The sequence below is a fragment of the Chryseobacterium sp. Marseille-Q3244 genome (assembly GCF_940807095.1).
Classification (GTDB): Bacteria; Bacteroidota; Bacteroidia; order Flavobacteriales; family Weeksellaceae; genus Chryseobacterium.
Map to the genome: position 1 here is coordinate 115,343 of NZ_CALNWX010000009.1, position 42,158 is coordinate 157,500.

The following is a 42,158-nucleotide window of genomic DNA, read 5'->3' on the forward strand; positions in this document are numbered from 1 at the left end:
CTTATCGTATAATAGATCATAGATTTACCAAAAATATTAAAGGTATTTTCTGTAGCAGGTTCTATATTTTTTTTCTTTTTTAATTCTCCCTCATCTTCTGAAATGAAACACATAAGTATGAACCGGATTTGTCTATTGGGATATAGATCTGCAAGGTCTTTTTTATAATACCTTTTGAGCTTTTTATAAACAGCCAGTGTAGTAGATGTTCCTGTGTTTTCATAAAACCCACCATCACCAAGATTTCCTATTCCGGGCACCAAATTATAGGTACTTAATATTGGAAATGCCTGACTTTGAGCAACGGCAGCAGAAATGGGAATATAACTACTATTACCTTCTTTTGTTTTGGCAAATTCTTCAGCAATATCTTTTGCGCGAATCCCTTGATTACAAAACTTAACAGGAGAAAAAATAGCTTTCTCGCCTGTATTCATTAATGTTGTATTAAGAAAAAGTAAAGGATTTAAAGGTTTTGATGAACTCATCTTATTTTTAGGATACCACAAATTGAAATAATCCTGATCAAAATAAGATCTAACAGAATCCAAATTCTTTGCATGTACTAATTCAGCAGCTTCCACCATCGCATTGGCTTCTTCCTTTTGCAGGATATAATTTCGATCAACCTTTTTACTGGAAATGGAAATAAGAGGATTAATCGTGAAATCAGAAAACATCAACCCTAAAAAATTGCTGCTAAAATAATTTCTGTTATAAATTTTACGTACTATATTATCCCGTTCTTCCTTCATAAAACTGGCATCGATATCTTCAGACAAAACATTATTAGTTTTAATGGCAAGGTAAAAATTGGCTCCATTCGATGATCCTGAAACAGTGGAAATACTAAAAATATTTTTATAAAACTGAGGATTGGTAGCATCTGCATTAAGTAATCCCGAAAGCAGCCATGTTCCAGCTGTAGAGCCACCTCCTTGCCCGGAAATAAGAAATATATCAATAGGTTCATTATTATTTGGGTCATCAATATGATGATTATGGCATAGCCATTCATAAAATCTGTCTTCTAAGGTATCTCTATTATCAATTAATGTATCTGCCTTTTTTTCAAATTGAGATACATCTTGATTTGATCTTTTTATCATGTAGATTTTTTTATCCTGAAGAAGTAAAAAATAGAGAGCAAGCAGAACCAAACTTCCAAAAAAAATGTACTCCTGCCAATCATATTTAGCTGTTGGTTTCTTTCTGCTATAGCTGATCGTAATAATAATTCTTGGAGTTGTATATAATAATTCAAAGACCAATACCAAAACAGCAGAAACAATAATTAATATCACTGTAGGAGATATCCATATCAGCTTGGAATATAAACTCAGCACACAGAAAATTAATAAAAAAAGTCCACTCAAAATCAGTACTGCTCGATGAATTTTTCTACTGAATTCATATCTGGATTTTGTATCTGCTCTCTCTTTTTCCTTATAAATCAAAAACAAAAATGTCATCAAAATGCATAAGAAATTGTAGATGATCAGAGCAATCAAAAAGTAGCAATAGGATATTTCTGTACTTAATTCCAATTGTACATCTTTAAAAATGAAAACTATTAACGGAAATACAAGAAAAATAACAAAAAACATCAAAAATGCATTCAATACCTTTTTGTGATTTCTATTGGCTATAAAAAGACGATATAGCTTACTTGACTTTTGATTTAATACAGCTAAAACAGTAAAGGATAAAAACAATATAAGTACAAATAAGGCAATATATGTTAAGTCTTTATCCATCCACTCTTTACGTACCTCTTTCTTTATCAACTCAACTAAAGATTTTGCCAAACACACCACTAATGTAGTGTTATAAATAATCCAGGGAGCTATCGCTATATACTTTACCGGAACCTGGTTTCGTTTTTTGTTTCTCCGGCCGTTATAAATCTTTTCAAAACCACGATAATAAAATTCTACGACTTTAGGTTCTGTTTTAGAACCTAAAAATGTTTTTAAAAATGCTCCAGGAATCACCCATAAGGAAATAGTAAGCAATATAAATGCTAACACAATATAAAAAACATTAGGCAGATTTCCAGCATCACTCAAAGCATAAATAAAATCATTACTTACATCTGAAACTACGAATAGTAAAAAAACAAAGAAAACAGACAAAAAGATATAAATCCCATTCGCTTTAATGGTATTATAAATCTTTTCCACATAGTAGATTAAAGTTTCCATGGTATTCGTTTTAGTGGTATTAAAATTACCTAAACCAGGAGTTTTAACAAATCACCCGAAAGGGGTATTTTGATTCATTATTTTTATTAACTTTATAAAAAACTAATCATGGCCGTTTACATCTTAAGCAATCGGAAAATCGTCCGTCATAAAGGCGAAAAAGTAGATTCTTTTTCCAATGACGAATATTCAATTCCTAACTTCAGGATTGCAAAATGTGATTTTGACAGTTATAAGGAACCTACAGCTGCGGCCAAAAAGAAAAAAGACTATACCAACAGAAACATTCTGAATTACAAATTGTTCTCTGAACCTGAAAAGCAAGGCTATGAAGAAGTTTTGGACGTTTTACTCAATGAAAAAGGGATTAAAAAATCGCCTCTCACAGCCAATAATCTTGGCGGAACCCAACGACTATTCTACGAATTATACAAAAATATGTCTGCCACCAAGGACAGAAGTGATGTTCTAATATTCATCCATGGTTATCTGTATGACTTTGATGATGAATTAAAGGCTATTCTTGATCTAAAAAAAATATTCATTGACAATCCCGCTTCTCCTGTTGAACATATTTTATTTGTGAGCTGGCCGGCTTCCGGCAGTATTATTCCATTGAGCTATTTTGATGACAAGGCATCAAGCATCAACTCCGGAACATCATTGTTGAGGCTCTTCTATTTTTACACTCAGTTTTTAAAGGATATTTTTTCCAATCGTGATCTGATCCCATGCAACCAGAGAATTCATATTATGGCACACTCTATGGGAAACAGAGTTCTTCAAAGTATGCTGTACAGTCTCAAAAGAGAAAATATTCTAAGAGTTATCGATCAGGTGATTTTATTGAATGCTGATGTTTCTTATAAAGTATTTGAAGACTCTGAAGATTCTTTCAATAAATTACCTCTGCTGGCTAACCGGATTTCTATTTATCTGAACAGGCAGGATCTCATCCTGGGAGTCTCCCAGTTTACCAAGAATATTCTTACCCCAAGACTTGGTAAAAACGGACCGAGTGATATTACGCCTTATAAAGATATCGTTTCTATCGTCGATTGTACTTTCGTGAAAGATGATGTATTAAGCAGTTTTAAATTTGAAGTCGGAAACCATTGGGGATACCTTTCCAGTTCACAGGTACAGAATGATATTTTTCAAAATTTATATGGAGTAGATAGGAATCTTATTAGCAATAGAATTAAAAATAACGAAAATATTTTCACAATTATTTCTTAACGATTAATTAAAAAAATCCTATAAAATCAGCCTTATGTTAAAGTTGACACTGACCTTATAAATGGCATAATGATTGCCAATTCAAATAATAGAGAATTACAATTTTTTTATCATGAAAAATATAAAAAAAAGGTTTTCATATATTTTAACTTATATAAAGAAAGCCATTTTCGTAAAAGATGTGATTTAAATGAATAATAACCTTTTTTAAAAAAACAATTAATTATCCGACCCTATAATTACTTTACCCTTTAAATATCTCCGGACTCCATTATTATAATTCCTACATTATTTTGCAGGGATTTTCTTCGTGACTTTTTTATGAATGATGATTAATATATTTCAACTTTCACTTTTGACATATTGATATAAAAATTCTATTATTCTGTTAAAAATCAATAAATTAATTCACCACATATTGTATAATTTAAAATGATTTTAGATATTTACTTATCAAACAAATTAAAATATATACAATGAAAAATCTAAGAAAATTAAACAAAGGAGAATTAAAGAGAATTAATGGAGGAAGACCTCCACTGGGATGTAATAACTGGAATCCGGCTGCAGCTTGTTGTAGAGCATGGGCAGAAGGCTACTGTGGTGGTACCACTTGTCCGGATTCACCTCCTCCATATTGCTAATTAATTACTTCATTCCTATTTTGAGCCCAAATAAACTCTTTCTGAGATTAAAACGGGATTTGAAATTATTTACAAATAAAGCTCCAATGCCTAAACTTTGTGGCATTGGACTTTTTCGTTAAAATCACCAAAAATAGCAGTTATGAAAAATAGCAAAAAACTAAAAAGAGGAACATTAAAAACTATCAAAGGAGGTTATATCCCTATGGGATGTATAGAATGGGATGGAAGAAACAGATGCTGTAGATCATGGGAACTTGACTACTGCAACAATCCTAGCTGTCCTGATGCACCACCTTCATTTTGCAATTAATTTTTCGCCATTATATCAAAAAAATAAAACTCCAATGTCTCAATACTATGAGATTGGACCTTTATAAATAAGCCAAAACTCATTAATCATTAAAAATAGTAATTATGAAAAATCTAAGAAAACTAGAAAAAGGAGAACTAAAAACTATCCAAGGAGGAAATATTCCAGTAGCACCCATAGGCTGCAACCTCTGGGATGAGAGAGCCAGATGTTGCAAAGAATGGGATTGGGGATATTCGGATAAACCAACTTGCCCTTAATATATTTATATTTTGAACCACAATAACTCATTTCTGAGATCTAAGTTTGATTCAAAATTATTTGTAAATAAAGCTCCAGTGCCTAAACCTTGTGGCATTGGAATTTTTTATTAATACTCTTTTATTGGCTCTGAGATGAAATTATTCAACAGCATACTGTAAATTTTTGGGTTCCCCCCTTCCCTTACATCTCCTGAATAATTTCATTCCCAAACTATGCCTAATTATCAATTATTTAAAAATATCAGTTATGAAAAATCTAAAAAGACTTCAGAGAGCAGAACTAAAAATCGTCAAAGGAGGAGATATTCCTATTGGCTGTGACACGTGGGATGCAGGAAAAAGATGTTGTAGGGAGTGGCAAACAGAATACTGTAACAGTCCTACATGCCCAGATGCCCCACCACCATTTTGTGGCTAATCTTACTCATCACTCAATAAAAACTATTAAATAACAATCATGAAAAATCTACAGAACAACTCAAAAAAACTAAGCAAAAGAGAATTGAAAATGATCAAAGGAGGAGTTATCCCTCGTGACTGTATGAGTTGGGATACAAGATTGAGATGCTGCAGACAATGGCTTCCTGAATCATCGGACAAACCTGTTTGCCCGGACAGTCCTTTTTAATTTAACGGCATTCTTGTATTAAGAGCTAAACCAACAAACTATTTAAAATATTTATTATGAAAAATCTAAGAAAACTAGAAAAAAGAGAATTAAAAAAAATTAATGGAGGAAATACCCCGGAAATCCCTATAGGCTGTGACAGATGGGATTTTAGAGCAAGATGTTGCAAAGAATGGGATTGGGAGAATCAAGGCAGGCCAACTTGCTAATTCCATTTTATATATTGAACTATTATGACTCATTTCTGAGATCTAAGCTGAATCAGAATTATTGATTCATAAAACTCCAATGCTTAAAACTTTATAACATTGGAGTTTTTTATTAAGTCAAGATCCAATTACCTCATCATAAAAAAATTAATTATGAAAAATCTAAAAAAATTAGAAAAAAGAGAATTGAAAATCATTAACGGAGGAAATATTCCGGTTGTACCCATAGGTTGCAATATATGGGACTCCAGAGCCAGATGTTGCAAAGAATGGGATTGGGAACATTCAGGTAACCCAACTTGCTAATTATTTTTTGAACCACAACAGCTCATTTCTAAGCTCCAGATTGGATTCGAAATTATTTGTAAATAAAGCTCCGGTGCCTAAACCTTGTGGCATTGGGCTTTTTTTTGTGAAGGTATATTGTGCAATGGCATTTAAGCCGATATTACTTTCTAATGCTGAAGTAATCCACCACCCAATATTCTGCTCCTCTGCCAGGGAAATCCATTCATCGGAACCAGCAAAACCTCCTACTAGCGCAGGTTTCAAAATAATATACTGCGGCTTTATGGTTTCTAAAAGCTTTTTCTTCTCTTCCAAGTCTGTAATTCCAATCAATTCCTCATCCAGAGCAATAGGAGTAGGCGTCTGAGCACACAATTCTGCCATACCCTTCCAATTTCCGGCTTTAATAGGCTGTTCAATAGAATGAATATGTAAATCTGCCAATTGTTGCAGAACTATTCCAGCTTCATCTATACTGAAGCCACCATTAGCATCTACCCGGAGCTCCAGCTGCTCTTTTGAAAATTTCCTTCTTAATTCCTGAAGAATAATATGTTCAGATTTCCAATCGACACCAATTTTTAATTTAATGCAGTGAAATCCTTTTTCGAGTTTATCCTGGATCTGTTCTTCCATATATCCAACATCACCCATCCAGATCAACCCATTGATGGTAATAGCAGATTTTCCTTCTGTAAACTCACTTGGAAAATAAAGATTTTCACCCAACTTTAGATTCTGAACAGCCTGTTCATATCCGAACCAAATAGATGGAAAGTCTTTTAATTCTTCTTTTAAGAAATCCGGATTTAGGTCAATATTTTCACAAAGCCATATTAACTTTTCTTCATAGTCCGACTTATCATCAAAGCTCAGCCCTCTGAAGACTGCACACTCTCCTATTCCTTTCTTTCCATCTTCTGAAATTTCAAGGATAAAGGTCTCCTTATCAAGCAAAACGCCACGAGATGTTCCACTCGGGCGTTTGAATTCTAATACATATTTAAAATAGGATGCTTTCATTATTTTACGCTGTCAATACGCATAAACTCTTCTGCTTTCTCCACCATGTCGATGCTTCCGCAGAAAAACGGAATTCTCTGGTGAAGTTCTGTAGGTTCTACTTCCAGAATTCTTCTGAAACCATCTGTAGCTTTTCCCCCAGCCTGTTCTGCAAGGAAAGCCATTGGATTACATTCGTATAATAACCTTAACTTACCATTAGGTGCCTGAGAATAAGATGGGTAAATATAAATTCCACCTTTCAGCATATTTCTATGGAAATCTGCCACCAAAGAACCGATATACCTGGAAGTATACGGGCGGTCGCCTTCTTCCATCTGGCAATATTTAAGATAATTTTTTACTCCCTGAGGGAATTTGATATAGTTTCCTTCGTTGATAGAATAGATCTTTCCTGTTTTAGGGAAAGTCATGTTTGGATGAGAAAGATAATAAGTTCCCAAAGAAGGGTCTAATGTAAATCCGTTCACTCCGTTTCCTGTTGTATAAACAATCATGGTAGAAGATCCGTATATTACATATCCTGCTGCAATCTGATTCACTCCTTTTTGTAAGAAATCTTCAAGCTGTACAGGCGTTCCCGGTTCGGTAACTCTTCTGTAAATTGAGAAAATGGTTCCTACGGAAACATTCACATCGATGTTTGAAGACCCATCCAAAGGATCAATCAACACCACATATTTACTTAAATGACCGTTTTCTCCACATTTAATATCAATAAAATCATCATTTTCCTCAGAAGCAATACCACAAACAACCTCTCTTTGAGACAAAGCTGTAATAAAAATTTCATTTGCAATGACATCCAGTTTCTGCTGTTCTTCCCCTTGAATATTCTGGTTTCCTGCAGCTCCTGTAATATCTACAATTCCGGCTTTATTTACTTCTCTATTAACCACTTTTGAAGCCAATCTTATAGCACTCAGAAGACGAGAAAATTCACCTGTTGAATATTGAAAATCGTCCTGCTTATCGATAAGAAATTCTCCTAAAGTCTGTAATGGTTGATTTGACATATTTTTTCTTTTTACTTTTCCCCCAAATTTCGGAAAATTTATTGCATTAAGAAAATTTAATTACAAAAGAGATTAAACACTGTGTATCAATACAATATAAACTCAACAAAACATAATAATAAATATCAGCTAATCATTTCTCTCCCATTTCGTTATCCCAAACCAATGAAAAATTCAGATAATTTATTTTAATGTAAAGCATAAATATAGAATGGAAAAACAGGCCTACTTATATTGCCAATTTTTTCAACCCAATTTTGGGTTTTTGCAAAAGCCAGCTGAATTTTTATTTTTTATTAAATAGGCTGAAGTACATTTCTATTGAAGTTCAAACATTATAGATGTTCTCTCACTTTTTGAAGTTCAATAAATAAATATTAAATAATGTATGGAACAAATAAGAGTCTTAATGATATCTTAATTCCCTCTATTCCTGCATTCAACCATTACCAACTATTTTATTCAAGGGTATTTTAAGGAAATCTTAATTCAACGGTATCATCAGCCTATTTCATATCTCGCTGTAAATTTATAATTTTGTCGTCCGTAAAAAACTCATGTAATTTTTATCTAACAATTTTATTTTTAACAATTTAATGAAAATTTTCAAGTTTGGTGGCGCGTCTGTGAAAGACGCCGACAGTGTGAAAAATGTGTCCATGGTTCTAGAAAGCCAGGGATTTGCCAAATGTTTGCTGGTAATTTCAGCAATGGGCAAAACGACCAATGAGTTGGAAAAAGTTGTAGAACTTTATTTCAAGAAGGATAACTATCAAACTGAGATTGAAAAGATAAAACGAAAACACATTGAGATTGCGGAGGGTCTTTTTCCTGAAAATCATGCGGTTTTTGCTGAAATCAATCTCTTTTTTGACGATATTGATTCTTTCTTAAGAAGAAATAAGTCTCCCAATTACAACTTTGTATATGACCAGGTGGTAAGCTGCGGAGAAATGATTTCTACCAAAATCGTAAGTGAGTATCTGAATGAGATCCAATTTACCAATCAATGGCTGGATGCAAGAGATTATGTAAAAACAGATAACTCTTACAGAGAGGGAGTTGTAGACTGGACAAAAACTGAAGAGTTTATTTCCAATTTAAATCCTGAACTTTGCTATGTAACGCAAGGTTTCATTGGTTCAGACGAAAATAATTTTACAGTAACGCTAGGGAGAGAAGGTTCTGACTATTCAGGAGCTATTTTTGCTTACTGTTTAAATGCTGATGCCATGACGATCTGGAAGGATGTACCGGGAGTAATGACCGGAGATCCTAGAAAGTTTAGTGATGTATCTCTGCTTTCTAATATCTCTTATGAAGAGGCTATTGAAATGGCTTATTATGGAGCAAGCGTAATTCACCCGAAGACACTGCAACCTTTACAACAAAAAAACATTCCTTTTTATGTCAAATCTTTTGTAGACCCTACTAAAGAAGGCACTAAAATAGGAGCTTCAGACAAAAACCAGCAGGAGGAATCTTATATCCTAAAAGAAAATCAGGATCTTTTAAAAATCTCGACAAGAGACTTCTCTTTCATCGCAGAAGATCATATGAGCCTGATATTCGGACACTTGTCTAAATATAAGATCAAAGTTTCCCTGATGCAGAATTCTGCCATTTCACTGGCATTATGTCTGGAGGATAAATTTAATCATCTTGAAGAGCTTAACGAAGAGCTTCAAAAAATTTTTAAAACCGAAGCAATTAAAAATGTATCTTTATTCACAGTAAGAAATGCGAAGATGGATCACATTGATAAATTTTACCATGAAAAAAATGTATTATTGGAACAAATTTCCAAGAATACACTTCAAATGGTAACACAATAATATTAATTGCGACTAAACACACATGAGTTTAATTTCGAAAAACGATCTGATCAAAGCTTCCGGCTTAAGTAAAATTGGGTTCCTAAAGAATCCAGTAGCATCTGCTGTGATGAGCATTGCTAAAATAAATGAAGTAAATAGACTATACGATAAACTAAAAGATAAGGAAGGCAAAGACTTTTTCGACTCATTTGTAAGAGAAAGAAACCTAAGCTATGTAGCTTTTGAAGAGGATCTGGCAAAAATTCCGAAAACCGGGCCTTTTGTTCTGGTTTCCAATCATCCACTGGGTGCTATTGACGGAATTCTGATGTGCAAGATCTTATCGGAGGTTCGTCCGGATTTTAAGGTAATGGGAAATTTCCTTTTGGAAAAGATCAAACCTATGGAACCGTACGTAATCGCTGTAAATCCTTTTGAAAACAGAAAAGAAGCTTACAGCAGTTCTTCTGGAATGCGTGAAACACTCAAGCATTTACAGGAAGGAGGCTGCGTAGGTATTTTTCCTGCTGGAGAAGTTTCTAACAAAAACAATCCTTATGGAGAAATTTTAGATAAAGAATGGGAAAAAACGGCACTTAAGCTTATCAGAATGGCTAAAGTGCCCGTTGTTCCTATGTATTTCCATGCAAAGAACAGCCGCCTTTTTTATCAGGTAGCTAAACTTCATCCAAGTTTGCAAACGCTTATGCTTCCTGCAGAAATGATGAATGATAGAGAGAAACCTATCAGAATCAGGATTGGAAAACCAATCTCTGTAAAAGCGATGGATGAGATGGAAACCATTGAGGAACTGGGAGAATTTCTAAAACGTAAGGTTTATATGATGAAATCTTACTACGAAAAAAGAAAATCTCTGGCTCAAAGCATTAACCTTCAGAATCTCTCTGTTAAATTTCCTTTGTTAAAAGAAGAAAATATTGTTCAGAACATCATTGATGAAACTCCTATAGAAGATATCGTCAAAGATGTTGATAAGCTAAGAGGAACAGAAAAAATGCTGTTCAGCAACGGAAACTACGAGATTTACTTTACCACCTATGAAGAAATTCCTTCAATTATGAGGGAGATCGGACGTCAGAGAGAATTAACTTTCCGTGCGGTAGGAGAAGGAAGTAATCTTCCGTTTGACCTTGATGAATATGATAAGCATTACCATCACCTTTTCCTTTGGGATAATGGTGAGAAAAAGCTGGCTGGAGCTTATAGAATGGCTTTGGGTAGAGAGGTAATGAAGAAATATGGTATCAAAGGCTTTTATACAAGCTCCTTATTTGAATTTGAGCAAGATATTCACCCTTTCTTTAAAAAGGTAATTGAAATGGGCCGTGCATACATCTGTCAGGAATATCAGCAGAAGCCACTTCCCCTTTTCCTTTTATGGAGAGGAATTGTACATGTATGCCTTAGAAACCCTGACCATAAATTCCTGATGGGAGGAGTAAGTATCTCGAATAAGTTCTCTGAGTTCTCCAAATCTCTGATGATTGAGTTTATGCGTTCTAATTATTTTGATTCCGCAGTAGCTCAGTATATCACTCCGAGAAATGAGTATAAGGTAAAGCTTCGAGACAGAGACAAAAGTCTTTTCTTTGACGAAATGGAATCAGATCTTAACAAATTGGATAAGATTATTGACGACCTGGAACCTGAATTAAGATTACCTGTTCTGATCAAAAAATACATTAAACAGAATGCCAAAGTAATTGCATTTAATGTTGACCCGAACTTTAATGATGCTATTGACGGATTGATGTATATTAGAATCAGTGATCTTCCTGAAAGTACGATAAAACCTGTACTGGAGGAAATGAGTGAACAAATCAGAAAGGAGCAGGAAAATAATCCAGCTGATAATCAATAAGTTTTTAGTTTTAATTAAAAAAAGCACGATGAATACTTGCTTTGTATACTAAAACTTACTACTTTTGCATTACTTTAAAACAACGAAGTAAGTCAAACAAAAATATAATGGTTTCTTAGCTCAGTTGGTAGAGCAATGGATTGAAAATCCATGTGTCCCTGGTTCGATTCCTGGAGAAACCACTTGAAAACCTCTGATTAGTCAGAGGTTTTTTTGTTTTCTTATTTGTCTACAAATTATATATCTGCTTAAGGTTACTAATTTATATTGTAGAATTTTTTTCTTCTGTTAATCTTTTAACAGCATTTCTATCGACTATAACAGTATTGGCACCTGGATAGATGACTTTATTATTTTTAGGTTCTTTTTGCAGGAATAAATATCCTTCATCGGGCCAATGAATAAAAAGAATTTTACTTTTTTCATTCATTAGCTTTTTTTTGGATTGATATATATTAAATAAAGATGTTCATCCTATCTCCCGACGATTCGAATATAATATAAAAAAGTGTTGTATTTCGATAATCAATTCAGACACAATAAGATTCTTGCTAAAAAGATTCAAAAAAGAAATCCAAAGGATTTTAATATCGAATAATAACAGAGAAAAACACATAAAAACTTGCATAGTATTACAAAATAGTATAATTTTGCACCACTTTAAAAACGACAAAGTAAATCAACAATATAATGGTTTCTTAGCTCAGTTGGTAGAGCAATGGATTGAAAATCCATGTGTCCCTGGTTCGATTCCTGGAGAAACCACTTGAAAAGCCTCTGAATATTCAGAGGCTTTTTATTTTATATAGAATCATAGGATTAAATGTCCTAAAAGTTATTAAAAAAAGAATACGTTTATTCTAAACAGCATGGCTTCCTTTTACCTGATATATTCCAAATACAAAATCGCTTGGATTTGATTTCAGGAAATCATCTTCTAATTGGAAAATATCCTGTAATAATCTTTGTTTTTCAGAATCTGGCATCTCATTTCCTACAAAATGATGTGCAATGTCTTTAAATACACTTTGAAGGAGATTGTTCCCCATTGCTTTTTCGTCAACAACTTCAAAATATTCATGAATAGCAGGCATTATACTTTCAGAATCTACACATTCTGAAGGATCTGCAATAATCATTCTTACAACCCCACTTCCATAGTAATTATTTTTAAAAAGATTTGTTTTATATATCCTTTTATATTGCTGAGGGATAAGTTGCAAAGCCTTATTGATATATTGAATTTGCTGTTTGGAATACTGAAGTCTATTTTTTCCAACAAATTCATTAATAATTAAGCAGCCTGTAGGTTTTAAACTTTTAATGACCACATCTTTTAAGAATTGAAAAATATTTTCAAAATGATGGAGAGAGGCATGAAAAAAAACAATATCATATTTTCCCGGCTCAAAATCATACGTCAAAACATTTTCTGCATGAAAAGAAATATTACGCAGACCTTTATCTTTTGCAATCCCGCTGGCGATAGACAAAAGTTTATCTGAAAAATCAAAGCAATCTATTTTCCAATGAGGATTAAGTTCTGCTAAGCGAAGTTCGTGGCTACAACCTCCTGAACCTAAAGCCAGCACTTTTATCTCTGCTGAATCCTGAAAATAATTTTCGCTGAGATATTCTTCATACGTTTTATTGATATCTCCCGTAACCAGTTTATTCCATCTTGATCTCACTTCGGGAATACTCCAAAAATTAGCTGATTCAATTTCTTTTACATTAAAGGCACTTTTAGTTCTTTGATAAGAATCAATTTTTAATTTAGAGAATAGAAAAGGTAATCCTCTTTGGTGAAATTTAATATAAATATCTCTGATGTCTTCTAATGTTAAAAGGCGCATTTCTAATTTTTATCTTTGCAAGTTAATTAAAAAATAAAAGAATGGAAAAAATATTCTTTCTCATCAACATGATCTATTCTCAACCATTATTCATTAAAAAAGTCATACAACAAAACAACAATGAAAACGGAGTATGCATCTGAATGATTCTGAGTTTTTTGTTAGCTTTTTACTCAAAAACTTTCTACATTTGAAAAGCACAATCAATTAATGAACTATTATTTTAAAATTAAATATAAAACATTTATTGCTCTCCCCCTTTTAATCCAAAATAGTTTATGAAAAATTTAATCCTTCTTCTTTTATTATCGCCATTACTGTGTATGGCACAATTGAATTATAAAGACCTTTCTTTTTTGGCCAGTAACAAAATTGATAAAAATATCGAATACATAAAAAATAAAGGCTATACTTTCAGACAGGAAAGAGCAACAAGCGATGGCACAAAACAAGTTTACTATGAAAAAGGAAAACTGAGCCGCACCATGGTTGTAATGCGGATATTAGATAGTCAAAGTGTTGTGATCTCCTATGTTCCTGAAGACAAAAATAATTTTGAAAATATACAGAACGAAATCCATACAACAGGGTTTAATCTGGAAGGTTCTACCTCCAGCGACAAAGATGTCTGCTCTTCTTACCAATCAAAAGAATATTTTGCTAAACTTTGTGAAGTAAAATTTCCCGGAGCTTCTGAAACATCTTACAACATTACTTTTTACAGAAAGGATATTCATTAAAAGCGATCATATAATAAGTAAGGTACTATTTTCACAATTAAAGTATAATTAACAAGTCACTGATGAGCAAGCTCTTGGAATTAAAAACAGATAAATACAATATTTTCTCAGAAAAAACACCAAGAAAAACTTGCGCGGTATTACAAAATGTTATACTTTTGCAACACTTTAAAACAACGAAGTAAGTCAATACTAAATATATGGTTTCTTAGCTCAGTTGGTAGAGCAATGGATTGAAAATCCATGTGTCCCTGGTTCGATTCCTGGAGAAACCACTTTAAAGCCTCTGATCAGTCAGAGGTTTTTTTGTTTTTATATAATTAATATTTTTGATCAACAATAAACTCCCTCAAATTAAATTTGAGGGAGTCCTTATGTTGAAAAGTTATATTGAATCGTATTATTTTTTAATAATAGCTTTCAGGTTTTCTATTTCTTTATTCTGAGAAATGACATAGAGTGTTAACTCTTCAATCTTCTGAAGTAATTTCATTTGAAAATCTCCCAGATTCACGCCATCTTTTACAATAGCTTCTCCGGAAGGGATCTCCGGCAGATGTTTATTTTCTCTGACAAAAGATTCCAATTCCTGAAGTGTTGGCATTTGATAATCCGGTCTGATAGGAGATTGCCCGTCAAAATATTTTTGAAAAACATAATCTGCAGGAACATTCATGTCCACAACAACATCTTCAGCATGAATTTTTCCTTTTACCGTAAGCTTCTGATCCGGATTTTGAGTTCCTATTCCTACATTTCCTCCGTCTTTGTTTAAAATCACATTATTTCCGAGCGGATTAATATGCAATGGGGACGTTCCATGACCTTGCATCCAACTGTATCGATCAGAACAACCCAATCTTAAATTGACCTGTGAGGTATCGCCTACTATTAAAGCTCCTTCGCTGTCAGGAAAAACATAGCCTGAAACAAGATGCATTTTTGCTGCCGGTGTTTCAGTGCCTATTCCTACATTTCCGGATCCTTTAATAATAAAAGGTATATTATTGCTTCCGCCAACATCTCTTACTCTAAAATAATGACTTTTATTGGCATTCTGAGGGTTTCCAAAGGATCCCACATCAATAGTCATAGCATCAATAGGATCTGAACTTGGGCTCTGGGAGATATGCAACTTTCCTGTTGGTAAGGTGGTTCCTACACCAATATTTCCATTTGGCATTATACTTAACCTTGTTTGTTTTTTGGTAACCATATTAATAGCGCCATAAGTACCATCATCAATATTATTAACAATGTTAAAGTCACCATAAGAACCATATCTGAAATTAGTACCACTATAAAAAGAGTTTAATTCAAGATCTGCTGTAGAATGATACTTCAATTGCACAATATTACTTCCTCCGGCGGCTTCACTTCTGTCGAATAACCCTCCCACTACATTAGAGTGTCCCCGATTTTTGGGTGCCATTACATGAAAACTTGTTTCCGGTAAAGTGGTTCCAATTCCCACATTACCATTGTAGTTGACATAGTGTTTGTTCTGCCCGGTAAGCACATTGGTATAAATGTCAGATAATACTGCTTTATCAACTACAACAGTGGAATTGCTATGCTGTATGAGTCTGATAGCATAAGTATTCCCGGATTGACGTGTATGATAAAGTGTTAATTTATATTGACCTATACTGCTATCCCATATGATATCGCCTAAATAAATATGATCCGTAATTGGTCCTGATGCTTCTATAATTCTTGATAAGGGCTGATACCAGATACCACCATTAGGATTAGCTCCGACGATAATTTGTTTTTTGATAACCCCTACCGTATTTTCGTTATTCCATGCTCCTACAACTTGTACTTCTATATTTCCTTGTATTGCATTTCCCAACAAAATATCTACCGCTAAATTGCTTTCCAGATTTGGAAATCTAACTGATAGATCTTTATATTTAAAATTACTGGGAAATGATGTAGGATCATCCAGATGTAAATAACTATCCAAAAGATCTCCAAACTGATTTTCTGTAGGTCTTTTTCCTGCTTTAAAGTAGTTTTTTAATTCTGTAATTTTTTTTTTTGCCATGATTAGTTCGGTTTTAAAACATCGATCTCTTTTTTCATGGAGATCATGTAGAGTGTTAATTCTTCAATTTTTTGAAGGAGTTTGATCTGAAAATCGCCTACGGATAATCCACTATCAGTCATTTCTTTTGCAGAAGGAATTTCCGGAAGATGGCTTTTTTCAGAAATAAATTTTTCAAGTTCAGCTATCTCTCGCAATTTATAATCAGCTGCAAAAACATGATCTGCTGTGGGCGTCGTAGACACTACAAAGTCTTTAGCTTCTACTTTTCCCTTAAAAGCTGCATTACCATTTCTGTTCACTACAAGCTGCCTTCCTCCATCATATGATCCGGTAGATACTACAAATGTATCTTCATGGGCATTTCCAAAGAACCAATTGTTGGCACCATTAGATAATCTTGTCTGGATTCCTTGGGTATATCCTCCATAATCAACACTTCTATCTAAATAAATAGTTGGTGAATAGTCGAAAACTCTTTGGCTTTGAGACTTTACTTCTCCAGCTACTTCCATATTTCCACTGAAAGCACTGTGATTATTTTCCGGATTAAATGAGGCAACTTTGCTTTCATACTTTCCGATATAATAGAGATTAACCTTATCCTTTACACCCACAGCTGCAAAGCCTCCTGCATTTTGGGTTGCATCGGATGAAAGAAAATGATACCCTCTAGCCCACATTGTCTCATAGCCTTTGATCGCAACACCTCCTATAACAGGAGATTCAGTATCAAATAGTATCTTTCCCTGAACATCCAGCGGAGCGATAGGCTTTTTTGTTTTTATCCCTACATTTTCATTATAGTGTACATAATGTTTCTTCTGTCCTGAAAGAGAATTGGTATAAATATCTGAAAGAACTGCTTTGTCAACAACCGCATTTGTTGTTGAGTGGTGTACCAACCTTACTACATACTCATTCCCTCTTGAATTGGTGTGGTAAATAGTTATTTTATATTGTTTAATGGTATTATCCCAAACAATATCACTGATATAAATATTATCAACAATTTCTCCCGAAGCTTCTATAATTCTTGATACTGGAGGTCTCCAAATATTATTATCATTAAAAGCTCCAATAACAATTTGTTTTTTAATTGTCCCTACACTGTTTTGAAAATTATAAAACCCAGCAACTTCAATTTCAAAGCACCCATGAATTATTACATTTCCAAGCAATACATCAATTGCCTGATCTGCTTTTTGTTCGGGAAAGACAAATTTAAAGTTACTTTTCTCTTTATAGTTGGGTGAAAATATATTAGCATCATCCAGATGAGCAAAACTGTCAATAAAATCCCCAAATTGGCTTTCTGTAGGTCTCTTTCCAGCCTTAAAGTATTCCTTTAATACTGTAATTTCTTTTTTCGCCATGATTAATTAGGTTTTGCATCAATCTCTTTTTTCATGGAGATCATGTATAATGTTAATTCTTCAATTTTTTGAAGGAGTTTGATCTGAAAATCGCCTACGGATAATCCACTATCCGTCATTTCTTTTGCAGAAGGAATTTCCGGAAGATGGCTTTTTTCAGAAATAAATTTTTCAAGTTCAGCTATCTCTCGCAATTTATAATCAGCTGCAAAAACATGATCTGCTGTAGGAGTAGCTGTAATCACTACATCTTTTGCTTCGAGTTTACCATGTAATGCCATATTTCCGGCATCAGATAATACGAGTCTGGCACCACCTCCACCATCTGAAAAGTAATTCCAGAATTGTAAACTATTGGAATATTGCCCTGTCATATTATAAATGGCCCATCTGTTTGCTGTACCCGGTGCTGTTTTAGTCTTATTATCTAAATAGATAGCTCCCCCTTCATTGCTACTGATCTGGGACATAATTGCTCCTTGTACATCAAGTTTCTGCTGTGGAGTTTCTGTGCCAATTCCTACATTTCCATTTGGACTAATTCTCATCAGTTCATTCATGCTGACTGGAAGATCTAAACCGGTCTGCTGAAAACCTGAACTTAAAAATTTAATTCCTTCACTTCCTGTAACTACCGCTGTATTAAAGCGAGGAAAGGAACTAGTTGTCGATAGCCATTTTAATCCAGCATTAGGATCAGCTTTAACTCCAAAACTCATATAAGTTTCTGCACTGCTTCTTAATGATCCCCAGTTATTTACCGAGCCATCTTCATAACGGATCGCCATTGCATTATTCCCTTGTGTACCATCTCCGTTCCCTGCATAAATAGTTCCCCTAACATCCAACTTAGATAATGGATTAACGGTTCCTATTCCTACATTTCCATTGGGTTTTACAGTCATTTTAATATTTTGACTGGTTACGAAATTGATAGATCCAAAGTTAGGGTCATAAGAATTATCATTTTCTATATTGAAGTCAAAGTAATCTCCATACCTTCTTCCTAAGCCTGAAAACCCGGAATTTAATTCCAAATTGGCTTTATTATGGTAAGAGAGGCTCAATATATTACTTCCACCTGTAGCTCCGATGGTGGTAAATTTTGCAACCGTTGCGTTCTGATTATTAGAGTTTTCATGCATTATATCTAGCTTTGCTTCAGGAGCAGTGGTTCCTATTCCAACATTTCCTTTGGCATTCACTTTCAGCCCTACTTTAGCGCTTTCATTAGACATTAGGTTTCCCACAAACAGGTTCCACTCATTGGTCATTGGCTGCAAAGGAACAGAAGAAAGACTATTTCCTCTATTATCTATTGCTCCCCAGCCATCGTTTTTATTAATTGATCTTATTTTAATAAAAACTTTTAGCATCTGGTCTGCTACTCCATAGGTATGAATCGCTCTGATTCGAAGCCTACATTTTCTCCCATTTACATCAACGGTAAAATTATAATTGGGTTCACTATCGATATAATTATTCTTATTAACTGTTCCACATTCTCTCCAGATATCCGGATTTGAATGTGAAACTGCTGCAATATGAGTGGCTCCACAAGCAATATTTCCTCTTGTGTAGGCCAAAGATATTTCATAGAAGCCTCCTGCACTTGCACTGGAAGGTGCAAAATCTAAAAACTCTATATAATCTCCTATCTGATAATTTGCAGGAAATTCTACAAAAGTGGAATACTCTGAAAACTCATCTAGATGAGCATAACTGTCTATTAAGTCTCCAAACTGGCTTTCAGTAGGTCTCTTTCCTGCTTTGAAATATGTTTTTAATTCTTGTTTATTTTTCTTTGCCATGATTATTTTGATTTTAAAACATCAATCTCTTTGTCTAAAGAAATGATATACAGTGACATTTCTTCAATTTTCTGTAGGAGTTTTATCTGAAAATCTGCCACGGAAAGCCCTGTATCCATCATCTCTATTGCGGAAGGAATTTCCGGGAGGTGTTTGTTTTCATTAATAAATCTTCCAAGATCCTTGATTCCTCTTAAATTATAATCTGATGCAAAAACATAATCCGCTGTAGGAGTTTGGGTGATGACTACATCTTTTGCTTCTAACTTACCCTGGATAGCAACATTCCCGCTTTCTTTCCAGTTTAAAACATTGAATTCAATATCACCTTTCTTAATTCCTAAGGCACCTCCTGTCCAACCATAAAGAAAAGGGCCATCCAGCAAAGAATTATCACTGTTTTGTCTTTTATATTTTAAGCCATGAGATGAAGTATTTCCACCTAATTGAATAGGAGATCCTGCAGCAATATTAATTCCTCCTTCAACATCCAATTTAGCCTGAGGGCTTGCGTTTCCAATCCCCACATTCCCATTATCAGCAATAGTCATTCTGGAACCATAATTATTACCATCTGCGGCATAGCTCCAGAACTGCAATCCGTTGCCATATCCTCCGGTCATATTATAGATAGCCCATTGGTGAGCGGTTCCAGGCGCTGTTTTATTGGGATTCTGGAAAAAGATAGATCCACCTTCATTACTCCCTACCTGCGATACAATTGATCCTCTTACATCCAGTTTTTGCTGTGGATTTTCTGTACCAATACCTACACTTCCATTGGGTGTTATTCTCATAAGTTCAGAAAGAGCAACCGGTGAATCCTGTGCTGCCTGCTGATAACTAGAAGATAAAAACTTAATTCCTTCTCCACCAACAGTTACCGCCGTTTTATAGCCTGCGTAAGATCCATTACCTGATAACCAGCCATACGCTGTTTTATTATCAGCTTTAACTCCGTAACTCATATAAGTTTCAGCACCACTTCTTAATGAACCCCAGTTATTTACAGATCCATTTTCATAACGGATGGCAAATGCATTAATTCCTTCCGTAGCATCACTTCTGCCGGCAAGAACATTCCCCCAAACATCCAGTTTAGACTTTGGATTATCTGTTCCTAATCCAAGATTTCCATTATAGTATACCGAATGTTTTTTTTGCTCAGCCAATGGTTTAACATATATATCCGAAAGTCTAGCCTGATCTACATATGATTTCTCATAAGAAAACTGCTTGATTCTTATAGCATATGGGTTCTGTTTGATACTTGTATGATAAATGGTCAGTTTATATTCATTTATTACAGAATCCCATACAATGTCTCCAATGTAAATATTATCTAAAATTGTTCCTGCTGCTTCTACAATTCTCGCTGTAGTGGGATACCAAACGCCCCCATCAGGATTAAGGCCAATCTCAAATTGTTTTTTTATAATCCCAACACTTGTCTGATGAGCAAACGTACCTGTAATTTCAATTTCCAAACTTCCGTTCAGATAATTATTTCCCAAGAGAACATCCACCGCCATATCTGCTTGATAATTAGGAAATTCAACATATAAATCCTTATATTTATGGTTATCAGGGAAAATAGTTTTATCGTCTAAATTGGCGAAGCTATCGATAAGATCACCAAACTGACTTTCTGTTGGTCTCTTTCCAACCTTAAAATATTCTTTTAAAGCTGCAATTGTTTTTTTTGCCATAATTTTTGTTTTTTGGTGAATAGTTCCTCCTATTCCTACTGGTAAGGAGGAACTATTTTATATTTATTAATTTATGAAGGGGTAATTAAGGTCTTACAATGAAAGTTCCCTGTAAGATCATACCGTCTGTTCCGTCGTGAGAAATTCCACCGATATCAGTCCAGGTTTCTTTTTTGTATATCGTAAGAATCTTTTCTTCAGTACTGAACATATTAGATGTATTCTGAGATATCATTTTGAAATGATGATAAAGTACTCTTCCTTCTTCATCTTTAATCTTCATAGGATCCAGTCCTAACTTTTCAACAGGAAGGAAAAACTCATTTCCGGTCATATCAAATGCTTCTGCAAAGAACCATTCTTCTGTATTGTTTGCCGGATTATTACCATACAGATACAGTTTTGCTTTTGAAGTATCTTTTTCATCTGTATCTATTCTGGCAATTTCTTTCCAGTTCCCCAGAGGACTCATTTTATAAAGGTGATATTTCCCTTTATAGCAAACCTGATCCCAGGATAAGATTACCCAATTGATCACATCAGAATCTACTGGCTCCGAATGATATCTTAAGACAGGTGCTGGTGGATTATAATTTTCTACCAACATGGTTACCGTAGTCTTTGAAGGTAATGAGGGAGCCTGTTCCTGTACCGTTTTAGCTGCAGGAGGTGAAACAGCATAATCTATTGTGGTATACTCCACTTTTCTGGAAGCTACCACACGATAGAAAAGTGGATCACCATAAGGTTTTTCATCCAGATCTTCAAATTCATCATACACTGTCCATGATCCATTTTCAGGGTTTACTTCTACATCAGCAATCTTCACGGTTTTAATATGTTTCATACTTAATATGGAATCTGCATCCAGTTTGTTGGTTGCTCTGTAAATAGAGATTTCATTGATCTTGTGAACATCGGTATAAGAATTGACTTCAATTCTTACTTTGGCAGAAATTCCTAATGTAGCATTATCTACTATCGGTAGTAAGCTTAAGATCTTTGGTGGTTCAGCCGGATTGGTATTAACCAGTTTAATAGGTCCTTGGAATTTACTGAACTCTCCCATTTGCAATTGATTCCCCAATTCTCTTACTCCATAGAAGTAGAAGTTATCCGAAGCCCCATCAAGCGTAAAGTCAGTAAACAATGTTGAATGAGCAGTACCTCCCTGACCTTGGCTGTATACGGCCGCCATTGGAGCCATATCAAAATCATCATGTGTAGTAGGTAGTAAATACCCTGAAGCATCCCTGATATTCTGTTTTTTATTTTTAGGTCTGTGCCCTGCCAGATCATTGAAATCAAAATTATGAATCTGCTGATAAATAATAGGTACTTCCGTAAGTGGTAGGAAACAATTAATCATTGCTTCTTTAATAAAATGACCTAAACGCAGCTGACCTGCCTCACCCGGTACTGCCTCAATAACAGGATAATTAATCGGATACTTTCCATTTTTCCACTTTATTTCATCCAATAAGTTAGCATATCCACTTTGTCCTACTTGTAGCCCAAAATGTTCGTTATGATTCATAATGAAATAATTAATTGCTTCAAATAATATTTTACTGTTCGGAAGTGGCATAGTAAATTTCACAGGACCATCCGGTGGAAACGCTTCAAATTCTGTTTTAGTTGTATTAAGAAGCATTTCAAAGTCTACAAAATTCATCCATCTGTCAGTAAAAAACTCTTCATCATTGCCTCCAAGAGCATTAAGGTTGTTTTTAATTTCCTCAATCTTTGTTGGTTCATATAAAGAAGCTAACAATACAGCATTATTCGCTCTGAAGAACTGTACTGAATATGGCTTATGCTCATATTCTGTGATAAAGCTATAGGTTGACTTTCCGAATTTATCCGGTCTGGTTGCATATTGAGAACCCTTTGGCTTCCTCGGCGGTTTAGGTTCTACAATTCTGTTAGCAAACATTACAGCAGGAACACTGAATTTAGACTTATATTGAGCTCCCTGCATATCTACATTGTCATGATCCACACTCTTAAATCCAAAGATAGAGTATCTTACATCTTCATTTTCAGGTGGTAAAACAACGTCCTCAATTAAATTATTAGCAGCATTCTTATATAGGTATACTCTATAGGAAGGGTAATAATTCACAAGCATATTTTTGCCCATAACAGGATCAGTAAGATATACTGGTGGGGTTAATGGCTTAGATATCATTGTTGCCAGATCATCAGGATGATAATTAAATATAGGTAAGTGAGCTGTATCTTCTTTAATTCTGAAATTTTCATCATAAATATATACTACAAGATCCTTATTTGTTCCTATATTTTCTGTTTTTACCACTTTGAAAACCGATCTGGATTCTTTGGGAACTCCATTATTATAATCTTCTAATGTAAATAACCTTACAATACCATTCAGCCATTCTACAGAATCTGAATTAGGTGAAAACTGAGAATGTTGTGCCAGCTTGAATCCTGGGAATGTCACTTTATAAACCCCTCTATGAACCCTATATTCTTTAACAGGTTTATCTATCACTACTCCCTCACTGTTTTGATACTTATCAATTGTCTCATAATGCATCTCTATTTCAGTATTTTTCCAGAATCCTCTACTTTTTTCAAGGAATCTCTGAACAGATCCGTCCGATTGTTGGGTATGAATAATTTCTCTATGAATTCCCCAATCATTGGTTCCGATTTTTACTTTCAATGAGTTCGGATTTTTTGGTCCCCAGGTTGGCGTATTCTGCATATTTTCAGTGGCATTGAACAATCCTTCAGTGCCAGGACTGAATGTAGGAAGTACGAGGCTGCTCTGATCGATTACCGGTGAAGTCCCTGAAATAATAGCCGCACTTGGTGCTTTTTTGAACACTGTAAATTTCAATCCTGAAGGTTGTACTTCAATTCCGTTAATGATATAACTTTCACCATCTAATAAGAAAATTCCTCCGATAAAATCATTAATAGTTGTTCCTGCCGGAATTTCCGATCTTAAGATATTTAATGGAATTGAAGGCTGGGCAGACGGAGTTCCTCCCCCTGAACTTGGAAGGGTATAATCTACCGTTTTGATCTCTGCCAAAAGCTGATTATTCGGATGATGATTGATACTGGCTACCTTCGCAGAAATCTCTTTCATTGTATAATTTCTGTAGAAGATTTCCACTTCATCAGCCATAACTTCTTTATCATCCGGGAATATTGCATCCGGATTCAGATAGTAACCATCCTGAAGCGTAGAATCAAATGGAATAGAATATACAATTTCATCCTGATAAATATGATGATCAAAACCAAGTCTTACCAATGTTTTATCCGAATCCGCGATTGCATTTCTACGATCCTGTTCTCCCTGAGAAGTAAGGGTTACAGGATATTCTTTCTGGATAAGGAAGGCTGTTGTTGCCGTTGGAGGTAATAACCTGTTGTTAGGTTTAATCTTGGTGTCAATTGACAGTTCCTCTCCTCCAATCTGCGCTCTGGAGAACCAGTTGATTCCATATCCTTTGTAAAAATAAGTTCCACTTTTATCCTGCTTATGCATATACAATGGAGCATAGGTATCCGGAATCTGAAGCGGTAACGTTTCAAAAGAGTCTGCTGCATTATCAATATTTGCATATTTGGTATCATGGCACAGTTCCGGCTTAATCCACATATAATCATCTGTTTTGCCTGGTTCTACAACACGGTATTCAAGACCTGCATATACCGGGAATGTAAATGAAGAGGCATCCAGTTTATCAGATGATCCAAAGAATGTAGGGTTTACTTCAAGTTCTGGTACCTGTAGATTATAAATACTGATATAACGGTATTTCCCATTATGAGAATATCCTTCGCTATCATACAATCCGGCAGATTGCGGATTATTAGAATCCATTCCTTTATTCAGTTTCATCAGTTTCACAGGCAATGAAAGCCTTTCAATTTCTGTAGAAACAGGAAGAGACATGGAGAGCAGCTGATAGGTCTTATCATCCGAATTGATATCCAGATTTTTATTGGTATAATATTCTGTGATATAAATATATTCGTTTCCAAAAACTTCATCATTGATATCCAGATATCCTAATCCCAGCATTCGTGCTACGTGATAATCCAAAGCAGCAATATTTAAAATATCGAGATTGGACACCTGCATATCTCCATCCTGAGGAAGATTCGTGCTAATATCAACTACCTGTTGTGAACCAGTAGGAGAAAGATTGATTGAAATGGTTTCATTGGCTTTTGGATTCGGCTGATCATTACTCAGCTCTACATATCTTTTGACTACCGTTTGAATATCTCTGTCTAAAGCACCGGTAGAGGCATGTTCCCACTTCGTACGATAATTATCTGTATTTACATACGCACCATCATTATATCTTAACCATGCTCCATGAACAGGATTCTCTTTAGGCAGAGGATCTAGTCTCTCAAAAGCCTTATCGCGCTCGTCAGTAAGAGAGAATTCACCCATTAACTCCCATGCATTTGCCTGATTTCTGCTGATGATAAAATCTGAATAGAACTCAAATTTAATCCCGGTAACAAGACAATTGGTAGGTCTGAAACGCAATGTCTTTCCATTTTCAGCATTAAAATAGGTGTTAGAAAGCTCATTAAAACTATAAGGGTGAGCTCTATAAGAAAGCTGCTGTTGGGATATATTATTCGGGTCTGCTACAGAAAGCGCTTCCAGCTCAACTACTGAATTTGACTGTTGATTTTCCACTTCTAACTCTGCAGCAAAGAAAATATCTGTTTTACAAAGAATCTCTACAATTTCATTACCATATTGCTGCATGAATTTAAGAGGATCCGACATCGGGTCAACAGACTGTCTTACCTGTGTGTATTTTGTTTTATTTTTGAAATAGACATACAAAATTCTCTTGTCACCATTAAACTTATATACCCACATCTTCTTACTTTCATCAATAAGCTGAGGAGCTTGTTTAAAATCAAAGTTGAAAATATTTTTTTCATAAGGGGCTCTATATACTTTAACGAAATCTTCAGGTTTATTGAAGTTATTTTTGTTGTCGGTAAGTTTTCCTTTAGGTAGGTGATTTTCTCCCAATTCACCTCCGAATCCCCATCTCAGGTGAATTCCCTTGGTACTGTCATCTCCTTTGGATCCTGCAGCCTGAAGGTAGAAATTAGGGGTCTGCAGTCCTGAAAACTCATTAAAGGTAATCTCTGTTCCATCACCGCCATTCGTACCACATGTATTGTCACTAGCGTAAGGCTTAGTAATAATATCAAACTTAATGTCCTCTTCCTTTACATCTAATTTGAGATAGCCATAGGGTGCATCGTGGAGCTTAAAATACGTTTCCGATACATCAACATTATTAACATGTGAGGTAACACAAGTATTAATCCCACTGGATACAAGCCCTGTAAACTCTGAAGTATGTATTCCTTTTACGGTCACCTCATTTCCTACAATCTGATCAATATAAAATCCTTTGATTAATGATTGCTGTGTCCATACAGGTTTATAATTATAAGTGGAATAACAGAAACTAGAACCTGCACCTGTAGTTGCGTAGAAAAAATCTTTGCCATGAATGAATTGTACTGATTGATATTCCCATTCTTTAAATAAAAATGCTCTTGCTCCAGCTACATCTGCTAAGAGTACAGGAGTATTATTAATTTTACCTCCCCAATGCAATTCGTAATTCCCTTGTGGGATCGGGTGGCAGTAAACTCCGTTTAATACAACAGGAGTATCATTTACAGATGGATATTGAGCAGAAAGTACCGGTTCATTTACCTGTCCGTAGAAGGAAACACCGCGTTTTACACCATTATAGGTTTCATTACCACAGATATGAACAACTTCATTAAAGGTAGAGATTCCGGTAACTTCCAGGGTTGCCCCTGGATTACCTTTATTAATAAGATTTGTTCTTGATTCTACACTTCCGTCTGAGCCCAACACAAGAGTTCCACTGGTTTTTGTGCTTACACTATAAAAAGTAATATAAACTAAAGAATCAGCAAGTATTTCAGCATAAATACGTCTTTCATCGGTTACAATCGAAGGAAATTTTTTACACCATAGTACTTCTCCGCTCACATTAATTCTCATTACAAGAGGGGTTGTTGAGGAATCGATTCCCACAATGGCAAAATCACCGTTTTTGAATGGCATTACCTTCACAAAGGTAGTGTATCCTCCTTGGGAGGGTTTAAAGCCTCTGTTCCATTTCATCTTACCACTTTCATCAAGGACTGTAATCAGTCCGGATAGATCTATGCTTCCTACCTGCATTACCCTCCCTTGGTTCCTCGTAGAAGAGTTAACTGATCCTTTGGAACTTATATAATTATGATTTTTTAAAAAACTCATTTTAGATTTAATTAATTGTTTAGTTTTAATTCGTTAATTACCACTCTGCTTCCCGGAAATTCAGTGTATACTGATCCATTCCAGTATTTATACATAAACTGCAGTTTTAATTTCTGATCTTTGATCTTATTACTCTTATGCACGACTAAAATCTGAGAATAGTCTTTAGCATAGATAAGTTGGAAATCTTCAATATGTTCGTTTACTGCATTAAGAACCTGAAGGCATTCTTTCACTTTCTTCAATGGAATTTTCGGATCATTAAACGGTTCCGGATTCCTGATGAGTAATGCCACCACATCATTATTGGTATTAACTATTTTGACAAATTCCGTATTGGTAGGAGGATTTAATGGTTTTAGTCCCATTACTCCTTCAAAAGCCCTGTCAAATACTTCTGAATAGGTATTTGCAAGCCCTTTTAAGTTTGGATTCTCAATACCTTCTGAAGCTAAGATATAAAGGTCATTAAGCTGTTGTGGCTTAAGATCTGCTTTCACTTCATAGATCGCATCCTTCTGTCCAATAACTTCATTTTTATCATTATATTCTTTTAGCTTATAACTTTCTACCTGCTCTTTAAAGTCCTTGTATCTTGAAGTTCTGAATACAAACTCATGAATCTTCTGGTTCTCCTCATATACTTTATAAGGATCTTCCAATGTTGGTGTAGGCTGTGGCTCATATTTTCCATCTCCGTCATCATCAAAGGCATTGTAGATAATAGCTGTATATAGTTTTTCCGGACTCAGATCCTCCAGTTTAACGGAGTATTTATATGCTTTTGGTGTAACCGGTTTCCCAAGGTCAATGCTACAAGCCATGCCTGTATTCCCCTGATTAACGTGATTCACATAATTAAGCATCTGCTGAACTCCCAATGGTAAATTTGGATCGTCTTCTGCCCAGCTTTCTTTAGTTACCGGTATTGTTTCATGCTTTTTCCAGGTCGAAGGTAATGGATATGGAATACTGATACCTGTTATAGGATCTTTAATCGCGATATTAACACTTCCGATGATCTCCTCAACATCTATTTCAGTATCATGATGAGCAGCCCATGTTTTCAGCATATTATAGATATAAGGCTTAGTAAATGATAGGACAATTTTACTCTGTTCATTACCATAGAATAATGGTTTTGCCATCAAAAGGTCTCCGTCTACGTTAGGATATGATTTTTTCATATCGATATATGATTTCAGAGAAGTAATTGGATATTCATCTATATTCTTCTTCTTATTAGGGATCTTATTTCCATCTTTATCTTTAAGATCTTCAATGTAGTCTTCATTTTTCTTCTCAAAGTGTCCGATAGGTCCTGCTGTTTTAAAGGCGAAATAATAATCAATGATGTGAGGTGTATCTCCATTTACATTATCTTTCAGTTTAAGATTGATATAGTATACACTATTTGGTCTCCAAACCGGTTGTACCACTTTACTCATGGCTTCCTGCATCAGCTGCATATCTTCTGTTACAGCATCTTGTGACGGGATGGTCTGTTGATATTCATAATCTTCAGCGGTCATCCATCTCACCTGATGAAATAAAGTATGACAAAGGTTAACTGTATTACCATCATCATCACCACATCCACAGTTTCCTAGTTTAAAAATGATATCATAAATGTCTTTTGTTAATTGTACCGCTACAGACATTTTAGCACCTTCAGTATTCAGGTAGCTTCTCAACTTCTCTACAAGGTCTCTTACATATCCTGCTCCCTGGATGAGATTATATTGTGGAAACTCTTTATCAAACTGGTAGATGGCATCGATGAACATGAAGAAACACTTTGAACTATATCTTAATTGAGTTACTTCATCTACTCCCTGATAAACAATACATTTATTAAGATTATACATAAGTCCGGTAAGGAAATCACAAAGTCTCGTATCCTTTGTACAAGGTTCTGCTGAAGAATTACATCCACAATCAGGAGTAAACTTCAGGTTAAGAGGTTTTTGTGTAGTTTTACTTACCTTAATGATCACCGCTTTATTGATATTTTCTTTCGGATAATCACTTGAGTAACAGATATCAATACCATTAGATTGATCTGTTATCTTTGAGATCACACTATTATGCTTAATGAATCGGCTAAGAGGACCGCTAGGTAAAAACAGGAAGATCACAGAATGTGTATTGAAGTCAACATATGGTGGAGTATTCCCTGAGGTTATCATCATATATTGAGTTTCGTAATCTGTCCATTTAGTGGCTACATTAGACATATCAAAGTTTATGTTCCCATTGCCCCAAAATCCATTATATCCATTTTCAACATGCATTACATCAAAGTCAAGCTCATTGCATTGAGAGGCAGTACATCCTCCGGCTTTCAATTTCTTCATCTGCTCAACAAGTTTGTCGTAGTTAGCTTGTTCATCTGGAGAAAGAACTACGCTACTGACCTCACCCGTTGTATTGGCTGTTGCATTCGCCCAGATCTGGTCAATTTGTGCATTGATATCATCAATTTCCTGCTGGTTGGCATTGTATGGAATAATTTCAATCTTACTTACATATTGACCTCCATGATTAGCTGCTTCATAAATCAGTTCTGATGCCAGTTCTGCTTTAGTTTTGGTTACTTCCTCAATCAGAGCATAATTCTGATAAATTGTAGTAGAAAATACATCTTTATAGTATCTGACCGTCACCGAGCTAGCCATTGTTGAAAGTAATAATTCTATACTTGCCGATGCTTCAGGAAGTAAGAGAACCATTGTATTTCCATTGGTAATCTTCAATGATTTAGAAAAATTATGCGGGTTGGATGCATTGGAAACCGTCATATAATCCGCAGCATCCGATACTGTTCCTAAAAGGTTGTAATAGGCTCCGTTAATGAAGTTATATGGTGCTCCTGCCGGTGGATAATATACCGTTCCAACAGCCTTATCTTTTACATTAGACTCATGCCATACTTTTTCTGTTTTTGTACAAAATAGTGACGAAGCCGTAATTCCGTATTGTTCAGGAATAAACCATCCCGGTTGTGCAGCATCTAAGAATGAGAATGGTGTAGATGCCAAAATTCTGATGGTATCATACTTATCATTTGTTTTCTGCCAGAATCCTAATTTAAATTTATCAAGATTAGTGATTTGATCTGCTTCATCTTTGGTTAATACAGCCTTGTAAGGATTGTATTTATTCCATTTCCCTTGTTTATTAAGGATTTTAATTTCTACATCTTCAATAGAATACTGGTGCTTCACCTGGCGAAGTACGTGGCCTCCCGGCTGCGTTTTCTGAGGCGGGATAAGATCTGTAAATTCAGTCGCTCCGCTGGTATGTCCTCCAATTTTCTCTCCTGCAGCTGTAGTTGGAATAAGCCCTTTTTCAATTTTAATATCAATATAGGTATCTAATGGAATGGTAGGCAGTTTTTCATGATCTTTAACTGCTGATGTCGGAACCTCATTAACCAGTACTACTGGAAGATCAAAGGTTTCATTGGTAAGCATGTGAACTCCTTTGACCGCATTTTTCAATCGCTCTTCTTTCGGATAATCAACATGTGGTGGATCAGATACATAAGTAAGAGGCGGTACAGCACTCGTATCTACCTTATTTTCTCCTTTCTCCCATTTGATACTTAAATGAACTTTAAGCTTAATTTTAAAGATCACCAGCTTAATCTTGAGTTCGAATTTGAATTCTGCCAGGATCAGGAACGGGAATATAAGTTCTACTCTGAAATAGATCGAGATAAATAAGGCAACACTTACAATGAAAAGATTGATCTCTGCTCCTCCTTCCACATAAATATATCCTCCTACCTGTGGTCTTTCAAAACTGATGTGAGCTCCCACTTCAATAGCGGCATACACTTTTACAATAATCAGATTCAGGTTGAAATCTACCCTTGCTCCCGCTTCAATTCCTTTGGCAGCAATCATCAGATAAGATTCTGCCTTAATATTCACCGAATCTTTAAATAGACTAGCCCTGATCGGTTTGTCCCTTGTTCCGAAATTGACATACCATGGCCTTTGATTTTTAAAGAAGAATCCCATCTGAACTTCGGCCTTAATATCAATAAATGACCCGTTATTTTTATTAAGCTGGAAGTTACCTCCTGCTCCAATTTCCAGTGAATTGTCACCGACGATAACGAATGCATAGAATGGCGGAACTTTAGGGTCATCCTCCGTCAATCCGAGACGCTCACTGATAATCGTTAATCCGGCGTCAATCGCAAACATACTTGGTACTGAAAGCAATACCATGGCACGCAATGAAGCAAGACGTCCGTCTAAGGTTGCCAGAGATGCCCCTGCTCCAAAGGAGAATGGTGCGCTATACTCCTGAGTATACTGAGGTCCGATAAATTTATCGGTATTGATTCCTCGCTGCGGATGTACATAATAATCATACCAGGTATCATTTTCTGTCATTCCAATAGCTTTCTTATGAGCAACATATCGGTATCCGATAAGCCCCCTGAATCCGAAGATACCAAATGAACCTAATGGGATCACGAATGGCAATTCGACGCTTGCATCTACCAGGAATCCCGGATATTTAGGATCAAAAGCCATTTCTGCAGAACCGGAAATATTCATTTTCGGCAGCTGAAGAGAAACTTTACCTCTATATTCTGTAGATTTTCCTGGTTCAGGAATGGTAAGAGCCCCTTTGATAATAGCTACTGCAGCACTTGCACTGGCTGTTCCCGGAATTACTAAATCAACTTCTAAGGTTGAAATATGGAAATAATCATCTTTAGTTCCATCGAATTCATCGTTATCAGCAGTATAATAGTATTTTACCCCATTACCTCTTACATCAAGACCTAGTGGATTGATATTAATACCACCATCAAATCCGATATAATTATAGGTACGCATATTACCATTGAACATTCTCTGGATGGTTCCCATATGGATGGCTGTAACTGCCATACGTACCGGACCTAAGTTCAGGTGAAGGTTGGTTGGAATAATAGAGCTCCCGCCTGCGATTTCAAATTTACCGTTAGCATAATAACGGATAGCCGGAAGATCAATTCCTTCTTTTCCTAACAATCTTTCTCCGAATGAACCCTCAGGGAAGGTAATCTTAGTATCTGCTTCCACATAGAAGTTATCATTTTTCTTTCCGACTTCTATTCTTTGCAAATAAAAGTTAAGGATGTTAAAAAGGTTCATTTTCAGACCAAAAGGCAGAATGGCTGCAGAAAGCTTGAAATTTTCTTTGCTTTCCCATTCTCCAACAACATCAATGACCATGTCCGCACCCTGATAATCTTTGAATTTTTTGATTTTCAGCCCAGCATGTAATGAGGAGTGTACTACCTGTCCCTGGTGGAAATCAATATCAAATTTACTGAATCCTAATTCCCATGATTTTTCGGTATCTTTTCCAAGGTTAAACCATAAGGTACGGTTATCATTATCAAGACTGTCTGTAGAAAGACTTGCCAGGAATTTATAATAGTCTTCTTCTTTCTGGAATTCCCTGTAATCTCCGGCAACGGTTCTTAGTCCCATTGGGTAAACAAACTTAAGTTCAGAAGGCGATGCCAAACCATCCATAAAAGTCATCAGTTCATCCATGTTATGAATAGTTGTTTCATTAGAGCTACTCATGGATTTCACTTTTAGATTATCATAATCAAGCTTAAAAAACTTACTGTAATAATCAACAACTTTTGTCTCGGTTCCTACTGTTTTAACGGCGTAGGTAGGTCTAATGGCAATATTTCCTGAAAGCCCTCCGGTTCCGATCAGCATATGATTGGCTGAAATACCGATGGTCTGTTGACTATTCCCTTCAGGATTTTTCTTTTTAAACCATTTTTTCGGAAGGAAAATCTCGGTGTATTCCATATAGACCCCCATAAATTCCTTAGGTCTTCCGTCTGCATCAGCTTCGGCGATATTTTCCGTTTTGCTGAGGTCAATTTTCAGGTTGTGAATATCAATCACAAAGCCTGTGTTTCCAATCTGAGCAGGATTACTCATATTCAGAACCAGATCCATATTGTATCCGAAACCTTTTTCAGTATCCGCATAGAATAAAGCTTCTCCAAAACTAAGGGTTACTTTTTTAGTTTCATCCTCAATGACTTCTAAAGGAGCTGTCGGGTGTTTTAATGGATTTACCGGTTTTAAAATACTTCTGGGAAATTCAATAGCTGCCGACAGCATTAAGGTTGCCTTAAATTTCGGAATGGCTACCTCTTTGATGAACTCATCAATATCCTGTGGCATTAAAGCTTTAAAAAAGGTTTTTACCTTTTCTGCTGTCTCCTGCATGTCGCTGGAAAGCAAGTAGGTTGCAAAAGCAACTAATGAAGCATACTTTCCTGCCGTTTTATTAAAAATATCCTGGACCACGTCTGTAACTGTCGTAGCATCGGATGGCAATGTAAGTCCCAAACTATGTGAGTCATTAATATCCTTCACAAACTGCATCAGAGGCGTGATATTCTGATTCGCTGGTGAGACAAATGTGTTCACAAAGTGCGCGATGGCTTGCTCTTCCGTTACGTTGAGCACCCTAAGGGCTACCTCGAAGATCTGCTGAGGTTCAAAGGAAAAGTTTCCTAAGCTGAAGTAGCGTAAATACGCCAGGATCTTCCATTGGTATTCAACGGTAATGGGAAATGCGGAGATCGCGGTGTCATCTGTTCCGTTCAGGACTAATGAAATCCCTGTTCCCGGAATTTCAATATCGATTCTCTTGGAAACGACAGATAAACTGTAAAACGCTGAATCTCCTTTCGGCCCTTTACTATACTGTAAATCTTTATAATAGATTTTATCGAGGAGGTTAGTAATCCCCGGTTTTAAGAATCCCAGAATGTCCGGGATGTCGTCTTTTGTAACCACAGAGGATAACCTCGGGTAATACCTGTGTGTTACCGGTGTTTGATTTGACATAAAAATAATTTTGTGTTTGGGTGAGTGGAAGGCTTTCGTTTAGGCAAACAAAAGCCTTATTAAGTAGGATTTACTTAATTTCCCTTGGTGACGCAATGTTTTTAAATATTAAGATATTCTTATATACTACCAATATTTAATCTTGCATATCAATAGATTTGTTTTTAAATCTGTTACGGAAATATAAAAGTTATTATTGAACCAAGATCTATAATAGCAAATTATTTCCATTTACAAATTTTTTCCAAGATATTGTAATTTCCTTTAAATCTGCTGTTGGTAGCTTATAATTTGGTGTCATATTAGGATTTGCTTTATATTCATATACATCATTATAAATACTGGTCATGGAATGAGTGACCTTTATAAGCTGTAATCCTTGGGTGGGAAAAAAATACTCTCCTGATTGTGGATTACTAAGCTGTTGATCTATAATCCCTAATAACATATTACACTCTTCTACATACCTAAATTCGAAAAATAATTCATCTAATGATGGGCTTATTGATTTCATTAGTTTATAATCTGAGTTCTTAATTCTTTTTACAAGAAAGTTTACTTTATAATCTTTTAAAATGCTCATATCTTTTCTATTTATCTAGATGGCCAACTAGTGATCACACCTTTATTTAAAAATCCAACAAGTCCGTCATTTCCTCCTCGGATGCAAATTATAATATGTTTATTATCACTCATAGCTCCTACAAATTTATTTCCGGATGAATAAGTTAAGGTAGTATAAGCAAGAGCAATATTATCTATTATTTCCTCTCTATCCCAATCTTGCCTAAACATATCGTTTAGAATAGGAAGGTGGGTGCCTGCAGCATTATTCCAAGCTTGTTTAGGATAAAATGTTCCACTGTGAAATACTTCAACATTAGTTAATGCATATCCTTGATTCTTAGATAATGTCCTCACAATCTTCCCATAAGCATTCACGTTCACTCCCATTCCATAGATATGATGAAAACCACTTGCTTTAGGAGGCGTAAAACTAGTATCAACCTCACCATGAAAAACATGATCCATACGGGGAGTATTTAAAGGGGTATTTAAAAACTTCCTCGCTTTTAATAAATTGATACTATATCTATGCTTTTTCACACTTGTCGTAATTTTTATCCAAACATCTATCAAATCTGGTTCATTTTGTAATTGTTGAATATATGGAATCCCATGATCTCTAAACTCAAGCATAAACGCATATCTATCTTCTTTGTGAATAAAGCTTTTTACTTTATTTACAACTGTTGGGCAAGTAGGCTGTATTTTAGCATAAAAACTATTCAATGCGGCATCCAAATCTGCAATATCTCTAATAAAATCTGCAGCAGCTTGCGGAAATCCAGCAGGAAAATTACTATTATTTACAGCCATCAGTTTTACAGCAGCATCCCTCATCATATATTCAGCTGCAAAACCGCCTCCGCTTGAAACCATTTGGGTCCAGAATAAAAAATTATCTAAGTTCTTACACCAATCATAATTAGGGATAGTATTACCTCCTGGGTTTTCGGGAATATTTCCATCTGGAGTAGAGTCATTAATATTTGCCTTAACTTTATCTATATATACTTCACACCCATTAGAATAATAATTCAAAATAGATTTTGCTACATCTGAAGTAAGCTCGATCAACGCTCCTGCTCCTGACAATGCTTCTAAAGCTAAAATTCGTTCACCAGTAGTAATTGAAGCTCCCAAAGCAATTCTTCCTAATTTTGATAGATGTCTAAAATGTCTAAGCTTTGATATATTACCAATACCGGTAAAACTAAGTGCTACGTCTGCTGTCAAATCTACTGCTGTCCAAACATCCTCGCTATCTCCAAAATCATCTAAATACTTTAAATAAAATAACGGAATCACGTAACTTAAATCACTACCACTAGGTTGCAAGGCTATAGAAGGTAATTTTACCGCTACATCTTTTTCGTCATAATGCATTAAAGAAATAGCAGTGTAAAAACCATAATCACCAACTTTTACTTTACTTATATCAGGAGTGGGTTCTCCACCGGAAATAGTATAACCTGTTACTTTCTCCTCTTTTACGGTAATAAGCTCTCCATTAAACTCAAAATCCATGTTATCGACAAAAAAACCTAAAAAATTCTTTTTTGAATTATAATTTAAAATGATTGGTTTATTTTTGTAAAATTGCTCAAAATAATATTGGCTGGTATTGTAATCAATTCCTCCCAGTCCAATAGCTAAAGATTGATAAGGATTTAACATCGAAACATACCATAGAGAATAGAGACGGTTCATGTATTCTCTTCTATTATTCTTCCCAAAGAAAACTATTCTATCATTAATTCTCTGATATAAACACTCGAAAAGTGTCTTTTGATTACCGTTAATTAATATTTTTTCGGTTTCTAGCCTATTTAAAAATGCAAGTGCATCATTAACTTGTATTGATTTTACAATTTTTACTACAGAATCTTCTCTTGATTCATATATACTATTCTCAGCAAATTTTCTTAAAATTTTAATTTTTGCATCTAAAGTTAGAAAATTTACAGCACCATCAGGAATTATACTTACCAGCATTTCTAAACGTAAGTTACTCTGTGCTTTCGTAAATTCCACTGACCACCCTGATGGATCAGAGGTTACGCCAAATAAATATTCCTCTTTTGAATAAGCAATATTAATATAAATATTAACAAGAGTATTGTAATAATTTTGAAAAGGCATATAATAATCATTTTCAAAATCGCTTGCTTGCCGAGATCAAAAAAGGAGGCGGTGAAAAGAGGCTTCAGAAGCTTCGTGAAGAAGGAAAAATGACTGCAAGAGAAAGAATAGACTATCTTCTTGATAAAGATTCTGATTCCATAGAAATAGGAGCTTTTGCCGGCTATGAAATGTATGAAGAACATGGTGGATGCCCTAGCGGAGGAGTTGTAGTAGTAATGGGATATGTTTCCGGAAGACAATGTCTTGTTGTAGCCAATGATGCATCGGTAAAAGCAGGAGCTTGGTTCCCTATCACTGGAAAGAAAAATCTGAGAGCACAGGAAATAGCAATGGAAAACAGACTTCCAATCATTTACCTTGTTGATTCTGCAGGAGTGTACTTACCTATGCAGGACGAAATTTTCCCGGATAAGGAAATGTTTGGTAGAATATTCAGAAATAATGCTAAAATGAGTGCTTCAGGAATCATCCAGATTTCAGCGGTTATGGGAAGTTGTGTAGCTGGAGGTGCTTATTTACCTATTATGAGCGATGAAGCTATGATTGTGGATAAAACAGGTTCTATTTTCCTGGCAGGAAGCTATCTTGTAAAAGCTGCTATTGGAGAAAGCATTGATAATGAAACATTAGGAGGGGCTACTACTCACTGTTCTATTTCTGGTGTTACCGATTATAAGGCGAAAGATGATAAAGATGCTTTAGACAGAATAAAAAATATTATGAAATCTATCGGAAGTACTGAAAAAGCAGGCTTTGACAGAATAGAAAGCTTTCCACCAAAAGAAAGTCCTGATAATATCTTCGGAATTATGCCGGTTTCCAGAGCTGAACAATATGATACTTACGAAATTATAAAGTGTATTGTGGATAACTCCGAATATGAAGAATATAAACCAGACTATGGTAAAAGTATTATTTGTGCTACGGCAAGAGTAGATGGTTGGTCTGTGGGAATTGTAGCCAATCAAAGAAAATTAGTAAAGAGCGGTAAAGGAGAAATGCAATTTGGAGGAGTGATCTATTCCGATTCTGCTGATAAAGCGACTCGATTCATTGCCAACTGTAATCAAAGAAAAATCCCTTTAATCTTCTTACAGGATGTTACCGGCTTCATGGTAGGTTCAAAATCAGAGCATGGAGGGATCATCAAAGATGGAGCAAAAATGGTAAATGCTGTTTCTAACTCAGTAGTCCCTAAATTTACAATCATTACGGGAAATTCTTATGGCGCAGGAAATTATGCGATGTGTGGAAAAGCTTATGATCCAAGATTGATTGTAGCATGGCCTTGGGCAGATCTTGCCGTAATGGGAGGTACCCAAGCTGCTAAAGTACTGGCACAGATTCAGGAGTCTACCCTGAAAAAACAAGGTAAAGAAATTTCTGAAGAAGAACACAACGAGATATTAGATACCATTTCAAAAAAATATCAAAAACAAACAGAATCTACCTACGCAGCAGCTAGATTATGGACTGATGCTATCATTAACCCAACTGACACCAGAAAATGGATTTCTATGGGAATAGAAGCAGCCAATCATGCTCCTATTACAGAAAAGTTTAATCTGGGGGTTATCCAGGTTTGATAAGTATTTGATTAAAAATATAAAAAGATGTGGAAATTAATTTCCACATCTTTTTGTTTTATGCCTTTTAAAATTTTGAAAATTTAAGAAAAGAAAACTCCTGTTCTGAATCTTTCTTTATTCAGTTTTTTGTTAACTGCCAATCCCCAAAGAATAAACTCTTTTAAGAATAAAATATCCTCCGGCTGAGTATCTGGTTGATATTTTTCAATGATCTGATCAAGAGGATCAATCCTGTTAAGAGATTTTGCATAGGATTCATCCGAAGATTCATCCGTAATTTCCAAAAATCCATCGTCTTCCAAAAACCAATCCGTAATTTGGTTAAACGGCCCATCAATATTCTTTTTCTCCAGTTTTTCTACTTTCGGGAAATAAGATGTAAATAAAGTTCTGATCGCATTATCAATCAATAACTGGGCAACCGCTTCCGCCCCTTCCTGTTCGCCTTCATAAACCAATTCCACTTTTCCCGTGATTGCAGGAATTACCCCCACAAAATCGCTTAATCTTACAGAAGTTGCTTCTTCACCAGTTAGTAAAGATCTACGCTCCGCTGTACTCAATAAGTTTTCGAAAGCAGTAATGCTCATACGTGCACTCACTCCACTTTTTGAATCTACATATTCGCTTTCACGAGACTCAAAACCAATCTGTTCCAAAAGATCCTTCGCTAAAGAAGGAACATATACACCATTTTTCTGACGGCTGTCTAAACTGGATTCATAATTCGTAATTTCTCTTGCAATATTGATGTTTTCAGGATAATGTGTCAAAATCTGCGATCCTATACGGTCTTTCAGTGGCGTTACAATACTTCCCCTGTTGGTATAATCTTCAGGATTCGCGGTAAAAACAAATTGTATATCCAAAGGCATTCTCACCTTAAATCCGCGAATCTGTACATCACCTTCCTGCAAAATATTAAACAAAGAAACTTGAATTCTCGCCTGAAGATCCGGTAATTCATTAATTACAAAAATACAACGGTTTGCTCGCGGGATCATCCCAAAATGAATCACACGATCATCTGCATAAGAAAGTTTAAGATTGGCAGCTTTAATAGGATCCACATCACCAATGAGATCGGCAACAGTCACATCCGGAGTAGCCAGTTTTTCAAAAAACCTTTCATCGCGGTGAAGCCATTCTATTGGAGCATTATCACCTTCCTTTTCCACTAACTCTTTAGCATAACGGGAAATCGGATTAAATGGATCGTCATTAATTTCACTTCCTCCAATAAAAGGAATCCATTCATCCAGTAAAGAGGTCATCATTCTTGCCAGTTTGGTTTTCGCCTGACCTCTCAATCCTAATAAATTAATATTATGTCGGCTTAGAATAGCGTGTTCCAATTGAGGAATAACCGTATTTTCATATCCGAAAATCCCTTCAAATACAGATTCTTTATTACGAATTTTAGTTTTTAAATTATCTCTTAATTCGTCTTTTATATTTTTTGATATATATCCTGATGCTCTTAATGAACCCAGTGTCTTTATGTTTGGCTTTTCAGTCATTTTATTTAATATCTGATTTTATAAAATTTGAAATATATTTTTTTAACGTATTCTTTTCTTACGATTGGTCTCATAATCCTCAAAAATCATGTGTCCTAATCCATTGAGTCCCGTATAAAAAGCCTTTCCTTGATTAGCTTCTGTAAATTCACTTACAAAACGTTGTAGATAAGGATCCTGAGCAATCATAAAAGTAGTAATCGGAATATGCAGCCTTCTAGCTTGGGATGCCATATTATAACATTTCTGAACAACATATTCATCCAAGCCATAAGAATTCATATAATAAGTACCATCAGCCTGACGAACACAACTTGGCTTTCCGTCGGTTATCATGAAAATCTGTTTATTGGTATTCCTCTTTCTTCGTAAAATATCCAATGCCAATTGAAGCCCCGCAACTGTATTGGTATGATAAGGACCCACCTGCAGATAAGGCAACTCCTGAATCTTAACAGGCCACGCATCATCCCCAAAAACAATGATATCCAAAGTATCCTTTGGATAACGCGTTGTAATCAGTTCGGCAAGAGCCATCGCCACTTTTTTGGCAGGAGTGATTCGGTCTTCACCGTACAATATCATACTGTGGCTGATGTCAATCATCAAAACGGTACTCATCTGTGATTGATGAATACTATCTTCTACGATTAAATCATCTTCAGTAAGATGAAAATCTCCAATTCCATTGTTGATTTGAGCATTTTTAAGGCTTTCTGTAATAGAAATTTTCTCTATCGGATCTCCAAAGTTATAATTACGGAATTCTCCTGTTGTATCTTCTCCCGTTCCGCTCTTATTGGTTTTATGATTACCGTTACCACTTTTCCCAAGGTTTCCGAATATTTGGTTAAGCGCTTGTTTACGGATATTTTGTTCCATTTTTGCACTCAGCCGAATTCCTTTTCCTCCATTAGGATTAACTTCTTCACGGATATATCCTTTCTTTTTAAGATCTTCAATAAAGTCATCAATCGTGTATTCCGGAGTAGTAAGCTGATACTCTTCATCCAGCATTCGAAGCCAGTCAATAGCTTCATCAAAATCTCCCGAGGTATGGGTTAATAAATCTGTAAAAATTTCCAGTAAACGATCGAATACGGAGAGTTCCGGTGCTTTGTAAGTTTCAAATCTGAACCCTCTCACAATATGCTCTTTCATAAAATAAAGTTACAACATAAATAGGAAGTGTTTAAGAGATTTAGTCTATTATAATTTTTATGAATAGAAATAATCTCGATTTAATATCTACAAAAATAATTTTCAGGAGCTTAATCCTGCTATCCACTCATACTCCTCGCGCCGCTGCCTTTACCTTACCCTGAGCCTAACCCAAGGGCCAACCCATGCTGTGGGGTAACCGTTCCTATCAGGGCTAGGAAAGAGGTATGAATAATAGGGTAATCTATAATGACCAATATATTGAGTAAAACCTAAGTACTATTTGTATTGTATACAGACAATATTCAATAGAAGTGGGGATATTACTCATTGCTTATTACCCATTACTTATCGATTCTTGTTTTGCTGTGGAGTATAGAGCAAAAAAAAGTCTCATACAATTATGTATGAGACTTTAAAAATAAAATAAAAACTGGCGGCGGCCTACTCTCCCGCGTTAGCAGTACCATCGGCGCTGGTGGGCTTAACTTCTGTGTTCGGAATGGGAACAGGTGAGCCCCACCGCTAAAACCACCCTAAAGGTTGTATATAAGATGTCAGATGCAAGACATCAGATGTCAGACGAATTTGTCTGATATCTGAGATCTAATCTCTGATATCTGTTTTAAGCGATAAAAACTTTCACAAAGAGCTAACCTTGCTGCACTTTCGTGCGCCATATCAGGCTATAAATCTACGGGTAATTAGTACTACTCGGCTATGACATTACTGTCTTTACACCTATAGCCTATCAACGTGGTCATCTCCCACGACCCTTAAAAGATGTCTCATCTTGAGGCGAGTTTCGCACTTATATGCTTTCAGTGCTTATCTCTTCCAAACGTAGCTACTCAGCAGTGCACCTGGCGGTACAACTG

Annotated in this window: 27 protein-coding genes, 3 tRNA genes and 2 rRNA genes (2 of these 32 running past the window's edge); 15 read left to right on the forward strand and 17 right to left on the reverse strand. The window is 35.4% G+C overall.

Features of this window, described 5'->3' with window-relative positions:
* A protein-coding gene (locus NBX25_RS16625) for an MFS transporter (RefSeq protein ID WP_250254424.1) crosses the window boundary here: on the reverse strand, nucleotides 1–2,204 show its 5' portion. 805 nt of this gene lie to the left of the window's left edge; the window shows 2,204 of its 3,009 coding nt (coding positions 1–2,204); its start codon is at nucleotides 2,202–2,204; its stop codon lies beyond the left edge, outside the window.
* A 108-nt stretch (nucleotides 2,205–2,312) separates the two neighbouring features.
* Here NBX25_RS16625 and NBX25_RS16630 point away from each other — a divergent pair, with 108 nt between their 5' ends.
* The 8 genes from NBX25_RS16630 to NBX25_RS16665 all read left to right on the forward strand — a co-directional run bounded on the left by NBX25_RS16630 (nucleotide 2,313) and on the right by NBX25_RS16665 (nucleotide 5,806).
* Entirely contained in the window at nucleotides 2,313–3,443 is a 1,131-nt protein-coding gene (locus tag NBX25_RS16630; RefSeq protein WP_250254425.1) for an alpha/beta hydrolase, read from the forward strand.
* Nucleotides 3,444–3,919: 476 nt separating this feature from the next.
* Entirely contained in the window at nucleotides 3,920–4,087 is a 168-nt protein-coding gene (locus tag NBX25_RS16635; protein WP_164464460.1) for a bacteriocin-like protein, read from the forward strand.
* A 142-nt stretch (nucleotides 4,088–4,229) separates the two neighbouring features.
* Nucleotides 4,230–4,400, forward strand: a complete 171-nt coding sequence (locus NBX25_RS16640) for a bacteriocin-like protein (protein ID WP_250254426.1) — start codon at nucleotides 4,230–4,232, stop codon at nucleotides 4,398–4,400.
* 104 nt (nucleotides 4,401–4,504) lie between these two features.
* A complete protein-coding gene (locus NBX25_RS16645; protein WP_250254427.1) occupies nucleotides 4,505–4,660 on the forward strand; it encodes a bacteriocin-like protein in 156 nt (51 codons plus the stop codon).
* 250 nt (nucleotides 4,661–4,910) lie between these two features.
* The gene (locus NBX25_RS16650; RefSeq protein ID WP_164464459.1) at nucleotides 4,911–5,081 is read left to right on the forward strand and encodes a bacteriocin-like protein; all 171 of its coding nucleotides are present in this window, start codon (nucleotides 4,911–4,913) and stop codon (nucleotides 5,079–5,081) included.
* A 39-nt stretch (nucleotides 5,082–5,120) separates the two neighbouring features.
* Nucleotides 5,121–5,291: a hypothetical protein gene (locus NBX25_RS16655; protein WP_250254428.1), complete on the forward strand. Its 171-nt coding sequence runs from the start codon at nucleotides 5,121–5,123 to the stop codon at nucleotides 5,289–5,291.
* A 56-nt stretch (nucleotides 5,292–5,347) separates the two neighbouring features.
* Nucleotides 5,348–5,500, forward strand: a complete 153-nt coding sequence (locus NBX25_RS16660) for a bacteriocin-like protein (RefSeq protein WP_250254429.1) — start codon at nucleotides 5,348–5,350, stop codon at nucleotides 5,498–5,500.
* Nucleotides 5,501–5,653: 153 nt separating this feature from the next.
* The gene (locus NBX25_RS16665; protein ID WP_164464457.1) at nucleotides 5,654–5,806 is read left to right on the forward strand and encodes a bacteriocin-like protein; all 153 of its coding nucleotides are present in this window, start codon (nucleotides 5,654–5,656) and stop codon (nucleotides 5,804–5,806) included.
* On the opposite strand, the gene NBX25_RS16670 is transcribed toward NBX25_RS16665, so the two are convergent.
* Entirely contained in the window at nucleotides 5,807–6,811 is a 1,005-nt protein-coding gene (locus tag NBX25_RS16670) for an o-succinylbenzoate synthase (protein ID WP_250254430.1), read from the reverse strand. It abuts the gene before it with no gap.
* Nucleotides 6,811–7,827: a class 1 fructose-bisphosphatase gene (gene fbp / locus NBX25_RS16675; protein WP_068944199.1), complete on the reverse strand. Its 1,017-nt coding sequence runs from the start codon at nucleotides 7,825–7,827 to the stop codon at nucleotides 6,811–6,813. Before fbp ends, NBX25_RS16670 begins: the two co-directional genes overlap by 1 nt.
* Nucleotides 7,828–8,423: 596 nt before the next feature.
* Between fbp and NBX25_RS16680 the strand changes: the two genes are divergently transcribed.
* From NBX25_RS16680 to NBX25_RS16690, 3 genes are all read left to right on the forward strand, one after another.
* On the forward strand, nucleotides 8,424–9,662 hold the full coding sequence (locus tag NBX25_RS16680) for an aspartate kinase (RefSeq protein WP_123910650.1): 1,239 nt from the start codon (nucleotides 8,424–8,426) through the stop codon (nucleotides 9,660–9,662).
* A gap of 22 nt (nucleotides 9,663–9,684) precedes the next feature.
* Nucleotides 9,685–11,526, forward strand: coding sequence for a bifunctional lysophospholipid acyltransferase family protein/GNAT family N-acetyltransferase (locus tag NBX25_RS16685; RefSeq protein ID WP_123910649.1), 1,842 nt, complete (start codon nucleotides 9,685–9,687; stop codon nucleotides 11,524–11,526).
* A gap of 109 nt (nucleotides 11,527–11,635) precedes the next feature.
* A tRNA-Phe gene (locus NBX25_RS16690) sits at nucleotides 11,636–11,708 on the forward strand.
* 80 nt (nucleotides 11,709–11,788) lie between these two features.
* Here NBX25_RS16690 and NBX25_RS16695 read toward each other — a convergent pair.
* Nucleotides 11,789–11,956 (reverse strand): hypothetical protein, encoded by a 168-nt coding sequence (locus tag NBX25_RS16695; RefSeq protein ID WP_250254431.1) that lies wholly within the window; start codon nucleotides 11,954–11,956, stop codon nucleotides 11,789–11,791.
* 262 nt (nucleotides 11,957–12,218) lie between these two features.
* Between NBX25_RS16695 and NBX25_RS16700 the strand changes: the two genes are divergently transcribed.
* Nucleotides 12,219–12,291: transfer RNA gene (locus NBX25_RS16700), tRNA-Phe, on the forward strand.
* Between the two features lie 95 nt (nucleotides 12,292–12,386).
* Here NBX25_RS16700 and NBX25_RS16705 read toward each other — a convergent pair.
* A complete protein-coding gene (locus tag NBX25_RS16705; protein WP_250254432.1) occupies nucleotides 12,387–13,382 on the reverse strand; it encodes a class I SAM-dependent methyltransferase in 996 nt (331 codons plus the stop codon).
* 278 nt (nucleotides 13,383–13,660) lie between these two features.
* Here NBX25_RS16705 and NBX25_RS16710 point away from each other — a divergent pair, with 278 nt between their 5' ends.
* Nucleotides 13,661–14,122 (forward strand): hypothetical protein, encoded by a 462-nt coding sequence (locus NBX25_RS16710; RefSeq protein ID WP_250254433.1) that lies wholly within the window; start codon nucleotides 13,661–13,663, stop codon nucleotides 14,120–14,122.
* 202 nt (nucleotides 14,123–14,324) lie between these two features.
* Nucleotides 14,325–14,397: transfer RNA gene (locus NBX25_RS16715), tRNA-Phe, on the forward strand.
* Between the two features lie 125 nt (nucleotides 14,398–14,522).
* On the opposite strand, the gene NBX25_RS16720 is transcribed toward NBX25_RS16715, so the two are convergent.
* From NBX25_RS16720 to NBX25_RS16755, 8 genes are all read right to left on the reverse strand, one after another.
* On the reverse strand, nucleotides 14,523–16,172 hold the full coding sequence (locus NBX25_RS16720) for a hypothetical protein (RefSeq protein ID WP_250254434.1): 1,650 nt from the start codon (nucleotides 16,170–16,172) through the stop codon (nucleotides 14,523–14,525).
* A gap of 2 nt (nucleotides 16,173–16,174) precedes the next feature.
* Nucleotides 16,175–17,548 (reverse strand): hypothetical protein, encoded by a 1,374-nt coding sequence (locus tag NBX25_RS16725; protein WP_250254436.1) that lies wholly within the window; start codon nucleotides 17,546–17,548, stop codon nucleotides 16,175–16,177.
* Between the two features lie 2 nt (nucleotides 17,549–17,550).
* Nucleotides 17,551–19,359, reverse strand: coding sequence for a hypothetical protein (locus NBX25_RS16730; protein WP_250254438.1), 1,809 nt, complete (start codon nucleotides 19,357–19,359; stop codon nucleotides 17,551–17,553).
* Nucleotides 19,360–19,361: 2 nt separating this feature from the next.
* Nucleotides 19,362–21,068 (reverse strand): hypothetical protein, encoded by a 1,707-nt coding sequence (locus tag NBX25_RS16735; protein WP_250254440.1) that lies wholly within the window; start codon nucleotides 21,066–21,068, stop codon nucleotides 19,362–19,364.
* A gap of 85 nt (nucleotides 21,069–21,153) precedes the next feature.
* The gene (locus NBX25_RS16740; RefSeq protein WP_250254442.1) at nucleotides 21,154–27,402 is read right to left on the reverse strand and encodes a hypothetical protein; all 6,249 of its coding nucleotides are present in this window, start codon (nucleotides 27,400–27,402) and stop codon (nucleotides 21,154–21,156) included.
* An 11-nt stretch (nucleotides 27,403–27,413) separates the two neighbouring features.
* Entirely contained in the window at nucleotides 27,414–34,301 is a 6,888-nt protein-coding gene (locus NBX25_RS16745; protein WP_250254444.1) for a hypothetical protein, read from the reverse strand.
* A gap of 208 nt (nucleotides 34,302–34,509) precedes the next feature.
* A complete protein-coding gene (locus NBX25_RS16750) occupies nucleotides 34,510–34,884 on the reverse strand; it encodes a hypothetical protein (protein WP_250254446.1) in 375 nt (124 codons plus the stop codon).
* An 11-nt stretch (nucleotides 34,885–34,895) separates the two neighbouring features.
* The gene (locus tag NBX25_RS16755) at nucleotides 34,896–37,007 is read right to left on the reverse strand and encodes an EndoU domain-containing protein (protein WP_250254447.1); all 2,112 of its coding nucleotides are present in this window, start codon (nucleotides 37,005–37,007) and stop codon (nucleotides 34,896–34,898) included.
* 23 nt (nucleotides 37,008–37,030) lie between these two features.
* Here NBX25_RS16755 and NBX25_RS16760 point away from each other — a divergent pair, with 23 nt between their 5' ends.
* Nucleotides 37,031–38,596, forward strand: coding sequence for an acyl-CoA carboxylase subunit beta (locus tag NBX25_RS16760; RefSeq protein WP_250254449.1), 1,566 nt, complete (start codon nucleotides 37,031–37,033; stop codon nucleotides 38,594–38,596).
* An 83-nt stretch (nucleotides 38,597–38,679) separates the two neighbouring features.
* Here NBX25_RS16760 and NBX25_RS16765 read toward each other — a convergent pair whose 3' ends face one another.
* The 4 genes from NBX25_RS16765 to NBX25_RS16780 form a co-directional block, all read right to left on the reverse strand.
* On the reverse strand, nucleotides 38,680–40,119 hold the full coding sequence (locus NBX25_RS16765; protein WP_250254450.1) for an AAA family ATPase: 1,440 nt from the start codon (nucleotides 40,117–40,119) through the stop codon (nucleotides 38,680–38,682).
* 42 nt (nucleotides 40,120–40,161) lie between these two features.
* Nucleotides 40,162–41,280, reverse strand: a complete 1,119-nt coding sequence (locus tag NBX25_RS16770) for a vWA domain-containing protein (RefSeq protein ID WP_250254453.1) — start codon at nucleotides 41,278–41,280, stop codon at nucleotides 40,162–40,164.
* A 431-nt stretch (nucleotides 41,281–41,711) separates the two neighbouring features.
* Nucleotides 41,712–41,819 (reverse strand): 5S ribosomal RNA (gene rrf / locus NBX25_RS16775).
* A gap of 145 nt (nucleotides 41,820–41,964) precedes the next feature.
* Nucleotides 41,965–42,158 (reverse strand): 23S ribosomal RNA (locus NBX25_RS16780) (it continues 2,566 nt past the right edge of the window).

Bases quoted from the DNA above. Each gene is read 5' to 3' on its own strand.
- NBX25_RS16740 (WP_250254442.1), bottom strand. From the start codon at position 27,402: ATGAGTTTTTTAAAAAATCATAATTATATAAGTTCCAAAGGATCAGTT.
- NBX25_RS16645 (WP_250254427.1), top strand. From the start codon at position 4,505: ATGAAAAATCTAAGAAAACTAGAAAAAGGAGAACTAAAAACTATCCAA.
- NBX25_RS16655 (WP_250254428.1), top strand. From the start codon at position 5,121: ATGAAAAATCTACAGAACAACTCAAAAAAACTAAGCAAAAGAGAATTG.
- NBX25_RS16735 (WP_250254440.1), bottom strand. From the start codon at position 21,068: ATGGCAAAAAAAACAATTGCAGCTTTAAAAGAATATTTTAAGGTTGGA.
- NBX25_RS16680 (WP_123910650.1), top strand. From the start codon at position 8,424: ATGAAAATTTTCAAGTTTGGTGGCGCGTCTGTGAAAGACGCCGACAGT.
- NBX25_RS16745 (WP_250254444.1), bottom strand. From the start codon at position 34,301: ATGTCAAATCAAACACCGGTAACACACAGGTATTACCCGAGGTTATCC.
- NBX25_RS16710 (WP_250254433.1), top strand. From the start codon at position 13,661: ATGAAAAATTTAATCCTTCTTCTTTTATTATCGCCATTACTGTGTATG.
- fbp (WP_068944199.1), bottom strand. From the start codon at position 7,827: ATGTCAAATCAACCATTACAGACTTTAGGAGAATTTCTTATCGATAAG.
- NBX25_RS16640 (WP_250254426.1), top strand. From the start codon at position 4,230: ATGAAAAATAGCAAAAAACTAAAAAGAGGAACATTAAAAACTATCAAA.
- NBX25_RS16765 (WP_250254450.1), bottom strand. From the start codon at position 40,119: ATGACTGAAAAGCCAAACATAAAGACACTGGGTTCATTAAGAGCATCA.
- NBX25_RS16685 (WP_123910649.1), top strand. From the start codon at position 9,685: ATGAGTTTAATTTCGAAAAACGATCTGATCAAAGCTTCCGGCTTAAGT.
- NBX25_RS16670 (WP_250254430.1), bottom strand. From the start codon at position 6,811: ATGAAAGCATCCTATTTTAAATATGTATTAGAATTCAAACGCCCGAGT.
- NBX25_RS16770 (WP_250254453.1), bottom strand. From the start codon at position 41,280: ATGAAAGAGCATATTGTGAGAGGGTTCAGATTTGAAACTTACAAAGCA.
- NBX25_RS16730 (WP_250254438.1), bottom strand. From the start codon at position 19,359: ATGGCAAAGAAAAATAAACAAGAATTAAAAACATATTTCAAAGCAGGA.
- NBX25_RS16725 (WP_250254436.1), bottom strand. From the start codon at position 17,548: ATGGCGAAAAAAGAAATTACAGTATTAAAGGAATACTTTAAGGCTGGA.
- NBX25_RS16705 (WP_250254432.1), bottom strand. From the start codon at position 13,382: ATGCGCCTTTTAACATTAGAAGACATCAGAGATATTTATATTAAATTT.
- NBX25_RS16755 (WP_250254447.1), bottom strand. From the start codon at position 37,007: ATGCCTTTTCAAAATTATTACAATACTCTTGTTAATATTTATATTAAT.
- NBX25_RS16635 (WP_164464460.1), top strand. From the start codon at position 3,920: ATGAAAAATCTAAGAAAATTAAACAAAGGAGAATTAAAGAGAATTAAT.
- NBX25_RS16695 (WP_250254431.1), bottom strand. From the start codon at position 11,956: ATGAATGAAAAAAGTAAAATTCTTTTTATTCATTGGCCCGATGAAGGA.
- NBX25_RS16665 (WP_164464457.1), top strand. From the start codon at position 5,654: ATGAAAAATCTAAAAAAATTAGAAAAAAGAGAATTGAAAATCATTAAC.
- NBX25_RS16660 (WP_250254429.1), top strand. From the start codon at position 5,348: ATGAAAAATCTAAGAAAACTAGAAAAAAGAGAATTAAAAAAAATTAAT.
- NBX25_RS16650 (WP_164464459.1), top strand. From the start codon at position 4,911: ATGAAAAATCTAAAAAGACTTCAGAGAGCAGAACTAAAAATCGTCAAA.
- NBX25_RS16630 (WP_250254425.1), top strand. From the start codon at position 2,313: ATGGCCGTTTACATCTTAAGCAATCGGAAAATCGTCCGTCATAAAGGC.
- NBX25_RS16750 (WP_250254446.1), bottom strand. From the start codon at position 34,884: ATGAGCATTTTAAAAGATTATAAAGTAAACTTTCTTGTAAAAAGAATT.
- NBX25_RS16720 (WP_250254434.1), bottom strand. From the start codon at position 16,172: ATGGCAAAAAAAAAAATTACAGAATTAAAAAACTACTTTAAAGCAGGA.